The 55472-nt window shown below is 61.4% G+C and carries 57 protein-coding genes and 2 tRNA genes (2 of these 59 cut by a window edge); 33 read left to right on the forward strand and 26 right to left on the reverse strand.

Going from position 1 to position 55472, the window contains the following annotated elements:
• The 3 genes from HW554_RS03305 to HW554_RS03315 all read left to right on the forward strand — a co-directional run.
• Positions 1–747: the 3' end of a T9SS type A sorting domain-containing protein gene (locus tag HW554_RS03305; protein WP_176906927.1), read on the forward strand. The gene continues 930 nt to the left of window position 1, outside the view; only the last 747 of its 1677 coding nucleotides appear in the window; the start codon falls outside the window, past its left edge; its stop codon occupies positions 745–747.
• 172 nt (positions 748–919) lie between these two features.
• Positions 920–2152, forward strand: coding sequence for a glycosyltransferase (locus HW554_RS03310; protein ID WP_176906928.1), 1233 nt, complete (start codon positions 920–922; stop codon positions 2150–2152).
• 120 nt (positions 2153–2272) lie between these two features.
• Positions 2273–3538 (forward strand): lipopolysaccharide biosynthesis protein, encoded by a 1266-nt coding sequence (locus HW554_RS03315; RefSeq protein ID WP_176906929.1) that lies wholly within the window; start codon positions 2273–2275, stop codon positions 3536–3538.
• A gap of 49 nt (positions 3539–3587) precedes the next feature.
• Here HW554_RS03315 and HW554_RS03320 read toward each other — a convergent pair whose 3' ends face one another.
• From HW554_RS03320 to mutS, 6 genes are all read right to left on the reverse strand, one after another.
• Complete coding sequence (locus HW554_RS03320; protein ID WP_176906930.1) at positions 3588–4412, reverse strand: class I SAM-dependent methyltransferase; 825 nt, start codon at positions 4410–4412, stop codon at positions 3588–3590.
• Positions 4413–4506: 94 nt separating this feature from the next.
• Positions 4507–5475, reverse strand: coding sequence for an AAA family ATPase (locus HW554_RS03325; protein WP_176906931.1), 969 nt, complete (start codon positions 5473–5475; stop codon positions 4507–4509).
• 154 nt (positions 5476–5629) lie between these two features.
• Positions 5630–5712 (reverse strand) — tRNA-Leu (locus HW554_RS03330).
• Complete coding sequence (locus tag HW554_RS03335) at positions 5713–6198, reverse strand: HNH endonuclease signature motif containing protein (protein WP_176906932.1); 486 nt, start codon at positions 6196–6198, stop codon at positions 5713–5715.
• Between the two features lie 48 nt (positions 6199–6246).
• Positions 6247–6322, reverse strand: a tRNA-Gly gene (locus tag HW554_RS03340).
• 227 nt (positions 6323–6549) lie between these two features.
• Positions 6550–9276 carry a DNA mismatch repair protein MutS gene (mutS, locus tag HW554_RS03345; RefSeq protein ID WP_246285092.1) on the reverse strand — a complete coding sequence of 909 codons (2727 nt, stop codon included), beginning with the start codon at positions 9274–9276 and terminating at the stop codon, positions 6550–6552.
• Between the two features lie 317 nt (positions 9277–9593).
• Between mutS and HW554_RS03350 the strand changes: the two genes are divergently transcribed.
• The 4 genes from HW554_RS03350 (at position 9594) to HW554_RS03365 (ending at position 14305) form a co-directional block, all read left to right on the forward strand.
• Complete coding sequence (locus tag HW554_RS03350) at positions 9594–10136, forward strand: RNA methyltransferase (RefSeq protein WP_176906934.1); 543 nt, start codon at positions 9594–9596, stop codon at positions 10134–10136.
• A 145-nt stretch (positions 10137–10281) separates the two neighbouring features.
• On the forward strand, positions 10282–12981 hold the full coding sequence (locus HW554_RS03355; protein WP_176906935.1) for a T9SS-dependent M36 family metallopeptidase: 2700 nt from the start codon (positions 10282–10284) through the stop codon (positions 12979–12981).
• Positions 12982–13103: 122 nt separating this feature from the next.
• Positions 13104–13520 carry a hypothetical protein gene (locus tag HW554_RS03360; RefSeq protein ID WP_176906936.1) on the forward strand — a complete coding sequence of 139 codons (417 nt, stop codon included), beginning with the start codon at positions 13104–13106 and terminating at the stop codon, positions 13518–13520.
• Positions 13517–14305 (forward strand): J domain-containing protein, encoded by a 789-nt coding sequence (locus tag HW554_RS03365; protein WP_176906937.1) that lies wholly within the window; start codon positions 13517–13519, stop codon positions 14303–14305. The genes HW554_RS03360 and HW554_RS03365 overlap by 4 nt, the downstream gene beginning before the upstream one ends.
• Before the next feature lie 132 nt (positions 14306–14437).
• Here HW554_RS03365 and HW554_RS03370 read toward each other — a convergent pair whose 3' ends face one another.
• Positions 14438–14926, reverse strand: a complete 489-nt coding sequence (locus HW554_RS03370) for a YajQ family cyclic di-GMP-binding protein (protein ID WP_176906938.1) — start codon at positions 14924–14926, stop codon at positions 14438–14440.
• A 131-nt stretch (positions 14927–15057) separates the two neighbouring features.
• Between HW554_RS03370 and HW554_RS03375 the strand changes: the two genes are divergently transcribed.
• Together HW554_RS03375 and HW554_RS03380 are read left to right on the forward strand one after the other, a co-directional pair.
• Positions 15058–15525 carry a GNAT family N-acetyltransferase gene (locus HW554_RS03375; protein WP_176906939.1) on the forward strand — a complete coding sequence of 156 codons (468 nt, stop codon included), beginning with the start codon at positions 15058–15060 and terminating at the stop codon, positions 15523–15525.
• An 80-nt stretch (positions 15526–15605) separates the two neighbouring features.
• The gene (locus HW554_RS03380) at positions 15606–16076 is read left to right on the forward strand and encodes a PaaI family thioesterase (RefSeq protein WP_176906940.1); all 471 of its coding nucleotides are present in this window, start codon (positions 15606–15608) and stop codon (positions 16074–16076) included.
• A 154-nt stretch (positions 16077–16230) separates the two neighbouring features.
• Here the strand turns inward: HW554_RS03380 and HW554_RS03385 are convergent, their stop codons facing one another.
• The 3 genes from HW554_RS03385 to HW554_RS03395 form a co-directional block, all read right to left on the reverse strand.
• Entirely contained in the window at positions 16231–17244 is a 1014-nt protein-coding gene (locus HW554_RS03385) for an NYN domain-containing protein (protein WP_317170460.1), read from the reverse strand.
• A gap of 630 nt (positions 17245–17874) precedes the next feature.
• Complete coding sequence (locus HW554_RS03390; protein WP_176906941.1) at positions 17875–18615, reverse strand: metal-dependent hydrolase; 741 nt, start codon at positions 18613–18615, stop codon at positions 17875–17877.
• 185 nt (positions 18616–18800) lie between these two features.
• Positions 18801–19016 (reverse strand): hypothetical protein, encoded by a 216-nt coding sequence (locus HW554_RS03395; protein ID WP_176906942.1) that lies wholly within the window; start codon positions 19014–19016, stop codon positions 18801–18803.
• Between the two features lie 233 nt (positions 19017–19249).
• Between HW554_RS03395 and mfd the strand changes: the two genes are divergently transcribed.
• Positions 19250–22801 carry a transcription-repair coupling factor gene (gene mfd / locus HW554_RS03400; protein WP_176906943.1) on the forward strand — a complete coding sequence of 1184 codons (3552 nt, stop codon included), beginning with the start codon at positions 19250–19252 and terminating at the stop codon, positions 22799–22801.
• 61 nt (positions 22802–22862) lie between these two features.
• Here mfd and HW554_RS03405 read toward each other — a convergent pair whose 3' ends face one another.
• The 4 genes from HW554_RS03405 to HW554_RS03420 all read right to left on the reverse strand — a co-directional run bounded on the left by HW554_RS03405 (position 22863) and on the right by HW554_RS03420 (position 27921).
• Positions 22863–23636 (reverse strand): HEPN domain-containing protein, encoded by a 774-nt coding sequence (locus HW554_RS03405; RefSeq protein WP_176906944.1) that lies wholly within the window; start codon positions 23634–23636, stop codon positions 22863–22865.
• A gap of 3 nt (positions 23637–23639) precedes the next feature.
• Positions 23640–24830, reverse strand: coding sequence for a DUF262 domain-containing protein (locus tag HW554_RS03410; RefSeq protein ID WP_176906945.1), 1191 nt, complete (start codon positions 24828–24830; stop codon positions 23640–23642).
• Between the two features lie 703 nt (positions 24831–25533).
• Positions 25534–26073 carry a fasciclin domain-containing protein gene (locus tag HW554_RS03415; protein ID WP_176906946.1) on the reverse strand — a complete coding sequence of 180 codons (540 nt, stop codon included), beginning with the start codon at positions 26071–26073 and terminating at the stop codon, positions 25534–25536.
• A gap of 357 nt (positions 26074–26430) precedes the next feature.
• Entirely contained in the window at positions 26431–27921 is a 1491-nt protein-coding gene (locus tag HW554_RS03420) for a nicotinate phosphoribosyltransferase (RefSeq protein ID WP_176906947.1), read from the reverse strand.
• Positions 27922–28026: 105 nt separating this feature from the next.
• On the opposite strand from HW554_RS03420, the gene HW554_RS03425 reads away from it, so the two are divergent.
• The gene (locus tag HW554_RS03425) at positions 28027–28719 is read left to right on the forward strand and encodes a response regulator (protein WP_176906948.1); all 693 of its coding nucleotides are present in this window, start codon (positions 28027–28029) and stop codon (positions 28717–28719) included.
• A gap of 353 nt (positions 28720–29072) precedes the next feature.
• Here the strand turns inward: HW554_RS03425 and HW554_RS03430 are convergent, their stop codons facing one another.
• Entirely contained in the window at positions 29073–29900 is an 828-nt protein-coding gene (locus HW554_RS03430; protein WP_246285082.1) for a S24 family peptidase, read from the reverse strand.
• A 192-nt stretch (positions 29901–30092) separates the two neighbouring features.
• On the opposite strand from HW554_RS03430, the gene HW554_RS03435 reads away from it, so the two are divergent.
• The 9 genes from HW554_RS03435 to HW554_RS03470 all read left to right on the forward strand — a co-directional run bounded on the left by HW554_RS03435 (position 30093) and on the right by HW554_RS03470 (position 37842).
• Positions 30093–30323: a hypothetical protein gene (locus HW554_RS03435; RefSeq protein ID WP_176906950.1), complete on the forward strand. Its 231-nt coding sequence runs from the start codon at positions 30093–30095 to the stop codon at positions 30321–30323.
• Positions 30323–30616 carry a helix-turn-helix domain-containing protein gene (locus HW554_RS03440; protein ID WP_176906951.1) on the forward strand — a complete coding sequence of 98 codons (294 nt, stop codon included), beginning with the start codon at positions 30323–30325 and terminating at the stop codon, positions 30614–30616. The genes HW554_RS03435 and HW554_RS03440 overlap by 1 nt, the downstream gene beginning before the upstream one ends.
• 3 nt (positions 30617–30619) lie before the next feature.
• Positions 30620–31375: a high mobility group family protein gene (locus HW554_RS03445; protein WP_176906952.1), complete on the forward strand. Its 756-nt coding sequence runs from the start codon at positions 30620–30622 to the stop codon at positions 31373–31375.
• A gap of 13 nt (positions 31376–31388) precedes the next feature.
• Positions 31389–32441: a hypothetical protein gene (locus HW554_RS03450; RefSeq protein ID WP_176906953.1), complete on the forward strand. Its 1053-nt coding sequence runs from the start codon at positions 31389–31391 to the stop codon at positions 32439–32441.
• The gene (locus HW554_RS03455) at positions 32353–33180 is read left to right on the forward strand and encodes a hypothetical protein (protein WP_317170818.1); all 828 of its coding nucleotides are present in this window, start codon (positions 32353–32355) and stop codon (positions 33178–33180) included. The genes HW554_RS03450 and HW554_RS03455 overlap by 89 nt, the downstream gene beginning before the upstream one ends.
• 6 nt (positions 33181–33186) lie before the next feature.
• Positions 33187–33393 carry a hypothetical protein gene (locus HW554_RS03460; protein WP_176906954.1) on the forward strand — a complete coding sequence of 69 codons (207 nt, stop codon included), beginning with the start codon at positions 33187–33189 and terminating at the stop codon, positions 33391–33393.
• The gene (locus HW554_RS20385) at positions 33390–33605 is read left to right on the forward strand and encodes a hypothetical protein (protein WP_218134577.1); all 216 of its coding nucleotides are present in this window, start codon (positions 33390–33392) and stop codon (positions 33603–33605) included. Before HW554_RS03460 ends, HW554_RS20385 begins: the two co-directional genes overlap by 4 nt.
• 76 nt (positions 33606–33681) lie before the next feature.
• Entirely contained in the window at positions 33682–33852 is a 171-nt protein-coding gene (locus HW554_RS20540) for a hypothetical protein (RefSeq protein ID WP_246285083.1), read from the forward strand.
• Between the two features lie 219 nt (positions 33853–34071).
• A complete protein-coding gene (locus HW554_RS03470; RefSeq protein ID WP_176906955.1) occupies positions 34072–37842 on the forward strand; it encodes a type IIG restriction enzyme/methyltransferase in 3771 nt (1256 codons plus the stop codon).
• 149 nt (positions 37843–37991) lie between these two features.
• On the opposite strand, the gene HW554_RS03475 is transcribed toward HW554_RS03470, so the two are convergent.
• From HW554_RS03475 to HW554_RS03490, 4 genes are all read right to left on the reverse strand, one after another.
• Positions 37992–38273, reverse strand: a complete 282-nt coding sequence (locus HW554_RS03475) for a hypothetical protein (RefSeq protein WP_176906956.1) — start codon at positions 38271–38273, stop codon at positions 37992–37994.
• Between the two features lie 32 nt (positions 38274–38305).
• Positions 38306–38752: a hypothetical protein gene (locus HW554_RS03480; protein ID WP_176906957.1), complete on the reverse strand. Its 447-nt coding sequence runs from the start codon at positions 38750–38752 to the stop codon at positions 38306–38308.
• Positions 38745–39263, reverse strand: a complete 519-nt coding sequence (locus tag HW554_RS03485) for a M15 family metallopeptidase (protein ID WP_176906958.1) — start codon at positions 39261–39263, stop codon at positions 38745–38747. Before HW554_RS03485 ends, HW554_RS03480 begins: the two co-directional genes overlap by 8 nt.
• Positions 39264–40274: 1011 nt before the next feature.
• Complete coding sequence (locus tag HW554_RS03490) at positions 40275–40679, reverse strand: SLOG family protein (protein ID WP_246285084.1); 405 nt, start codon at positions 40677–40679, stop codon at positions 40275–40277.
• Between the two features lie 184 nt (positions 40680–40863).
• On the opposite strand from HW554_RS03490, the gene HW554_RS03495 reads away from it, so the two are divergent.
• The 7 genes from HW554_RS03495 (at position 40864) to HW554_RS03525 (ending at position 44024) form a co-directional block, all read left to right on the forward strand.
• Complete coding sequence (locus HW554_RS03495) at positions 40864–41220, forward strand: hypothetical protein (RefSeq protein WP_176906959.1); 357 nt, start codon at positions 40864–40866, stop codon at positions 41218–41220.
• Entirely contained in the window at positions 41213–41437 is a 225-nt protein-coding gene (locus tag HW554_RS03500) for a hypothetical protein (RefSeq protein WP_176906960.1), read from the forward strand. Before HW554_RS03495 ends, HW554_RS03500 begins: the two co-directional genes overlap by 8 nt.
• Positions 41438–41444: 7 nt before the next feature.
• Positions 41445–41624, forward strand: coding sequence for a SymE family type I addiction module toxin (locus HW554_RS03505; RefSeq protein ID WP_176906961.1), 180 nt, complete (start codon positions 41445–41447; stop codon positions 41622–41624).
• A 48-nt stretch (positions 41625–41672) separates the two neighbouring features.
• On the forward strand, positions 41673–41987 hold the full coding sequence (locus HW554_RS03510) for a DUF3846 domain-containing protein (protein ID WP_176906962.1): 315 nt from the start codon (positions 41673–41675) through the stop codon (positions 41985–41987).
• A 66-nt stretch (positions 41988–42053) separates the two neighbouring features.
• Complete coding sequence (locus HW554_RS03515; RefSeq protein ID WP_176906963.1) at positions 42054–42767, forward strand: hypothetical protein; 714 nt, start codon at positions 42054–42056, stop codon at positions 42765–42767.
• Between the two features lie 90 nt (positions 42768–42857).
• Entirely contained in the window at positions 42858–43544 is a 687-nt protein-coding gene (locus HW554_RS03520) for a PD-(D/E)XK nuclease-like domain-containing protein (RefSeq protein ID WP_176906964.1), read from the forward strand.
• A 258-nt stretch (positions 43545–43802) separates the two neighbouring features.
• On the forward strand, positions 43803–44024 hold the full coding sequence (locus HW554_RS03525; RefSeq protein ID WP_176906965.1) for a hypothetical protein: 222 nt from the start codon (positions 43803–43805) through the stop codon (positions 44022–44024).
• Positions 44025–44204: 180 nt separating this feature from the next.
• Here HW554_RS03525 and HW554_RS03530 read toward each other — a convergent pair whose 3' ends face one another.
• The 3 genes from HW554_RS03530 to HW554_RS03535 form a co-directional block, all read right to left on the reverse strand.
• Positions 44205–44627 (reverse strand): response regulator, encoded by a 423-nt coding sequence (locus tag HW554_RS03530; RefSeq protein ID WP_176906966.1) that lies wholly within the window; start codon positions 44625–44627, stop codon positions 44205–44207.
• A 102-nt stretch (positions 44628–44729) separates the two neighbouring features.
• Complete coding sequence (locus tag HW554_RS20810; RefSeq protein WP_262889872.1) at positions 44730–44858, reverse strand: hypothetical protein; 129 nt, start codon at positions 44856–44858, stop codon at positions 44730–44732.
• A gap of 19 nt (positions 44859–44877) precedes the next feature.
• Positions 44878–47388, reverse strand: a complete 2511-nt coding sequence (locus HW554_RS03535; protein ID WP_176906967.1) for a PAS domain-containing sensor histidine kinase — start codon at positions 47386–47388, stop codon at positions 44878–44880.
• Between the two features lie 538 nt (positions 47389–47926).
• On the opposite strand from HW554_RS03535, the gene HW554_RS03540 reads away from it, so the two are divergent.
• The 5 genes from HW554_RS03540 to HW554_RS03560 all read left to right on the forward strand — a co-directional run bounded on the left by HW554_RS03540 (position 47927) and on the right by HW554_RS03560 (position 52070).
• Complete coding sequence (locus HW554_RS03540; protein ID WP_176906968.1) at positions 47927–48745, forward strand: helix-turn-helix transcriptional regulator; 819 nt, start codon at positions 47927–47929, stop codon at positions 48743–48745.
• A gap of 127 nt (positions 48746–48872) precedes the next feature.
• Positions 48873–49640, forward strand: a complete 768-nt coding sequence (locus tag HW554_RS03545; protein WP_176906969.1) for a hemerythrin domain-containing protein — start codon at positions 48873–48875, stop codon at positions 49638–49640.
• Between the two features lie 8 nt (positions 49641–49648).
• On the forward strand, positions 49649–50086 hold the full coding sequence (locus tag HW554_RS03550; RefSeq protein WP_176906970.1) for a DoxX family protein: 438 nt from the start codon (positions 49649–49651) through the stop codon (positions 50084–50086).
• Positions 50079–51287, forward strand: coding sequence for a chromate efflux transporter (chrA, locus tag HW554_RS03555; RefSeq protein ID WP_176906971.1), 1209 nt, complete (start codon positions 50079–50081; stop codon positions 51285–51287). The genes HW554_RS03550 and chrA overlap by 8 nt, the downstream gene beginning before the upstream one ends.
• Positions 51288–51350: 63 nt before the next feature.
• Positions 51351–52070 carry an efflux RND transporter periplasmic adaptor subunit gene (locus HW554_RS03560; RefSeq protein WP_176906972.1) on the forward strand — a complete coding sequence of 240 codons (720 nt, stop codon included), beginning with the start codon at positions 51351–51353 and terminating at the stop codon, positions 52068–52070.
• 13 nt (positions 52071–52083) lie between these two features.
• Here HW554_RS03560 and HW554_RS03565 read toward each other — a convergent pair whose 3' ends face one another.
• Positions 52084–52914: an IS5 family transposase gene (locus HW554_RS03565; protein WP_176906973.1), complete on the reverse strand. Its 831-nt coding sequence runs from the start codon at positions 52912–52914 to the stop codon at positions 52084–52086.
• Positions 52915–53022: 108 nt separating this feature from the next.
• Between HW554_RS03565 and HW554_RS03570 the strand changes: the two genes are divergently transcribed.
• Complete coding sequence (locus HW554_RS03570; RefSeq protein WP_246285086.1) at positions 53023–53616, forward strand: phosphatase PAP2 family protein; 594 nt, start codon at positions 53023–53025, stop codon at positions 53614–53616.
• Between the two features lie 305 nt (positions 53617–53921).
• Here the strand turns inward: HW554_RS03570 and HW554_RS03575 are convergent, their stop codons facing one another.
• The 3 genes from HW554_RS03575 to HW554_RS03585 form a co-directional block, all read right to left on the reverse strand.
• Positions 53922–54335, reverse strand: a complete 414-nt coding sequence (locus HW554_RS03575) for a hypothetical protein (RefSeq protein ID WP_176906974.1) — start codon at positions 54333–54335, stop codon at positions 53922–53924.
• A 132-nt stretch (positions 54336–54467) separates the two neighbouring features.
• Positions 54468–54998 (reverse strand): RNA polymerase sigma factor, encoded by a 531-nt coding sequence (locus HW554_RS03580; protein WP_176906975.1) that lies wholly within the window; start codon positions 54996–54998, stop codon positions 54468–54470.
• 122 nt (positions 54999–55120) lie between these two features.
• Positions 55121–55472, reverse strand: the end of a protein-coding gene (locus tag HW554_RS03585) for a chemotaxis protein CheB (protein ID WP_176906976.1). It continues 713 nt past the right edge of the window; only the last 352 of its 1065 coding nucleotides appear in the window; its start codon lies off the right edge, out of view; it ends in the stop codon at positions 55121–55123.

The following is a 55472-nucleotide window of genomic DNA, read 5'->3' on the forward strand; positions in this document are numbered from 1 at the left end:
CTGAGCGTGTACAACTCGGTTATTTCGGGCTACCCAGTGGGGCTGCTGCTCGACGCTTCGGCCAGCGAGGGCAATGCCACCAGCGGAGCGCTGCAACTGCGTAACAACGTGTTTGCCGGCTACGCCGATAACCGCGTGGCTAATGTACTAACGAGCAGCACCTACGACGCCAAGAAATTTCTGACCGACAATGGTAATGACATCACCTCGACCGTAGCCGACCTGAACCTAGCCGTCGAGAACTTCAACCTAACCAGCCCTTTCTTCCAGCCCAAGGCCACCTCGAAGCTGGGAACCGGGGCCGCCTTCACGGGTAAGGCCGCCGATGCCTTCTTCGACAAGGTAAGCTACCGCGGGGCCTTCGCGCCGGAAGGTGCCACCGGCCCCAACACCGGCAACTGGGCCGCCGGCTGGACCAACTTCAACCCCCAGATAACCTGCTACAACGCCCCGGGCCTGACGTTGGCCACCAACCCGGCTTCCGACCAAGTGCAGCAGCTGACCGTGGTGCCCAACCCCAGCACCGGCCCGGCCGAGCTGCGCTTCGGCCTGCGCCGCAACGCCACGGCCACGGTGCAGCTGTTCGACCTGACCGGCCGCCAGGTAGCCACCGTGCTGGCCGACGGCCAGCTGCGCACCGGAAACCAGGCCCTACGCCTGCCCGATAACCTGCAGGCCGGCGTGTACCTGGCCACGGTGACCACCAACGAAACCCGCCAGTCGGTGCGCTTTGTGGTGGTGCGTTAGTAGTTGTATTAACGTGAGGTATTCAGGTTCTTAATTTACTGCGGCGGAGCCCGCACTGTTAGGGTACACCTATACTGGCCTATTTATTTCGAGCCGGCTACCCCAGGGTAGCCGGCTCTTTTATTGCGGATAAGGCCGGCGCACTATTGCAGCTTGGCATAACTTTACCCCCGTGTCTGCTTCCTCTTTGCCCCTGCCCCCATTACGCGTTCTGCACCTGCCCAAGTGGTATCCGCACCGCTACGACGACCAGGATGGCGACTTTGTGGCCCGGCACGTGGCCGCCATTGCCGCCACCGATGCGCCACAGCAGCCACTGCAGAGCGCCGTGGTGTTTGCGGCCGTAGCGCGGGGGCCGCTTGGCAGCATCATCGAAAGTGAAGTAGACTTGAGCGGCCCGGTGCCCACCTGGCGCTACTACTACCGCGCCCGCCTTACGGGGCTGGCCCCGCTGGATAAGCTGCTGAAACTGGGTTTGTGGCTGGTGTGCATGGGCAAGGGCTGGCGGGCCGTGCGCCGGCATTGGCAGGGCCAACGGCCCGATATTGCACACGCCCATATCATGCTGCGCACCGCGGCATTGGCGCTGGCGCTGAAGTGGCGCTACCAGATTCCGTATTTGATTACCGAAAACTGGACCGCCTTTCTGCCCGTGAATGCCCACCGGCTAAGCTGGTGGCGCGGCTGGCTGGCCGGGCGGCTGGTGAGCCAAGCAGCCGCCTTCACCCCCGTTTCCGACGACCTGAAACGCGCCCTGGAGCGGCTGGGCGGCCGGGCCCGGCAAACTGTCATCATCCCCAATGTGGTGGATACCGACCGGTTCGGGCTGCCTGCCGAGGCCGGCCAACGCCGGGGCCTGCTGAACGTGGCCGCCTTCAACGAGCAGGCCAAAAACCTGAGCGGCACGCTGCGCACCGTAGCCCGGCTGCGCACCAATCACCCAGAGCTGCACCTGCGCATTGCCGGCTACGGTCCGGCCGAGGCGCAGATGCACCAACTGGCCGCCGAGCTGGGTTTGCTGGCCGATGGCACGGTGGAGTTTCTGGGCAAGCTGACCTCGGAGCAGGTGGCCGCCGAAATGCGCCGTGCCCAGGCCTTCGTGCTGTTTTCCAACTACGAAAACCTGCCCTGCGTGCTGATTGAGGCCCAGGCCAGCGGCCTGCCCGCCGTGGCCACCCGCGTGAATGGCGTACCCGAGCTGCTACCACCTGATGGCTCGGCCGGCCTGTTGGTAGAGCCCGGCAACGAGCAGGCGCTTTACGCCGCCCTGCTGGAAGTGCTACAGGCTCCGGCCGGCCGCTTCAACGAGCAGCAGATGCGCGCAACGGCCCTGGCTCGTTTCAGCTACCCGGCCGTGGGCGCTACCTTCCGGCAGGTATACGCGGGCATCAGGAGCAGCAAATAGCCCCGGCTTCGGCAGAGCATTCAGCGCGAAGCCGCGCGGGCGGCTTCGCGCTGAATGACGTTCTTGCGGCCGACACCCGCTCTGGTTGAACTCCATTTCCCCACCGGCCAAAATTCCCTTATGCTGCGCCGAGTCGTTCAGAATTTTACCACCCGCCTGGCTACGGCCCTGCTCAGCTTCGGGGTGGTATGGCTGACGGCGCGCTACCTGGGGGCGGCAGGCCGGGGCGCGGTTAGCCTGTTCGTAACCGACTGCGCGGCCATTCTGCTCTTTATCGGGCTGCTGGGTGGCTCCTCGCTCATTTACCTGGCTCCGCGCCGCAACCTCTGGCACCTGCTGCTGCCGGCCTACGGCTGGGCAACGCTGGTGTGTGTGCTGGGCACGGGCATGGTAGCGCTGCTGCGGCAGCCCGAACCCTCGTACCTGCTGCACTTGGGCATATTGAGCCTGCTACAGGCTTTTTTCTCGATAAACACGGCCCTGCTGTTGGGCCGCCGCCGCGAGGCCATCTACAACCTACTCACGCTCGCCCAGGTGGCGCTGCTGGCCGGTACATTGCTGCTGGCGTTTAAGCTTGGTGGGCGCTGGGTTTCCGTTGAAACCTACTACTACGCCGCCTACCTGGCCTTCGGGCTGCCACTGCTACTGAGCCTGATGCCACTGCTGCGCCTGCCCGACCCGCGCCGCCGCCACGGCCGCCGGCTGCGGGCCACCACCCGCGAGCTGGCCCGCCACAGCCGGGGGGCGCACTTTTCCAACGTGCTGGCCTTCGCCAACTACCGGCTGGGCTACTATTTCGTGGCCTACTTCGCCGATGCCCGGGCCGTAGGCGTGCTTTCGGTAGGCGTGGCCCTGATGGAAGCCATCTGGCTGATTCCACGCAGTGCGGCCCTGGTACAATACGTCGATCTGGTGAACACGCCCGGTGGCAGCCCGCTGCCCGAATCGGCGCTGCGAGTGGGGCGGCTGGCAGTGCTGGGCACGGCCGCGGCCGTGCTGGTGCTGGTGGCAGTGCCGCCCGCCGTGCTCACGGCCGTGTTCGGCCGCGAATTCGGCCCTGCACAGACGGTGATGCAGCTGCTGGCTCCCGGCTCGGTTATGATGGCCGTGCAGATGCTCATCAGCAGCTATTTTGCCGGCCGCGCGCAATACCGCATCAATAACGCCGCCGCTGTGGCCGGCTTGGCGCTCACGCTGGCCGGGGGGCTGCTGCTGATTCCGCGCCTGGGTATTGAGGGTGCGGCGCTGGCTTCCACGCTCTCCTACACTGCCTCCACTGCCTTCCTGCTCTGGCACTTCCGCCGGACCACAGGTCTGGGCATCACCTCCTTCCTGCCCGGCCGCACCGACATCACCCGCGCCTGGCAGCTCCTGCGGAGCCGTTAATGCGCCGCGCCCGGCCAGAGGGCTTCTTCATCAGAATAGCCGACCTCGCTTACTTGCTGCCAGCCACTCGCACCGTTACCTCAAAGGCGGGCACCGGGTCGGCCAGCGGGTTAGGCGACTGCGTGGGGAGCGGAACCGGTAAATACAGGGCGCAGAGCGTGTTTTCGACCTGGGTGAGCTGGCCCGGCGCGGCGGCCGGCAATCCGTCGAGGATACCCGCCAGCACCTCCCAACGGGGCCGACCAGGCTGACGGCTGGCATCGTGCCACACTACCACCGTTTCAGGCCCTACCAGGTGCTCGAATACCCGCTGCGTATCAGTACGCACGGCCTCGTACCGGTGGTCACCATCGATAAACACCAGGTCGAAGTGCCCCAGCGCGGCTAAATTGTAGGTAGCGGAGTTACCGTGCAGGTGTGTTACGTTGGGCAGAGGGCGCGAGAAGTAACCGTGTAGCTCGATGTAGCGCTCCGGCAGCCCCAGTGCCCGCAGCTCTTCAGCCGCCAGATTAAGCGTCTGAACCTCGGCGGCTACGGCCGCTACGTTGGCCGCGCTTTCGCCCCGCCACGTCCCGATTTCAAAGTATCGGCAGTCGGGCTTCCGGCGAGCCAGCGCCCGCAGCAGAGCCAGGTCGGTGGGCAACGAGCCACCGTCGCGGAAGGCAAAGGGCGCAACTGTTTCGCCGGTAGCCGACAGCAGGGCCGTCAGCGGTACCACTGGCAGCCCGCCTGTTGGCGCTACGCCCCACCGGCCCGCGTGGCGCAACGCCCGGGCCTGCCAGCTGGTTTCGTCGGCGGCCAGCACGTGGTTAAGCAGCCAGGGGTTACGAAGCAGGCTCCCGAGCCCGCGCAGGGTTTTGCTGAGCTTTGACAAAAGGGGAGAGAGTGAAATGGTGAGTGTAGCCGTTTCAGCCACGCGGCCGGAAAAGCCGGCGGCGCTTACTTGTATTATCCGTGCCGATTCTCCCCTAGCTGATGGGCACCTTACGCAGGATGGCCTCAATCATGTCCTGGGTGCGGATACCGTCGGCCTCGGCTTCGTAGTTGAGCAGGATGCGGTGGTTGAGCACGTCGGCGGCCACGTCCTTGATATCCTCGGGGAGCACGTAGTCGCGCTCATCGAGGAAGGCCACGGCCTTGGCGGCGCGGTGCAGGGCAATACTAGCCCGGGGGCTTACCCCAAACTGCAGGTACTGCTGGAACTCGGGCAGGTCGTACTCGGCCGGCTTGCGGGTGGCAAACACCAACTCGATGATGTACTTCTCCAGTGTCTCTGAAATTTGCACCTGATTGATCTGGTGCCGAATGCCGAAGATATCGTCGCGCGTGAGCACCGGGCGCACATCATCCATGTAGCTCAGGTTAGCCATGCGGCGCATCACCTCCAGCTCGTCGGTTTTCTTGAGGTAATCGACGTGCACTTTTAGCATGAATCGGTCGACCTGGGCCTCGGGCAGTGGGTAGGTTCCCTCCTGTTCCACCGGGTTCTGGGTGGCCAGCACCAGAAACGGCAGATCGAGCGGATAGGTGGTTTCACCGATGGTCACCTGCTTTTCCTGCATGGCCTCCAGCAGGGCACTCTGCACTTTAGCCGGAGAGCGGTTCACCTCATCAGCCAGCACGAGGTTGGCGAAAATCGGCCCCTTCTTCACCTCGAACTCCGAGCGGCTCTGGTTGTAAATCATGGTGCCCACCAAATCGGAAGGCAGCAGGTCAGGCGTGAACTGCACGCGTTGAAAGTGCAAATGCAACACCTTAGCCAAGGTGCTTATTGTCAAAGTTTTGGCCAACCCCGGCACACCTTCAAGCAGCACGTGCCCGCCGGTAAATAGCCCGATCAACAGCCGGTTCACCATGTACTGCTGGCCCACCACCACCTTGCTCATTTCGGCAAACGCCTGCCTTATTTTCTGCTGGTAATCGTCGGAAGAGAGCATAGCGGAAGACATAGGCACAGGGCGGCAAGCGGAAGTCAGGAGCTTAAAGGTAGAAATTTGGCTTCGTTCGGACCCACCCCGCCGTTGCAATTCCGGCCCGGCAGCCCGCTAAACGAAAAAGCAGCCCCGCGCTTGCGAAGCTGCTTTTCATAAGTACCAGAGACGGGACTCGAACCCGTAAGCCACTGAAGGCAAGTGAGTTTAAGTCACTCGTGTATACCATTCCACCACTCCGGCCTATCGCTGCTGCTGATTTTTGCCGCGGTAATTTTTAGTCTGCGCGTGGCAATTTGGGCAAAGCACCTGCAAGTTAGCAATCCGATGATCATTATTGATGCCGTTCTTATGGTGAAGCTCCAACGGAATAGCTTGACCCTGCCACTCAGTCAGATTACATTGTTCACACTGATACGGCTTCCACCCTTCTTTAAGTAACCGACCACGTAGCCCGTGAGTAAAAGCATAGGCAGAGTTTTCTACGAGTATTTCTTCCAGCTTAGCCTTTCGGCCAAAGGCTTTATACCGCGCGCCTTTATTCCACCCCGCCCCCGTCCAGTGGCTCGTATCCAGCCCCAAGCGAGCAACACGGGTATGCACCGTTTTGTAGTTGCCGCCGGCCGGCACCAGCCCGATGCGGCTTAGCACCTGCCGCACCGAGAGGCTTTCGGCGACGGCCTGCCGAAACGCATCATCGGTGCTCAGGCATTTGCGGGTGTTGGCCATACCGGCAAGAAACGAAAAAACCTGCCGGATGGGGCAGGTTTTTCGTGTTGGAGCGGGAGACGAGGTTCGAACTCGCGACCTCGACCTTGGCAAGGTCGCGCTCTACCAGCTGAGCTACTCTCGCTTGAGATTCAAACGCCCTGGAGCGTTTTGGTGTGACAAAGGTAGTACAGCAAATCCTGAAGTCAAGCCCCGGCCCTAAAAAAACCGGTTGATTCGGGCCGTTTAAAGGCTTTTGCTTTGATTTTCAGGCAGAAAATTTTTCATCCCCGGGCGCTGCCATTACCGAAACTTGTCCTGGGCCGGCAGCCCGACCGGCCAAAAACCAAGCCGGGCCGCCGGTGCACAGGGTTATTTGCCGCCCACCGCCAGCTTCAGCTCGTTTAGCTTCAGGAGGGCCTCGATGGGCGTTAGCGTGTTCACATCCAGCTTCTCCAACAGTTCGCGCAGGCGTTCCAGGGCCGGGTCGGCGGGCTCGAACATGCTGAGCTGCAGGCTGGGGCGCGGGGCCGAATGTACGGCGGCGGTCGGCTGAGCCTTAGGACCCGCTGGCCGCTGCCGTACCTCGGTGGGGGTGACGCGGCCGTTCAGGGGCACCACTTTGCCGCCGGAAGCGTCGTCAGTGTCATCGTTGAGGCCCACCAACAGGTCATCAAACTCGGTGGGCTGGTCGGTTTCGACGCCGGTAGAGGCCCGCTCCTGCTCCAGGTGGTGCATGATTTCATTAGCCCGCAGCACGACGGCCGTGGGCATACCGGCCATGCGGGCCACGTGGATGCCGAAGCTGTGTTCGGAGCCGCCCTCGCGCAGTTTGCGCAGGAACAGGATGCGGCCGTCGGCCTCCTTCACGGCCACGTGGTAGTTGCGCACCCGCGGGCAGTCGGCGGCCAGTTGGTTGAGCTCGTGGTAGTGGGTGGCAAACAGCGTTTTGGCCCGCGCCCGGGGCGAATTGTGCAGGTGCTCCACAATGGCCCAGGCAATGCTGATGCCGTCGTAGGTACTCGTGCCGCGCCCGATTTCGTCCATTAATACCAGGCTCTGATCCGACAGGTTGTTGAGAATGGACGCCGTTTCGGTCATCTCCACCATGAAGGTACTTTCGCCCTTGCTCAGGTTGTCGGAGGCCCCTACGCGGGTGAAAATCTTGTCGATTACGCCGACGTGGGCAGCATCGGCGGGCACGAAGGAGCCAATCTGGGCCAGCAGCACAATCAGGGCCGTTTGGCGCAGCAGGGCCGATTTACCGGCCATGTTGGGGCCCGTTATCACCACAATCTGCTGCTCGTCCTGGTCGAGGCGCAGGTCGTTGGGAATGTACTGCTCGCCGGGGGGCAGTTGGCGCTCAATCACGGGGTGGCGGCCGGCCGTGATGTCGAGGGTCGTGCTGTCATCGACCACGGGTTTCACGTAGCGGTGCTGGCGGGCGATGGCGGCAAAGGAAGCCAGGCAGTCGGCTACGCCGATGGCGCGGGCGTTCTGCTGCACCTGGGGCACGTATTCGGCGGCCGTGAGCACCAGCTCGGTATAGATGCGCTGCTCGATGATGAACAGTCGCTCCTCGGCGGTCAGAATCTTCTCCTCGTACACCTTCAACTCCTCGGTGATATAGCGCTCGGCATTCACCAGCGTCTGCTTCCGAATCCAGGTGGCCGGCACCTTTTCTTTGTGCGAGTTGGTTACCTCGAGGTAGTAGCCAAACACCTTGTTGTAGGCGACTTTGAGCGAGGAAATACCGGTTTCCCGGATGGCTTCCTGCTGCAGCTTAAACAGGTAATCCTTGCCAGAGCCGGCCATACGGCGCAGTTCATCCAGCTCAGCATCAATATTATCGAGCAGCACGCCGCCCTGATTGGTGAGGATAGGCGCGTCTTCCCGGATTTTGGCCTGGATTTCCTCGCGCAGCGTGGCGCAGGGGTTGAGCTGCTCGGCCAGCTTCTGCAGGGCCTTCACGCCCGAGGCAGCCAGCTCGTCGCGGATGGGGCCGATGGCTTCGAGGGCGCGGGCCAGCTGCAGCAGCTCGCGCGGATTGATGCGGCGTACCGCTACCTTGGAAATCAGCCGCTCCAGGTCGTTGATCTGGCGCAGGTGCTGCTGCAGGTTTTCCAGCAGCTCGGGAGTTTGCAGCAGGGCGTCCACGGTGTCGAGGCGGCGCTGAATCTGGGCCGCCTCTTTGAGGGGCAGTACCACCCACTTGCGCAGCAGCCGTGCCCCCATGGGCGTTATGGTCTGGTCGAGAATATCGATGAGCGGCACGCCGCCGGGGTGCTGAGCCTGCACCAGCTCCAGGTTGCGCACCGTAAACCGATCCAGCCACACGTACTTATCCTCCTCCAGCCGCCCGATGCTGCCGATGTGGCTCACATTGGTATGCTTGGTTTCGGCCAGGTAATGCAGCACGCAGCCAGCGGCGGTTATGCCCTCGCGCAGCCCATCAATGCCGAAACCCTTGAGCGAGGTGGTGTTGAAGTGGCGCGTGAGCAGCTCGTGGCCGTAGTCGTGGCCAAACACCCATTCTTCGAGGGCGAAGTGGCAATAGTCGGGGCCAAAATGCTCCTCGAACTCCTGGCGGCTTTTCTTGCAGAACAGCACCTCGGCCGGCTGGAAATTCTGGAGGAGCTTACCCAGGTACTCAATGGTGCCCTGGGCCACCAGAAACTCGCCGGTACTGATATCCAGGAAGCTGATACCGGCCTCCTGTTTGCCGAAATGCACGGCGCAGAGGTAGTTGTTGGCGCGGCGCTCCAACACGTTGTCGTGCAGGCTCACGCCGGGCGTTACCAGCTCGGTTACGCCGCGCTTCACGAGGCCTTTGGCCTGCTTGGGGTCTTCGAGCTGGTCGCAGATGGCCACGCGTTGCCCGGCCCGCACCAGCTTGGGCAAATACGTATCGAGCGAGTGGTGGGGGAAGCCGGCCAGTGGGGTTTCCGAAGCCGTGCCCGCTCCTCGCTTGGTGAGCGTGATATCGAGGATGCGCGAAGCCGTTACGGCATCCTCGCCGAAGGTTTCGTAGAAGTCGCCCACCCGGAACAGCAGCACCGCGCCGGGGTAGGTTTGCTTGAGCTGCTGGTACTGCTTCATCAGCGGCGTATCGGCCACCGGGGCGGGCCCCAGCGTACCGTGCGTGCGGACGGGCTTCTTTTCTTTAATGACTTTCAATTTCAGTTGATCTTGTATAGTTCCCGGTTGTCAGTAAAGGGGCGTGTCATGCTGAGCGAAGCCGAAGCATCTCTACCGTATCTCTACCGTATCTCTACCGCTTCGTTGCAGCCGAATAGGTTAGCGTTGTGGTAGAGATGCTTCGCCTTCGCTCAGCATGACGTGCTGTTTGCCTGTTCGACCCAGACCGATTCGTTCTCAACACCCTGCGGCCCGGCGGGCGTTCCTACCTTTGCCGGATGCGCAAACTCTCGATGGACGAACTGAACCGGCTGACGGTGGCCGACTTCAAAAATACGCGAAAATTCCCCCTCACCCTCGTGCTCGACAACGTGCGCAGCCTGCACAACGTGGGCGCGGCCTTCCGTACGGCCGACGCCTTTGCGGTCGAGAAAATCTGGCTCTGCGGCATCACCGGCCGGCCGCCCCACCGCGACATCACCAAAACGGCCCTGGGCTCCACCGACTCGGTAGCCTGGGAGTATGCGCCCACTACCCCGGAGGTATTGCACCAACTGAAGGCCGCCGGCTATATGCTGATAGCCGTGGAGCAAACCACCACCAGTGTGCTACTGCCCGACTTTGCCATTGACGCCGACCAGCCTTATGCTCTGGTGATGGGCAACGAGGTGTTTGGGGTAGAGGACGAGGTGCTGGCGCTCTGCGACGCGGCAGTGGAAATCCCGCAGTTCGGCACCAAGCACAGCCTCAACGTGAGCGTGGCGGCGGGCGTGGTCCTGTGGGAGTTCATAAGTGCCATGAATCGCCAAAAATCCAGTTAATGCGCTGGCCTGTTGAAAAGGATATAAAATGCCGTAATCTTTTTTAAAATTACGCTAAATAATACCCCGATTGGGCGTAAGTTTGGAATCAGGAATAGCCACCGTGGCTCACTTCTGTAGCTTAGCACCTATTTACACCCGCTTAATGAACCCAACTTTTACTCCTGCGGCCCGGGCACTGGCCGTTGCGGCTCTGCTGGCCCTACCCAGCCTGGCCGCCGCCCAGAATGCTACCTCCGACAACCGGGGTCTGCAGGCGCTGCAAAACCGCGCAGCCAGCCTCGGCCTGGTAGCCACCGATGCCGCCGACGCGGCTGTAACCAGCCAGTACACCGATGCCCGCAACGGTGTTACCCACGTGTATCTGCGCCAGCGGGTGCAGGGCATTGAGGTGTACGGAGCCGTAGCCAACGTGCACCTGACGGCCGCCGGCAAGGTGGTAAGCCTGCACAGCAGCTTCCAGCCTGGCATCGAAGTACTCGCCCGCGGCGCGGCACCCACGCCCGGCCTCTCGGCCCAGCAGGCGGTAGGAGCTGCCGCCCGTGCGTTGGGCATGCCCGCACCCGGCAACCTTACGGTACTCAAGGCCGGCTTGGCTGCCGAGGGTATGGAGTTCAGCAACGGAGGAATTTCGCTGGATAAGATTCCGGCCAAGCTCATGTACCTGCCACTGGCCGACGGCTCGCTCCGGCTGGTGTGGGATGTAACGCTGGCCCCGCTCAGCGGCGACCATTACTGGAACGCCCGGGTAGACGCCTCATCGGGCGTGCTGCTCGACAAAAGCGACTACACCGTGTCGGACGATTTCAGCATGATGAACCTGACCCGGCCCCTGACCCAGGCAACGGTTGCGGCGGCTATCAAGGCTACGCCCGCCACCCCGGCCCGGCCAACGGCCGCGCCCAATAGCTACAACGTGTGGCCCCTGACGATTGAAAGCCCCATTCATGGCCCGCGGCAGGTGGTTACTGACCCCGCCGACCCGAAGTACTCGCCCTTCGGCTGGCATGATACCGACGGCGTAACCGGTGCCGAGTACACGACCACGCGCGGCAACAACGTACACTCCTACGACGACTCGCCTAACAACAACAACACCGCAAGCACCAACTACAGCCCCGACGGTGGCAAAGACCTGATCTTCGACTACCCGTTTGATGATTCGAAGAACGCCCCTGCGAAGAAAAACCAGGACCTCGCCATCACCAACCTGTTCTTCTGGAACAACCTGATGCACGACGTAATGGCCAAAAAAGGCTTCGACGAAGCCAGCGGAAACTTCCAGGCGAACAACTACACCGGCCAGGGCAAAGGTGCCGACTACGTGCAGGCCGAAGCGCAGGACGCCTCCACGGCTTCGCCCGTCCGGCTCAACAACGCCAATTTCTCGACACCCCTCGACGGGAGCCGTCCCCGCATGCAAATGTACCTGTGGGACCGTTCGGAGTTGAACGTGGCCGTTACGGCTCCCAGCACGCTGGCCGGCCCACTGAACGCGCTGGAAGGCTCACTGGGCCGCAGCCTGCAGGCCGTGGGGCCCATCACGGGCAAGCTGGTTGTAGCCGACGATGGCTCGGCCAAGCCCGAGCGCGGCTGCAACTCGCCGCTCGTGAATGCGGCGGCCATCAGCGGCAATATTGCCCTGATTGAGCGCGGCAAGTGCGGTTTCGCTTTGAAAATTAAGAACGCGCAGAATGCCGGTGCCCGCATGGTTATCATGATGGACAGCATTCCGAACTCTACCACACTCACCCGCATGGGCGGCGCGGCCCCCGACAGCGTTGGCCTGCGGATTCCATCGGTTTTCATCACCAAAAGCGAAGGTGAGAAGCTGAAGATTGCAGCTCGCGCCGGCCAGGAGGTTACTATTTCTGCCTCGGGCCAGGTGTTTTACCGTGATGGTGACTTTGACAACGGCATTGTTGCCCACGAGTATGGCCACGGCATTTCGACCCGCCTGACCGGCGGCCCTAACGTTAGCTGCCTCAATAGCGCCGAGCAGATGGGTGAAGGCTGGAGCGACTTCTTTGCGCTCTGGATGACTACCAAGCCCGGCGACGTGAGCACCACCGGCCGCGGCATTGGCACCTACGCTTCGTTCGAGGCCACTGATGGCGGCGGCATCCGGCCCACCCGCTACAGCACCGACATGAAAATCAACCCTGCTACCTATGCCCTGCTGGGCACCGGCAGCTACGTTACTGCCGCCGACGGTACCAACCCGGTACATGCCATTGGCTACATTTGGGCTACTACCCTCTGGGATTTGAACTGGGAGCTGATTGCCAAGCATGGCTACAATACCGACCTGAAGTCTTCTACCGGCGGCAACAACATTGCCCTGCAGCTGGTGATTGACGGCCTCAAGCTTCAGCCCTGCCGCCCAGGCTTCATCGATGGCCGCAACGCCATTCTGAAGGCTGACTCGGTGAACAACAAGGCGGCCAACTCGGCGCTTATCTGGCGTGTATTCGCTCGTCGCGGTATGGGCTTCAGCGCCAGCCAGGGCAGCAGCAGCAGCCTTACCGACCAGAAGGTGGCTTTCGATATGCCAACCGTGGTACTCGCCAACAACAAGCAGCTCAACGCCGCTCTTCTCGACGTGTACCCTAACCCGGCCAGCAACCAAGTGCTCATCCGTACCCAGGTAAGCAGCTCGGTGCCGGTGCAGGTAGAGCTGGTTTCGGTACTCGGACAGCGCGTATTCACCCAGACTATTTCGGCGGCCCGCCTGCAAAAGGATGGCCTGACGGTGAACACCTCCTCGGTAGCACCGGGCCTGTACCTGGTACGCCTGACTACCTCGGAAGGCACGCTTACCAAGAAGCTGCTGGTGCAACACTAAGCACTACCCTTGATCTTAAATTGAAAAAACGCCCGGCAGCCTGCCGGGCGTTTTTTTTGTTGCTACCAGCACCGTCCATCCAAGGCGGGCGCAATGCCCCGCTTCCTTCTATCTTGCTCCCGATGCCCGACTTCCCTCGTCCCGATGCTGCCCTGCAGGGCCTGCGGCCCACCGTAGCTGCCGAAACCGCCGCCACTCCCGCTACGGCCGGCGACTTTCTGCACGCCACCCTGCGGCCCGTGCTCAAGCTCCAGAACCCACTGTTGCTGGCCGTGGTGGCCGATTTTGTGCGCGACCACCACGTGCCGCTGGCCTCGGCCGACCCCGCCGACCGGCTCCGGCTGCTGACTGGGCTGCTGGGCCGCAACACCAAGCTGCGCTATACAGTGGTGGGGCTGATAACCGGCCAATTCACGCAAGCCGAGCTGGCCTTCTATCGTCAAAACCGCTCCGAACTCAACCGTCGCCTGCTGGAGCTGGCCACCCGCCGGGTACTGGACCAGACCGATGTTGTAGTTGCACTGAGCGTGGCCCCATGAGTACGCATTACGCCATGCTGGGCCTGCCCGCCAGCGCCTCGGCTACCGATATTAAACAGGCTTACCGCAAACTGGTATGGCTGACGCACCCCGACCGCACGCCCGACCCGGCTGCCCACGCGCGGTACCTAGCCGTGAACGAGGCCTACGAGGTGCTGAGCAACCCCAGTCGCCGCGCCAACTACGATGCCGCCCTGGAGTGGCGGGCCCCGCCCCGCGCTCCGGCCCCGCCGCCCGCCCCCAATGCGCCGCCGGGCCCCAGAGCCCACAGCCCGGCGGCCCGGCCTCGCCGGCCACATGCGCCCCCGCCGCATGTGCTGTATGCGAAGCAGTTCGCCTGGGCCCTGCCGAAGCTGCGAATGGTGGCCGTGGTGAGCGTGCTTTTCGCCTTAGCCGTGCTACTGGACTGTCAACGCTCAGAGTTACTGCCAAATGAGCGCGTGCAGGCAGCTGACTTTTACAGCAACTACGGTTTCACGGTTTCTACCGGCAATACCCTCATCCGAGGTTGGAAAAATGTGGATCTGGCGGTCGGTGACCTGCTGGAAGTGTCCCGGACGCCTTGGTTGGGCAAGATCAGGTCAGTACAGGTAACGTCGGGCGCATCGCAGGGCAGCCACCTCACCGTTAATACGTTTAAGCTGGTTCGGCTGCTTTCAATAGTGGTGCTGGTCACGGCTGGCGCAGTATTGTCCGGTGGGCTTCGCCCCGACCAAGCCTTTTCGGCCGGCTTTGTCAACTGCGTCGGCCTGCTCTTCCTGGGCATCTGCCTGCTGATGATTTAGGAGCAGGGCCATACTTTTTCAGTTCTGGTGTGTACACAGCAAAGGGCCTTACCGCACCAAACAGCCGTAGTAACGGCTCATTGTGGCGCGGTGAGGCCCTCCGAAAACTGGCAACCAGCCAGGCTCTTCTGCTTACTTCATATTCACGAACTGCAGGGGCTGGCCGATGTCGGCGCTGCGAAGCGCGGCAATGGCGGCCTGCAGCTCGTCAATCTTCTTGGCCGACACCCGCACCTGGTCATCCTGCATCTGGGCCTCCACTTTCACCTTAGCGTCTTTGATAGCCTTGATGATTTTGCGGCCCGCGTCTTTATCGATGCCGGCGCGCACTTTCACGGCTTTCTTCATCATAGTGCCGCTGGCGTGGGCCTCTTCCGTGAAGTCGAGGGCCGTACCATCGATGCCCTGCTTTACGAGGCGGGTGAGCACGATGTCTTCGAGGGCCCGGATCCGCATGTCGTTTTCCGAGGTGAGGGTGATGACGTTCGTTTTCTTATCGAGTTCGATGCCGCCTTTAGTATCGCGCAGGTCGTAGCGGGTCTGGAGCTCTTTCTTGGCCGTGTTCACCGCGTTTTCGAGGGTCTGCGGATCAACTTTACTTACAATATCGAAGGAGGGCATAGGAAGAGGAAAAAGTGAAGAAAGAGTAGACACTGCCTTAACGCAGAAACAGGTGGCAAAGATAAGGGCGCGCCGCCGGCCGGCCGATGACAACAGGCTTTGCGCATTATTCCCGTATTTAGGTGCCGCTCATGTCCATCATCACGCCCCACACGCCGGCCCACTGGGCGGCTTACTACCGCCTCCGCTACGAGGTGCTGCGCCAGCCCTGGCAGCAGCCCCCCGGCTCGGAGCGCGCCCCCGACGACGACGCGCCCACTACCACCCACGCCCTACTCCTGGCCCCCGCCGACACCACTCAGGCCATTGGTGTGGGCCGCCTGCATTCCTCGGGGCCGGGGCAGGGGCAGTTGCGCTTTATGGCCGTGGCACCCGCCTGGCAGGGCCACGGCGTAGGCCAACAGCTGCTGGCACACCTCGAAGCCTCCGCCCGGCAGCAGCAGCTGCACGAAATAGTGCTCCACGCCCGCGCCGAAGCCGTGCCGTTTTACGAACGAGCCGGTTACGCAGTAGTGGCACCTTCGCACATGCTTTTCGGCCGCATTCCGCACTTTCTGATGCGTAGGGAGCTGGTTGGCGACAACACCGAAGCCCCATAGATAGCCGCCAGCCAGTAGCCTAAATCGGCTACAGATACCGCAGAACACCTGCCTTTATTCGTCCACCCCGTTTCATTCTCATGAATAGTTCGCTCGATATCAGTGCCCTCATTGCCACCTACAACCAAATCAACCACTACGGCCGCGCCAACGGCATGATGCTGCACGTCGACCAGCCGGGCAACATCCGCTACACCATGCGCGTGCTCGACGAGCACCTCTCCTCGCCCAACACCTGCCACGGCGGCGTACTGGCGGGCCTCATGGATGCGGCGCTGGGTGCGGCGGCCCTTTCGCTGGCTTTCACGGCCGGCGAGCTGGTTTCTACGGTCGAATTCAAGATGAACTACTTCCATCCGGTATACCTGCACGACGAGCTGGAGGCCCACGGCAGCATCGAGCACACCGGCAGAACCCTGCTCGTCACCACCACGACCATTCGCTGCCCCAGCCGCGACAACTTGGTAGTGGCCCGCGGCCTGGGCACCTTCAACCGCTACCCCGCCACCAAGCGCGACTTCCGCGACCTGCTGTTCCCCGGCACTGCCTGAGCTGTTAGCTGTTAGCTGTTAGCTGTTAGCTGTTAGCTGAAAAACGAAGAAGGCCCTGCACTCGATTGAGTGCGGGGCCTTCTTTTTGTTGAATTATTGGGGCTTCTGAACGAAGGCTAACAGCTAGAAGCTCTCAGCTAACAACTCCAAAAAACTACAGGCGCTCGGGCGAGCTGGCCGATTCGTGTTCCTCGTGCTCGTCGCCGTAGTTATCGTCGTCGTCGTCCTCTGCACCATCCGGAATTTCGGGGGCATCGACTTTGCGCACGTTGCGGGCGCAGTCTTCGTCGCGGTGGTTGCGGCCCACCGTGAACTCCACCCAGTCGCCTTCCTGCAGCTCGTTGAAGTCGCCCTCCGACATATCGGCGTAGCTAAAGAACAGGTTGTTGGGCGGCATCACCACAAAGCCGAAGCCGTTTTTGAGGTTTTTGATGGTGCTCATGCCGATGGTACCAACCGGGCCGGCGGCCGTGGGGCCGGTGGGGCGCACGGGCTTGGTGCTGGGGAAAGCGGCCGGCTCGGGCGTGTTCACGAACAGCGACTCAATCAGGTCGTCACCATCGGTGAGGCCCTGGTCGATGATTTCGTGCATCTGCACCGGGTAGGTAGCCTGGTCGAGTAGCTGCTGCGAGGCGCGCGTTACGCGGTTCTCGCCTTTAAAATCGGTGTATTTAAAGTCCCAGTTGAGCAGCATAACGCGCGTGCCCACGGTGTTCAGCTTCTTGATGAGGGGCGCGTAGTCCGAGTCGCCGGCAATAAGCACCACCACGTCGAGGCTCTTGTGGATGGACAGCTCCAGGGCTTCGAGCGAAAGCCACACATCGATGCCCTTTTCCTGCAGACGGCCGTCGCGGGTTTTCAGGGGCATGTAGTGGGTGGCGATGCCCATATTCATGAGGATATCGTCGAGCAGCCGGTCATGGAACAGCCGGTCCTTGTCGCGGGCTTCGGTAGCCGAGAGGCGGCCACGGAAGAAGTGCGAGTCGATGATCTGGCTCAGACGCACGTCTACGTCCTCCTCCTCGGCTACCTGATGCCGGATAAACTCATGCAGGCCTTCGAGGCTGATGCGGGCTTTACGATCGTGCTGGAAGTAGTAGTAATCACTGATTTTCAGGAAATAATTTCCGTCATAAAAAATACCAATCCTGATCAGCGGGCTATTCATCTGGTTCATAAAGAAATCTGGTTAAGCGCGAAAAAAGTAAGCGAAACGGTTGTGGATGAGTGAGAGAACAACTGACCGTCTTCGGAGCCGAAGCCGGTGCAAAGGTACAGCTTGTTGAGGTTACGATATGGTAATAATCCATAGCGGCAATACAGCGCCCGTACTCTGCCGGCAGCGGAGTGAGGCATGCTGAACGCTGCTTAGCCGGGCAATTGGCTGACAGCATGAATGCTAGGCGACCATAGACTATTTGTGAGGCAGCTACCAGGAACTGATTGGCAGAGCATGCTATGAAGTTATCGTTAACTACAGTGCAATACTAAAACATCGCCGGCTTTTAAGCCAATCTGCAGAATACTAATTTCTTAATATTCCTTAACTGGCCGTAGCCGACTGCTTTTCCAGCCACCGGATTCTGCCGGCTTTTCCTGGTTAAGTCCAATTAGCATCCATTCCTCCAGTTTCCCCGCCGACTGCGAAGTTTGTGAGCTTGCCTGTACCGAAAGATACGTTTCAGGGGCGTGCCCGGCCGGGAAATTCGGCCAATCGCCCTATTTTATGGCCCGGGATACTGTTGCAGCAAGCCAACCGCCTGGCCGCACCAACCGGCAATACCGCCGGACCAACCGCTTAAAACTGCAGACGACTTACGATTAGAGCCAGCACGAGCACAGCGTAGGCGACGCAGATAACGACTTCGAGCAGATTGCCGCTTTTGGAGCCGGTGCGGATGAGTGGGATTCCCAGGCTCGCATCGGCCAGGGGCATAAACCACTTGACACCGGCCTTGGTGAGCGAGTCGGCCAGCAGGTGCGACACGTAGCCGCCGCCCGCAAACAGGGCCACGCCGTGCCAGCCCAGGCTCTGGTTGGCCAGGTGCCCGATGTAGGTCCAGGCGGCGGCGGCCCAGAGCGTGTGAGTGTAGGAACGGTGGCTGGTGAATGGGGCCAGGGAGATGAAGCAGCCCAGCATGCTCAGCCACACGAAGCCGGTGTAGAGGCCCGCCACCACCGTGCAGAGGCCGGTAAAGAGCAGCGCCAGCTTGCGGGTGGAGTCGCCCTGCATGGCCGCGCCCACCAGCCCGAAGGCCAGGGCTACCGTGAAGGCCAGCCGCCGGTCGGCGCCGGGCGTGAGCTGCCACTGCGCGTAGGCGGCTACCACGGCGGCCACTAATATAAAGGCCCAGCGCACGTAGTTCTGGGCGAAACCGAGGCGCTTACTCAGGCGTGAGGCGGGGTGGTCGAGGTCGGGGGCCAGGGCCGAGAAGCCGGCCAGGGCAATGCCGGCCGGCGAGAACGGTATGCCTGGCACGAGACCCGCCACGGCTACACCGGTAATCAGGCCAATGGCCAAATGAGAAGAACCGCGCAATTTTAGTTGTTGTGAGGGGATTAACGGTTACAAAAGAACGTCATGCTGAGCGAAGGCGCAGCCGCAGTCGAAGCATCTCTACCGAAATGCTATTCCAATCGTCAGTAATTACTAATGCGGTAGAGATGCTTCGACTGCGGCTGCGCCTTCGCTCAGCATGACGTTCTTTTGTTCACTACTACCCGCTAAAAACTGCCGCCGCTGCCTTTCAGGCCGTTGTGCATATCCTGAACCTCGTTTTCGAGGTGGGTGAGGCACTGGCGGAAGGCATCTTCTGCCTCCGACTGCTCCTGCCGGGGCAGGGGGCCATCCTGGCGCACATGCTCGCTGATGAGGCGTAGCTGCTCCACCATGCCGTTCCACTCCTCGTTGCTACCTGCTGCTGTCTGCTTGTCTGCCATAGCTTTAGGTGCGGAGCTCGGCCCCGGTGCCGCGTGAAGAGGGAAGGTACGAAGGGAACCGGCAAAAGTTGCGGAAACTTTCCGGGGCCGGCCGTGGTATTGACTAGCGCGCGAGCCGCGCCATGTGCCCGTACTGCCCGACCGGTTTTGCTCCCGGCCGGGCTTCTACCGTTGCCGGCTGCACTATTTTAGCCGCGCCGTTATCCTGATTTTCGCTTTAGCCGCCCCGCCCTTTGCAGGTTTCCGACTTCCTCAAGCTCTACCTCCTCGACCCCACTGTACTCACCGTGGGCGCCCGCCTCAACCCGGCCACCCGCCGCTCGCTCGGCAAGGACGCCGATAAGGCCGAGGCTGCTCCTGCCCGCCTGCATTTGCGCGGCTTAGTAGGCTCGCAGGATGCCGTGCTGGCCGCCGCGCTGCACCACAACTACCCCCAGCAGCCCCAGCTCTTCATCCTCCACGACCGCGAGGAAGCGGCCTACTTCCTGGCCGACCTCCAGCACCTGCTGCCCGACGAGGAACCCCTGATGTTCCCCAGCTCCTACAAGCGCCCCTACGCCTTCGACGAGACGGAAAACGCCAACGTGCTGATGCGGGCCGAGGTGCTCAATCGGTTGAATACGCGTACCCAGAATGAGGCAGCACCCCCGACTACGGCCAAAGCAGCGGCGACGGCAGCTCCTGGCAAAAGCTCACTTAACGGACTTGCCAAGGCGGAATCGGCGGATGCTCCTGCGCCGAAGGAGAAGGAGCTAAACGGCGCCCTCATCGTTACCTACCCCGAGGCGCTGTTCGAGAAGGTAATCAACAAGAAAAGCCTGGTGGCCAACACGTTTATCGTGAAGGTGGGCGATAAGCTCGACGTGAACTTCATCAGCGAGATGCTGGCCGAGTACGACTTCGAGCGGAGCGACTTCGTGTACGAGGCCGGCCAGTTTGCGGTGCGCGGCGGCATCGTGGACATCTTCAGCTACGCCAACGAGCTGCCCTACCGCATCGAGCTGTTCGGGGATGAGGTGGAGACGATTCGCACGTTTGACCCCGAGAGCCAGCTTTCGGTGGATAAGAAAAGCCAGGTGAGCATCATCCCGAACGTGCAGACCAAGCTGCTGCAGGAGACACGGGAGGCTTTTCTGGACTTTATTCCGGGCGATACGGCCATTTGGGCCAAGGATTTGCGCCAGACCCTGGACGTGGTAACCGAGTCGTTTGAGCGGGCCGAGGCCAACTTTCAGCAGCTGATGGCTGGGGCGGCGGGCATGCAGATTGTGAGCAAGCCTGACGATTTGTTTGAGTCGGGCAAGAGCTTTAAGAAGCTGCTGGAGGGCTTTGCGGTGGCCGAGTTCGGCAAGCGGTTCTACTTCAAAACCGGCGAGAGTTTCACGTTCACGGCCAAGCCCCAGCCCAGCTTCAACAAGGACTTCGGGCGGCTGGTAAAGAACCTGCACGAAAACCAGCTCAACGGCTACACCAACATCATTGCCGCCGAATCGGTGCGGCAGGCCGACCGGCTGCGCACGATTTTCGACGAGCTGGACAACAACGTGCAGTTCCAGCACCTGCTGCTGGGGCTGCGCGAGGGCTACATTGATGAGACGCTCAAGCTGCTCGTTTACACCGACCACCAGCTGTTCGAGCGGTTTTACCGGGCCCAGGAGGGCCGCAAGTTCTCCAAGAAAAAAGCCCTCACCCTCAAGGAACTGCGCACGCTGGTGCCCGGCGACTACGTAACCCACCAGGACTACGGCATTGCCCGGTTCGCGGGCCTCACTCAGGTCGAAATCAACGACCGGATGCAGGAGGCCATCCGGCTGATTTACCGGGATGATGACGTGCTGACCGTGAGCATTCATGCCCTGCACAAGATTGCCAAGTACAGCGGGGCCGAGGGCACGCCGCCCACCATGAGCAAGCTGGGCTCGCCGGAGTGGGAAAACAAGAAAAAGGCCGTTAAGAAGAAGGTGAAGGACATTGCCGCCGAGCTGATTCGGCTGTATGCCAAGCGCAAAACCGCCCCCGGCCACGCCTTCGCCCGCGACTCGTTTATGCAGGCCGAGCTCGAATCGAGCTTCATTTACGAAGACACCCCCGACCAGGGCAAGGCCACCGAAGACGTGAAGCACGACATGGAGCAGCCCCACCCCATGGACCGGCTGATATGCGGCGACGTGGGCTTCGGCAAGACGGAAATAGCCATCCGGGCCGCGTTTAAGTCGGTGGCCGATGGCAAGCAGGTGGCCGTGCTGGTGCCCACCACCATTTTGGCCATGCAGCACTACAAAACGTTCCGGGAGCGGCTCTCGAACCTACCCGTAACGGTGGAGTACGTGAACCGCTTCAAGAGCACCAAGCAGATAAAGGAGACGCTGGGCCGGGTGGCCGAGGGCAAAACCGACATCCTCATCGGCACCCACCGCCTCACCAACAAGGACATCAAGTTCAAGGACCTGGGCCTGCTCATTATCGATGAGGAGCAGAAATTCGGCGTGAAAACCAAGGACAAGCTCAAGGAGCTGAAGGTGAACGTGGACACGCTCACGCTCTCGGCCACGCCCATTCCGCGCACCCTGCACTTCTCGCTGATGGGCGCCCGCGACCTGAGCGTGATTGCCACGCCGCCGCCCAACCGCCAGCCGGTGCAAACCGAGCTGCACGTATTCGACGAGCTGCTGATTCGCGACGCCGTGGCCCGCGAGGTGAAGCGCGGCGGGCAGGTGTTTTTCGTGCACAACCGCGTGAAGGACATCGAAGAAATGGCCGCCATGATTCTGCGCCTCGTGCCCGACGCCCGCATCACCTACATTCATGGGCAGATGGAGGGCGACCAGCTCGAAAAGCGCATGATGAAGTTCGTGGACGGCGACTACGACGTGCTGGTGAGCACCAACCTCATCGAAAGCGGCCTCGACATTGCCAACGCCAACACCATCATCATCAACCGCGCCCACATGCACGGCCTGAGCGACCTGCACCAGATGCGGGGCCGCGTGGGCCGCTCCAACAAAAAGGCCTACTGCTACCTGCTCACGCCCCCGGTGGCCGGTTTGCCCTCCGATGCCCGCAAGCGCCTGAGCACGCTGGAGGAGTTCTCCGACCTCGGCGACGGCTTCAAGGTGGCCATGCGCGACCTCGACATCCGGGGCGCGGGCAACCTGCTGGGCGGCGAGCAGTCGGGCTTCATCAACGATTTGGGCTTCGAAACCTACCACCAGATTCTAGACGAGGCCGTGACCGAGCTCAAGGAAACCGAGTTCCGCGACCTGTTCCTCGGCGACCCCACCCAGCGCCTGCAGCAGGCCGCCGCCACGGCCGGCCCCAGCGAGTGCAGCATCGAAACCGACCTGCAGGTGCTGATTCCCGACGGCTACGTGAGCAACGTGTCGGAGCGGCTGCAGCTCTACAGCAAAATGGACCGCGCCAAAGGCCCCGAGCAGCTGCGCAAGCTGCTGGCCGGCATGGTCGACCGCTTCGGCCCGCTGCCCGAGGAGGTGGAGCAGCTGGCCGACATCGTGCGCCTGCGCTGGCAGGGCCGCCACGCCGGTTTCGAGCGCCTCACCTACAAGAAGAACGTGCTCAAAGGCTACATCGCGGCCGAAAACAACGCGGCCTACTTCCAGAGCGACACCTTCGGCAACATCCTCTCCTATGTGCAGACCCACCCCAACTCGGCCACCCTAAAGGAGCGCAAGCAGCAGCTCATCCTCAGCCTCGAAAACGTGACCAGCGTAGCCGCCGCCAAGCGCCTGCTCAGCGAGCTAGGCAGCGAGGAGCCGGTGGGGGTGTAGGGAATTTTATACAAGAGTACAGCATCTTTCATAGCTCAATAGCTATACTCTTGTATAAAGCTCATGCAGCTGCTAAACTTGAACTTAGTATTGTAGCAATACAAGTGACAATGCATTTAAAAAATTTGATACAGTCTTTTACATCACCAGTAGAAGGAGCATAGTAACTGCGACCTCTATGAATTACCTCATTTCTCTTTTGAATAAAATCATCCAATTTTAACTTAGATAGCCTTTCTACATTTTCGACGCTACTGCCAGGAAAATAATTCTGCATTTCGGCTTCTCTGGAAATTCTTTTCCACAAATCTTTAACTCCAATCCTTTTAGAAAAAATTTCATCTATTAGATTAGATTTGAAATTTCTTTCGTTATCTGAAAACACTTCTGGAACTAAATTAAAACTTTTATTTTTCTTAATACTTATCAAGCTGTTGATAATAATATCTATAGATATATGCTTAAACTTATCTTGTGTTATATTACTCATAATAGAAGCGCACCCATGTGGATAAAAATTTCTTATAACTTCAGGCATATGAGTGAAGAGACCACACTTAGCAGATAGAAGATCCACATATTTCTCTATCATTTCCCTAATACAAAGTTCAAACTCAGCACATACTGACAGGAAGCTACCTTCGTATGCCACTATTGAGAATAAACTAGAGGTAGAGACAAGAGGATACAGTTTCCCAATTGGTATACCAATATCATGCTTGGTTCTGAATCTATTTATATTTATTTTACCGAGCTGAAGTAGTTCTTCATTTATTTGTATAAATTTATCAACTTCGTCAAGCTTTGCAGAAAAATTATTTGAAATTGAAATCATGATCTATTTTATGATTTCCTTGAAAAGATTGGATATCATATCAATTCTTTCAGTAATTGTCTTTTTAGTATTACCCCGACCAACTAATATTTCATAAGTAGCGGGATTCAATAATAGACTTTTTGTTGCCTCGACAATATCAATCCTTTTTGAAATAAGATCCTTTGCAACTTTTTTATTCGTATGAACCGCTAGCAATACTGCATCGGACAGTGGAACCGATCTTCTACCGTTTAAATCACCTGTTTTACCGAGAAGTTTAAACAAGCCATCTCCGTAAATATCTTTTGCAATTTGCAATGATGTCAGATAATCTATTTTCATTATCTGACATTTCTCTTCACTAGTATTTTTATTATTATACATACAGCTATCCAGAGTTCTTTTCACCCCCCCTTTAAATTGCTCTATATCGATTAAGGCAAAATAACGAAGAACTATTTCGCAATCAGCCATAGTAGAGTATAATTTATCAGCAGCCAACTTTCTTGATATTTTCTGCGGTTCATCTGGCTCTTTCATTGGTATAGACCATGCAGAAGTAAATAAATCATCTCTTGATATTTTTATAATCATATTATTAAAATCACTAGCATATATACAGTTTCTAACTTCTTGTTGATTCAGCTTTTCACCGCCGGTATTAAGCCTTTCAAATACGTACTGTCTGATGTCCATTGCCTCTTCAGTATTCTTACCACTTTCAGTAAGAATAATTGTTGCAGATATACCCCTACGCTCTAAGCCTCTCTGAATCCTATTAGGAAGATCTCTAAAATACCTTCCATTCAATTCAGGCCATTTTTTCAAATCCTTGAGCTTGAATTCATTTCCTATAAACCCTCTTATAGCATCTATCCGCTGCTGCCCGTCCATCACCTCGTATTGAGCTAAGTCACTTTCATATAGAAATATTGGCGGAATCGGAATATTAACTAGTAAAGATTCGATTAGATGTGACTTTTTTATATCATTCCATCTCTTCCTTCTCTGATAATCAGGGGAAAGATTTAAAACATCTTTATTATTAATCATCTGTATTAGATTCGGAACTAGAAAATCGTTTCTCTGAACTATTATTCTAGCCTGACCTTGATCATACTTATTAATAATATCAGCTTCAGTTATAACACTAGCAATGGCCAGATCCTCTCCTAGCTCATTTACGATATTGTCTTGTTCTTCTTTCGACATTTGTTTTTTTATTTTAATTGAGTGAGCGAAAACAAATATATAAATATTCTTTAGGCAAACAAGGTATAGATATCTTTCTAGATGATAAAGACTTTATACGATACGAGTGGTCGTCCGTAGCTAGTTCCCAAGTGACGTTAGTTTGTAGCTCATATTCAGCCTCAATGATCTATCATATCCTATTCGCATTCTAGCGGCAAACCCTCCCTGCTACTGCAGTAGCAACACGGCCAAGGTAGCGGTGGGCAGTTGCCAGACAGGAAGGTTGATAAACCATCAAAACGCATTGTCAACCCTACAGCAGATCATATCAAACCTGCCGCGCCCCGCATCCAGCCTCATGCGCGGTCGATCAAACCTATAGCGCGGCCATGCGAACATACAACGTGGGCAAACGAACCCATAAAGCGGGGGAGTGAACCTATAACGCGGCCGAATCAAGCTGCTACGTAGCGTTTCGATGCCGCCACGCGAGCCGGCGCCGCTACCGCGGGCATCAGAACTGAAACTAGGCAACGCCCGAAGCCAACGATGTGGCCAGCCACCCTGGCCGGGCTAGCCCAGTCCGCCTGCTGCTCGGGAGCCGGTGAGGGTGGCGCGGCAAGTTGGGGCTACACCGTTTGGGGTTTGTGCCAACTAGCCTTCTGCCTACAAAAAAAGGCCGCCCGAATCGGGCGGCCTTTCTTATGCTGGATTCCGACGCTTATTTGGCGGGCATCAGCACGGTATCGATGGAATGCACCACGCCATTGGTGGTTTTGATATCCGCTTTCGTGACGGTGGCCTTGCCGCCTTTGGCATCCGTGAGGGTCACGGTGCCGTCTTTCACGCCCACGGTCAGCGACTCGCCCTGCACCGTCTTCACTACCTGGCCGTCTTTGAGGTCGGCGGCCATTACGTTGCCGGCTACCACGTGGTAAGCCAGCAGGTTGGCCAGTTTCTTTTTGTTGGCGGGCTCCAGCAGCGTGTTCACGGTACCGGCGGGCAGCTTGTCGAAGGCCGCGTTATCGGGGGCGAATACCGTGTAGGGGCCGGCACCCTTGGCCTGGTCGGCGAGGCCAGCGGCACCCAGCGCCTTAAGCAGCGTGCTGTGGTTGGGCGAAAGCGCCGCGCTGGCGGCCAGGTCTTTGCCGGTCGAAGCCGTGGCGGCCGGAGAAGCCATGGCTTGGGCCGAAGCCGTTTCGGTTGCGCCTACATACAGTAGCCCAGCCAGTAGGAGAGCGAACAATGGTTGCTTTTTCATAGGGGTTTGGAAGGAATTAGAGTTGGTGAAACACCAGATGCGCGAGCACCCAGTCGTCTTCAACAGCCAACACCCCGGATTGTCGCCGATTGCCAAAATCTTGTAAATGAACCAGTAAGCCTGTCCCGGTCGACTCGCTAAACAATCAACACGGCCGCTCGAAGTGAGAAGCGAGAAGTGAGAAGTGAGAAGTGAGAAAAGGAACGTCATTCTGAGCGAAGCGGAGCGCAGTCGAAGAATCTCTACTGCTTCGTTGCAGGCAGCGAGGTTACCACTGCGGTAGAGATTCTTCGACTGCGCTCCGCTTCGCTCAGAATGACGTTTTTATGTACTCACTTCTCTGTACTCGCCTCTCACCTACTCCGCGCCCAAGCCGCGCTTTTCCAGAATCAGGTGGTTGCGGTAGTCGTAGAGGGTTTCTTCGAGGCCCACGGGGTAGGTGTGGGGGTTGAGGAAGCGGCGGATACTGGGGTCGAGGGCCAGCACTTCGCGGTGGGCGCGGGCGCGGCTTTCGGCCAGCGTGGGCAGCGGCTGTACCAGCCGGCCCCGCCGGAACACGGGTTCCAGCAGCTCGCGATAGGGCGTTTCGGGCCGCACCACGCGGCGGCGGGAGGCGTCGAGCGGGTCGATGATGGTGTGCGGACCTTCCGCCAGGGGCTCGGCCGTGTTGTAGAGCATATCGGCGCGGGGCTGGCCCTTGTCGGTTTCGTAGCGGCGCACCTGCAGAATGCCGGGGATGCTGGTTTTGGCCAGCTGCTCACTCAGCTTGATGGTGAAGTCCCAGCCCGAGTCGTCGGATTTGCGCAGGGCCGCCAGCTTGTACACGCCCCCCAGCGCCGGTTGGTCGTAGGCCGTTACCAGCTGCGTGCCGATGCCCCAGGTGTCAATCTTCGACCCCTGCGACTTGAGGCTGACAATCAGATTTTCTTCCAGGTCGTTGCTGGCCACGATGCGCACGTTGGGGAAGCCGGCCTCGTTGAGCAGCTCCCGGGCCTCGCGGCTCAGGTAGGCCAAATCGCCCGAGTCGAGGCGGATGCCGCCCAGCTCGTGGCCTTCGGCCCGCATGGCGCGGGCTACTTTGATGGCCTTGCGCACGCCCTCCAGCGTGTCGTAGGTGTCCACCAGAAACACCGAATCGTCGGGGAAGGCCTTGGCGTAGGCGGTAAAGGCCGTTTCCTCGTCCTCGAACGCCATCACCCAACTGTGGGCGTGCGTGCCTTTCACCGGAATGCCGAACCGCTGGCCCGCCAGCACGTTGCTGGTGGCATCGACCCCGCCCAGGTAGGCAGCGCGGCTGGCCGACAGGCCGCCATCGGTGCCCTGAGCGCGGCGCAACCCGAACTCCAGCACCGTATCGGAGCCGGCAGCCTCACGGATGCGGGCGGCTTTGGTGGCCACCAGGGTCTGGAAGTTGACGAGCGTGAGCAGGGCCGTTTCGATGAGCTGGGCCTGCAGCAGCGGCCCCTGCACCCGAATCAGCGGCTCGTTGGCGAAGGCCACGGTGCCCTCGGGCATGGCGTCCACGTCGCAGCTGAACTCCATGGTGCGCAGGTACTCCAGGAACTCCTGCGGGAACATAGCCGTGCCTTTCGCGCCCTGCAGGCTGGCCAGGTAGGTCAGGTCATCGTCGGAGAACTTCAGGGTTTCCAGGAAGTCGGCCACGTAGGCCAAGCCCGCGGCCACGGCGTAGCCGCCCTTGAACGGCGGGCGGCGAAAGTAGAGGTGGAATACCGCTTCGCGGTCCTGCAGGCCCTGCTGCCAGTACCCGTAGGCCATCGTGAGCTGGTACAAGTCGGTGAGCAGGCTGAGCGAGGGCGTGTAGAGGCCCGAAAGGGGAGCAGGGTTCATGGGCAGTAAAGGCGTTGGTAGCTCAAGCTTACGCAGATAATTCAAGTAGGGTCCGCTCGCCGGGCTTTTATGCTATACTTGCATCCCTGCCCTAGCTGCTACCCGATGATTCGCATTCTACTCGCCGACGACCACACCATTCTGCGCGACGGTATCCGGGCCCTGCTGGAGCAGGAGGCCGACCTGCAGGTGGTGGGCGAGGCCGCCAACGGCCAGGCCCTGCTGGAGCTGCTGGACCACACCCCCGCCGACCTGGTGCTGCTCGACATTAATATGCCCGTGCTCGACGGTTTTGGGGTGATGCCGCAGCTACGGGCGCAGTTTCCGGAGGTGCGGGTGCTGGTGCTGTCCATGCTCGACCACGAAAACTACGTGCACCGCATGCTCGAAGCCGGCGCGCTGGGCTACGTGCTCAAAAACGCCGACAGCACCGAAATCATCCACGCCATCCGGACGGTGGCGGCCAACCAGCACTTCCTGTGCACCGAAATCGGGCTGAACCTGCTGCGCCGCCTGGTGGAGCGCACGCCCGCTCCCGCCCTGCCCGACCCCTACCGGCTGGCCCCCGCCCTGGCCCGGCCGCCGGCCGCCGCCACGGGCCACAGCGAGCTGTCGGGCCGCGAGCTGGAAGTGCTGCAACTGATTGCCGAGGGTCTCACCAACCAGGAAATTGCCGACACGCTCTTCACCAGCAAGCGCACCATCGAAACCCACCGCCAGAACATCATCGAGAAAACCCAGGTCAAAAACACCGCCGCCCTCATCCGCTACGCCATGAGCACGGGGTTGATTGGGTGAGGGAACTGCTGCTAAGCAGAACAGTGTAGGGGCGGGGCTTGTCCCCGCCCGCCGTTCGCGCCGCAACAACGGTAATCGTTCAATGGTAACCGTTCAACGGCGGGCGGGGGCAAGCCCCGCCCCTACGTCGTGCAACGAAGCAGTAGAGAGGCTTCTACTGCGCCTGCGCTCAGCATGACCTGTTCCTTCGCTTCATCCAAACTCACTGCCCGACTCAGCCACCAATTTCCAGACAGCCCTCCGGCAAATAAAAAACCGTGCTTGCAGACTGCAAACACGGTTTCTAGTAGCCGCGACGGGAATCGAACAACTAAACACAATAACCTATAAGACTGATTGTTACACCCGTTTAATTAGCTAATGGGGGTAGAATTGGGGGCGTTTTCGTCCAGGTGCCGGCGTACCTCGGCCCTATCGAAGCCCAACGCCTCAATCACTTCCCATAGCCGTTCCACCGTCACGTCAGGCGTAGAGGGCAGATAGGTGGAGATGTAACCCCGCACCCGCCATAGTTCCGTAATGTCGGCGCAGTCCAGCGGATAGGGCCGCCGGTGCGGATTGTCCGAGTGCAGAATCACTTCCCCGTTACGGTCCTCGATGCGGACCCTGATACGCTTGAGCATTACGCTCTCGTCCGTCACCACCACATACATGTCATCGGGCACCAGCAGCCGCCAGTTATCAACCAGGGAGCACACCACAATGTCACGGTGGTTGAGCGTGGGCTCCATGCTGTCGCCGGCCACCTCAAAGGCCCGAAACTTACCCCGCTCAAAACCCGGTAGCCGATAACGCGGCAGGTCCTGAACAAATACCGCTTCGTTGTGCTGAGTGGCATAGCCAGCCTGGGCGGCCACTGGTACCATCTCCACGTTGTCCTCCCCATCCTTGTCGACGGTGACGACCAGCACCCCACCGTTATTCACCACCGACCGGCTCAGCGCGGTAGGGGCCTTCGGTGCCGGCGCTGCAGGAGTGGCCGCGCCACCTGCCGACCGGAGCATGGGCCCGCGGCCCAGCACCAGCCAGTCCGACGATACCTCGGGCCACTTATCCAGAATATCGGTCAGCGTGCCGAACGAGGGAGCCGAACCGCCCATGATGCCATATAGCTTACTGGTAGCGGTATACCCCAGCTCCTTAGCCATACTGTTGGTGTTCAGGTTGTAATGGGACATCATTTCCTGAATCCTGTAAACCACCGCCGGCATTTTTTCTACCTCTGAATCAGCGTCTTTCATAGATTATTTCATGCTACAGTAAATTTTACTGTATTCTTTGTGTAAGTTCACTGTAAATGATGGACTGTTGTCCATACAATATACACAAAACATACAAATATCATGAAAGAAAGCGAGAAAGAATCTACACCAATGCGTAAAGTATTGGAGCGCATGGGTGGCAAGTCGTCTTTGGTGCAGGACACCAGGGCGCGTTTGAGGGAGCAGGGGGTAGTAGTCAGTATATCCCTGATATACAAGACGATTAACGGCGAGGTGCAGCGCAACGACGTGGCCGAAGCCTTCCTGCAGGTAGCCGAAGAAACCGCCGCCAGCCGCCGCCAGCTCGAGGAAAGGGCCCGCCAGCTTATTGCCGAGGACTGATGCAGGCCGCCATCGTCCTCAGCGCGGATGAGTACCAGCACCTCACCGCCCGCCTCGAACGGCTCGAACAGGCCGAAGCTGCCCGCCAGGCGCCCCCGCCCCCACCCGACGAGGTGATGACCACTGCCCAGGCCGCCGAGTATCTGGGCTTGTCCATCTACTCGCTGCTCCGGGCTCGCCGCGCCGGCCGCCTGCCGGGCGTCCGCATCAACGAACGAGATTGGGGATTTCGGCGCTCCACGCTCGACAAGTACCCCCGCCGCTACCATCGTCCCACTCTTCAACCCGCTTAACCTATGACTACCCAAATAGCCCCCATCGTCGGCCCCCAGGCCCGGAAGTCCCTGCTGACCATCCAGAAGGCCAGCCTCAAAAAGCAGCTGCTCTCCGCCGAGTTCAGCGAACAGCTCGACTTGCAGCGCAACGCCCGCGAGTTTACCCTGCAGGGCAAAGATTTAGTACACCCTGACCTCGAAGCCTGCTTTGCCGGTTTGGTGCCCCACTTCTGCCTACTGACCGAGCAGCTCAAAGAGGCCGACGACTACAGCACTGGCGGCGGCTACTGGCCCAGCGAGGACAACGAAGGCACCCAACCACACTTCAACAGCTACGGCGTTACCGGCATTGTGCTCGGGGCCAAGAACGGCGTGACGCTGGTGGGCTTTCGCCAGCTCGAAAACGGCAAGGTGCTGAACATGACCGCGCAGTACGTCAGCTTCGCAGAGCAGTCCGACGAGTTCGAGCAGTCCGACGCCTGGCACTACCCTCACACCGCAGCCCTGGAGCAACTGATAGGCGAAACTCTGAACGAGATTGAAGCAGCCCTGCGCGGCAAGTGCTCCGATGTGGGCCGCCAGCTGGGCATGTTCGACGAGCAGCCCCGCGAGATAGAGCTGGGCGAGGCTACCGAGCCCGAGGCCGCCCCTACCAAGCCCCGTCGCCGCCCAGCCAAAGCCAATGCCACTCCCGCCCCCGAGGCCCCCAAGCCCGCTGGCCGGCCCCGCAAGAAGAAAGAGCCGGTAGTGGCCGAGGCAACGGAGCCAGCGGCATAACCCCGCGGCCCGCATGAACTACGTCAGCCACACCCGCGCCGCCCATCAGCAGCTTGCCAGTCAGGCTGACGCCCGCCCCCAGCACGTCAGCCTGTACTGGGCCCTGTTCTTTCAGTGGAACGCCAGCCACTTCGCCCAGGCGCTGGCCCTCGACCACGCCAGCACCATGCAGGCCGCCCGCATCGGCAATACCAGAACCTACCGTGCCACCCTCTACGACCTCGACGCCTGGGGCCTGATTAGCTACCAGCCCAGCAAGTCCCGCCACCAGCCGAGCACCTGTCAGCTGGCCAATCTATCGGGGGCAGAAGTGCCCCCGGTAAAAGCCGCTACCGAGGGCAGAAGTGCCCCCGATGAAACCGGCTTACCGGAGGCAGAAGTGCCCCAGGCACTTAGGGCAGAAGTGCCCCCGATAGCCGGTTTATCGGGGGCACTTCTGCCCCAAGACTCCTTATTAGGTAAAACTTCTTTTAAAACACCACTACAAAACGTCGGCAGCGGCACGAAAAAAAATAGAGGGGAAGGGTTTGCGGACGACGGGCTTTCAGGTGCGGAAGTGCTCGACGACAACCGAAGGACAACGCCAGCTACCGCCCCGCCCAACGAGGCAGTACCGGCCCCGGGCGCAGCCCCAAAAAAGACGCCGCGAGTAGAGCGGGGCGCGCCAAAGAAAATGCGCATCAAGCATTCGGAAGGGGTGCCGGAGCCGGCCACGGCTGACGCCCCCAGGCGCAAGGCAAGCAGCCGACAGCGCAAGCCCGAAGTACCCTTTGCTGATTCTGAGCTGGCCACCTACGAACAGTTCGCCGCCGCCTTCGCCGGCACCGACTACGAGCTGGCCGACCTCCGCTTCTACCACGAAAAAGTCAGGAACTGGCGTCAGCAGGGCGAGGAGCCCCGCCGCCGCGACTGGAAAGCCACCGCCACCCAATTCTTCCTCAACGATGCGCAGGATAACCGCCTCAAACTTGCCCCAGGTGTCCAACACCACCACGGCAGCCCCGGCGCGGCCCCCGGCCAGCCCGGAGGCCCAGCTGCTGAGTACCGTTCAAGCCGCTGGGATTAGGGAGCTGGCCCGTAGCACCACGCCCGCCATCCGCGAGATGATGGCCGACATGAGCCTGGGCCTCACCCGCGAAGTAGCCGTGTCGGCCCCCAAAATATTCCAGCTCAAACGGACTGTCGGGGAGCGCGACGTGGTCAAGCTGCTGGTAGCCGTTCTCCGCGCCTTCGTCGATAGCGTCCGGGCCCAGACCAAGCCCGACGCCGCCGACCTGATGGAAGCCGCCGAGCACTTCGCCCAGACCTACACCCACGACAGCATCAAGGACATCATGCTGGCCCTGAAGGAAGCCCGCACCGGCGGCACCCTCAAAACCTACTACAGCACGCTCGACGTGGCCGCCATCTACGAAATCATCAGCACCTACTTCGACAAAAAGGCCCGCTACCTCGAAAGTGCCCACCAGGACCGCAAGGCCCGGGGCGCAGGTACCGAGTATGAGCAGGTAAAGCTGCTGGGAAGTGCCGCCCCGAAGATGCTCGATAACGTGGCCCAGCAGATACCCCAGGGCCACCCCAACGCCGGCAGCATCCGCCAGAAGCTCAGCCTCATCAAAGCCCGGCTGAAGCGGGGCCTGCTCGACCCCGGGCAGGCCGAGCAGGAGCGCACCGACGCCCGCAACGCCACCCACCGCAAGCCCCGCCCCGACTGGCAACCCAACCCCGAGGCTCAGAAGGAAATCGACAAACGGCACCGGACGGAGGACCGCCGCCTGGCCGAAAAGTACCGCACCCGAAGCTGACAGGCCATGAACACCATCCGCTACTACCGGGCCAGCTGCGGGAGCATCTACCGGGTAACCACCACCGAGGCCACCGGCCGCAACCCGGCCAACTATAGGCAGGCCCGCAAGGGGCCGAAGTGCAGCGTGTTCAGTCCCGAGTACCCCACCAGCGCCGAGGAAGTGGCCAAGTTGGTAGCCTTCCAATCATTCATCGAAATCCCGGCCCCATGAAGCCCACGCCCCAACTTCCCCTCGACTACGACCACGGCAGCAAAGCCACCCAGCAACTCACCGCCGCCATCCTGGCCTACCTCGATACCCAGGGCTTCGAGGCCTGGGCCCAGCCCAACCGGGGCGAGTACGACCCCAATACCGGCCGCTGGCGCCCTCACCCCAACAGCCGGCGGGGGGGTAGCCGACATTCTGGGGTATCGGCGCGCTGACGGCAAGTTCCTGGCCTGCGAAGTCAAGTTCGGCAAGGACCGCCTACGCGACGAGCAGATTGTATTTCTCAACCAAGTGAAAGCGGCTGGCGCGCTGGCCTTCGTGGCCCACACGCTGGCCGGCTTCGTGGCCTCCTTCGAGCGCCGCGGTCTGCACCAGCCACCCACCCCTACCGCCCATAACGCGCCCGCACCACCAACGACTGAGGACCCCCAGGCCACCTACTCCCGAGCCGCGGCCCAATGAGTAGCATTCCAGGACCAGGTACCTGCTCAGGCAGAATAGGTAGCAGTGGGCTATACCATCACCCCTTACCGGGGCACCCGCAGAAGCAACTACCCAGTACGACCTAGAATTAGTGGCACCCGCTCCGAAATTTGCCGGCTTACTGCCTCCAGATTCTTCCATTACCTTCCTCCGGAGTAGCTTGCCACCCATTTCGTCCACCCTGCAGCTACTCGCGCCTTGATTCCTTCACTCCGCACCCCGGCCCAATCCCTCGACCTCGCCTACCGCCGTCAGAAGCCTACCCGCGAGCAGCTCGACCAGTTCGAGGCCGGCCGCGCGACGCTGCTGCGCGACCTGCACCACGCCGTGGCCGAGAATGAAACCGAGGAGTACGCCAAAAACCTGGTGGTGCGCTTTCTGGCCAACACCAACTTCGGTAGCTACGACGTCAACGTGCGCCATAAGCGCGACCTGGTAATCCGCACCGGCGCGCGCCCCCAGGACCCCGTTGGCGTCATCCTCGAATTCAAGCGCCCCCAGTCCGCCGCCGAGATGGTTACGCCCACCAACCTCAACCGGCGGGCCTTCCACGAGCTGCTCTATTACTACCTGCAGGACCGCGACAAGCGCGCCGATGCCGACAGCAAAAGCCTCAAGCGCCTGGTCATCACCAACGGTTTCGAGTGGTTTATCTTCGATGCCCTCGACTTCGACCGCCTCTTCTGGTCTAACACCGACCTCAAGCGCCAGTTCCGTGAGTTTGAGCGCAAAGCGGCCTCCTCCAAAAAAACCAGCTTCTTCTACAACGACATTGCCGCCCCCTTCCTCGAGGCCCTCGCCGTAGAGCTGCCCTTCACCCACTTCGACCTGGCCACCCCCACGGCCGAGCGCGACCTGCTGCTGCTGGCCAAGCTGCTTTCGCCGCCCCACCTGCTCAAAGAGCCCTTCGCCCAGGATGCCAACACCCTCAACCGGGCCTTCTACGAGGAGTTGCTCTACCTCATCGGCCTCGAAGAAGTCAAAGACAAGGGCCGCAAGCTCATCCAGCGCTGTGCCCCCGAGCGCCGCCAGCCCGGCTCCCTGCTCGAAAACACCCTGCTCATCCTCGACAGCGAAAACGAGCTCACCAACCTCAGCCCTGCCGAAGCCGCCCCCTACGGCACCACCACCGACGAGCGCCTCGTGGGTGTAGCCCTCGAACTCTGCCTTACCTGGGTCAACCGCCTGCTCTTTCTCAAGCTGCTCGAAGGCCAGCTGCGCCGCTACCACGCCGGCCACGATGCCCTGTTCCGCTTCCTCACCCCCGAGCTCATTCCCGAGTACGACACGCTCAACAAGCTCTTTTTCCGGGTGCTCAATACCCCCGCCGACGAGCGTCGCGAGCCCGTTAAAACCCAGTACGCCCACATTCCCTACCTCAACTCGTCGCTCTACGAGCCCTCGTTTCTCGAAAACAAAACCATCAAGGTCAGCTCGCTCGAAGACCACCTTGACCTGCCCCTGCACCGCAAATCGGTGCTGCGCACCGCCGGCCCGCCCCCCCAGGCCCTGGCCTACCTGCTGCGCTTCCTCGATGCCTACGACTTTGCCTCCGAGGGCGAGGAGCAGGTGCAGGAAGAGGGCAAAGCCCTGATTTCGGCCGCCGTGCTCGGCCTCATCTTCGAAAAGCTCAACGGCTACAAGGACGGCTCCTTCTACACCCCCGGCTTCATCACCATGTACATCTGCCGCCAAACCCTGCGGCGGGCCGTGGTACAGCACTTCAACAAAGCCTACGGCTTCGGCGCCGAATCCATCGAGCAACTCGCCGATGCCCTCGACGGCAAGCTGCGGCCCGAGTACAGCCAGTATTTCAACCAGCTCACCGTCTGCGACCCCGCCGTGGGTTCCGGCCACTTCCTGGTATCGGCCCTCAACGAGCTGCTGGCCGTCAAAAGCGAGTTGTCGCTGCTGCTCGACGACGAGGGCCGCCGCCTGCGCTACTCCCTGGTCGTGGCCCGCGACGAGCTGGTGGTGAAGGACGAAGACGAGCGCCTCGTGCAGTACCGCGCCACCCTCGCCCCCGACGGTACCCGCTCCGTGCCCCTCGAACACACCCGCCTGCAAAGCGCCCTGTTCCGCGAGAAGCGCTACCTCATGGAGCACGCCCTGTTCGGCGTCGACCTCAACCCCAACTCCGTGCGCATCTGCCGGCTGCGCCTCTGGATTGAGCTGCTAAAGCACGCTTACTACCGCCCCGATTCCCAGTTCCGGGAGCTCGAAACCCTGCCCAACCTCGACCTCAACATCAAGCCCGGCAACTCCCTGCTCAGCCGCTTCCCGCTCGATGCCGACCTGTCCGACGTGTTTAAGCAGGGCAAGTTCTCTCTCCAAGCCTACCGCGCCACCGTCCACACCTACTTCAACAGCCGCGGCCGCGAAGCCAAGGAGAACCTGCAGGGCTACCTCCAGCAAATCAAGCAGCAGTTCACGGCCGTGCTGCACAAGAAGGATAAAAAGCGTGAGGCCCTGCGCCTGGCCCGCAACCAGCGCATCGTGCTCGATACCCAGGTGTCGCTCATCCCCGAAACCAAAAAGGAAACCGAGGCGCGCAAGTTCGAGATGCGCCGCCTTGAGCTGCTGGCCCAGCAGCTCGACCAAGAGATTACCGCCTACGAGCAGGGCGCCCTCTTCCGCGACGCCTTCGAATGGCGCTTCGAGTTTCCCGAGGTGCTCGACGACCAGGGCGCGTTCCGAGGCTTCGATGTGGTAGTGGGCAACCCGCCCTATATCCGGCACGAGGAGCTGGCCCCCGTCTTCAAACAGCACCTTAAGGCCCACTACGCCACGGCCGCCGGCACCGCCGACCTATACGTGTACTTCTACGAGCTGGGCCTCAACCTGCTGGCCCCCGGCGGCGAGCTGAGCTTCATTACCAACAACAAGTGGCTGCGCGCCGGCTACGGCCAGGCCCTGCGCCGCTACCTGCTCGCCCCCGAGCTCCAGCTCCTGGAGTTGCTCGACTTCGGCGACCTGCCCGTATTCCCCGAAGCCACCACCTACCCCAATATCCTGAGCGTGCGCCGCGGCCTAGCAGGCCCCACCGTGCGCGTAGCCGAGCTTACCACTCTCGGGGCCGACCCCACCCGCTTTCCCGAAGTAGTTGAAGCCGCCGCCGCCAACATGCCGACCGGCCGCTTATCTGCAAAGGCTTGGAGCTTGGCCGCTGTCGAAAACCAGGAGCTGTTGGAGAAACTGCGTAATGCCGGTACGCCATTGGGGGAATATGTGGAGGGGAAGATTTATAATGGAGTGAAGACAGGCTTTAATGAGGCCTTTGTAATTGATACAGAAACTCGTTCAGCGTTATTAGCTACCGACCCAACTTCTGTTGAGTTCATTAAACCATTTTTGGTTGGTAAAGACATAAAGCGTTACATGAAGCCGAACTCAGTCACGCACCTTTTATACATCGACTGGAAATTTAATATAGAGAAATACCCTGCTATCAAAGCGCATTTGGTTGGCTTTCAAAAGCAGCTTTCAGCCCGCTCAGAGGTTAAAAAAGGAAATTATCCTTGGTACGCTTTGGAGAGAGCAAGGCCAGAAATTAAGGCAGAATTTGGGAAACCCAAAATATGTTGGCCTGGCATAAGCAGCGTTTTTGCTCCGTTTGCTTACGATTCATCAGGTCAGTTTGGCAACGACAACATTCAGATGATAATAGCCGATGATTTATACATACTTGGCGTGCTTAATGCCGCTACGTCTGCGTTTTATATTTCTGAGGTATGCGATGTAGTACAAGGGGGATTTGTGAGAATGAAAATGGCATATGTGGCTCAACTCCCCATCCCCGCCGCCACGCCCGAGCAGCAGGCGGAAATAGCCGCCCTGGTCGAGCAAGTCCTGGCCGCCAAAGCCGCCGATGCCACGGCCGACACGTCGGCCCCCGAGCAGCAGATAGACGAGCTGGTAGCCGCCCTCTACGGCCTCACCGCCGCCGAAAAGCTCCTGCTGGCTTCTTAAGCTACCCCGCCGCCGGCCCGCTTCTCCCATCGGCACCGGCGCCAAAACCAAAGCTAAGCGCGCCAAAAGCACATACTCTGCCTCCAAACCAGCACAGCCCCGAACCTAACCGGCCGGGGCTGTTCTGTTTCCAGCGGGCACCACGTCCCCTACAACGACTCGGCCGACGACCCGCCCATTAGCTCTTTACGGTCCTGGGCCTCCTGGGCCTGCTCCCCCGGCTTCACCGCCGTACTCGACACGGCCGCCCCGATACTACCAGCCAGCACCAGATAGCTCCCCAGCGTAACCAGGGCCGCGGGCAGCAGCGCCGGCGCCGCCACCAGAATAGCGCCCACGGCTCCGATGGCTACCGAAACCGACCGGATTTTGCGAAAGAACCGGGGCGTAGGCAACGTCAGCCGGTCGGTAATACTGAGTTTGTTCGACATGGTAGTAAGGGAAAGAAGGTGAGAAATAGAGCCTATACCGGCCCGTTATTGTCAAGCCGGGCCAGTATTCGGTCGGCCCACTCATTGCGCTTCTGCTGGTCCTTGGTGAAGTCCGTGAGCACTTTCGTGCGCTCCTCCACCAGGGCCATGGTCTTGTCGATGTTGGCCAGCTTCTCGCCCAGCTTCATTACCAGCTCCACCATCTCCCGACGCAGCTCCGTGCGCTGCTGCAGGGCCTCCGTGCGGATGGCTTCCGCCTGCTTACCCATCTCCAGCCGCAGCTTTTCCTCCCGCGCCACCGCCGACACATGGTAGTCGTCCACCCGCACGGCCAGCGCGTCGGCCTTCTGCTGGTTGGCCACGCAGGTAGCTTTCAGTTCCTCCACCGCCCGCCAGTTCTTCACGAAATACAGCAGCACCGACACGGCCCCCACCACCACCGACGTAATCACGCCCCAGTGCTCGAATACACTATTCACGGCCCGGCCCTCCTTTCTGCGCGGTCGGCACCTCGAAGTGCGGCCGGTCCAGGAATTGCTCATCATCACTGCGCCCGTTGCCGTTCCAGTCGCCGCCCCAGCGCACCCGCGCATCTGCGTACTGCATCAGCCGGGCAAACTTGCTCAGCAGCAGCCCCGACCACGACACCGACCCATCGGCCAGCAGAAAGGCCACGTCCATAGCCGGCGTAGGCGGCCCGAAGTTGTGATTCGATTCGCCGCCCCGCTTGTAGGTCACGATGGGCCCCGGCTTGCTCCGACCCTGCGCGTACAGCTCGTTTTGCCGCTCCGCACTCCGGTAGCACTCCGTAATAAAAGGCCGACCCGCCAGCCGTAGTACCGGGTCCCCGAGCCAGCGGCTCAGGGCCTGCGAATAAGCCGCCGCCAGGTGCTCAGCCGCCTGCGCCAGCCGTAGCGCCTGAATGGTCGCCTGCCGGGAATTCAACACCGGAGCCTGACGAGAGAGAGAAGAAGCAGTAGTGGAAGGCATAAAACAGCGCAGATATGCAGTTAAGTGTACGCAAACCTCATGGGTAGGCGTAATTTACACTATAACGTAATATCAACAAGCTCAGGCAGCAGCGGCCGCAGTATGATTATTTTCTGTCGGGCGCTGCCTTCGGCCCGTGCTGTCCAGGGGTCCGCTTCGCTTCCGTGCTGCGCACCCCCTCCCTTTGGTTAGGGCCCTTCCCATCACTAGCGCATCCCCCCGATTCAGGGGCCCCGACCCGATACGAACCGTTCCCCGCTCCAGGCCAGGGCCCAAAAAAAGGCCCCCACCTTCCGCTACCCAAACCCACCACCCTGGCCCGCCTCCCGTTGGTCGCCCAGCCTCTCCCCACACCTCATGCCGACTCTATTGCTACCGGCGCCGGCCGCTTCCCTAAAGGGACGCCAGATGAGGCCACCAGCCCCCCGACACGAACCCACCGCCCGCCTCCCTACAGTCGGCCGGCTTTAGCACGCAGCAGGCCCTGACGCCAGCCCCCCGCACCGGCTTCCTCCGCCAATTCGCAGGGTCGCCGGCGCCTTCCAGTCGCCACCTCCCAAGCGGGCGTCGGCGGCCGCACCCACCCACCCCGACCCCACAGCGGCTAGAAGCGGCAACAGCGGCTCCCCTGTAGTCATTCGGCCCCCGGGGTTGCGCCGGTGCTTCCAGCCGCAGGCCCCGCGCCGCCCGCGGCCCCGGCACCCCCAGCCCCCCAGCCGCCTGCCGATTCTTGGCGGCGCTATCATGCTCAGGCTTCGCCCAGCATCCTGGTTCAAGGCCCGCTTCGCGGATAGTGTGCGGGCTTCGCCGCGCACCGGGGGCCTCAAGGCCGCCCCCCCCCCCGGCCGAAGCTTTCAAAGTGTTCTGTCGTCCGCCGGTCAGGCACCCCGCCACAGCGTCAGCGGGGCGGCAGGGGCCACGCTCGGGCAGGCCGGCAGCATTGGGGCAGGTAGGGGGCTGGCATCGCGTAGCGGGCCGGTTTCGGGCGCTTATCATCAACCAGCCCCGGCGCTACAGGCCCAGGCCGCCCGCTACCGGGGCCGCACTGGGGGCCGGGGCCGCTAGCCATTCCAACCGTACCCCCAGCCGGGCCGCCTTCCGGGCACTGTCCAGGGTGCCGGTACTCACGCCGTCCCAGCACACCAGCACCAGGCCAGCCGCGGCCACCAGTAGCCCGTTGCGCACCAGCGGCGCGGCCCGGCCGTGGGCGGCGTAGTCGGGCCGGTACTCGGTCAGCGGCACCAGGTTGCGCATGGCCCAGCGGGCGGCCAGCGCATCTACTCCCGCGGCGCCCCCACTTACCACCGCCGCCACCTGGCCGGCCGCGTGCAGCGCATCCAGGCGAGCCAGCAGGGCCGGGCACTCGGTCAGGGCGCGGCTCCCTACTACACCCACCACTTTTTGCATATTTCCCATACCTAAATATACTACATATTTCCGTAATTATGTAATAAAATATCTACTGTTTTCTTTGCTTATTATTACTGTTTTCCGTATTATTGTATAAGCAAAGGGGGAGAGGCCCCCGCCGCTATGCGCCCGCGGCGCGTGTTGGGCCCGGCCCGCACTGCAGCGCACCACACACCTAACATCTACAGGTATGTTCACCGCTCAGCAGTTTTCCCAGCTTGCCGCCGCCGCCTGGTCCGGGCCCGCCGCAAGCATCAGCGTCAGCGCAACCCACTACGTAGCCACTTGCGGCAACTCGGCGCACGGTTTCAGCATCAGCTACCACCTCGGCGGGGCCATGTACTACGGTAACGCCCAGTGCCCTTTCGAGGCCGTTGCTACTGCCGTGGCCGCCGCCGCCGCCGCCGGGGTGCCGGTTTCGCGCCATAAGGCCCACCGCGCCATTGCCCGCACCGCTGCCGCCCTTTGTGGCCTGCCGTCCATCCGCGTCAGCTTCGCCTGGCGGGCCCGCCGCCACCGCATAGCCCGCCGCCTCGCCCATGTGTAGCTCGCCCACCCCCGTAGCGCCGGCCCCAGTTGGGGCCGGCACCTGGGCCGCCAGCTTGCAGGGCCTCAGCCCCCAGCAGCGCCTCGCCGCCTGCACCGCCCGCCTCGAAGAACTAGCCGTCGCGCCCTTGCTGCCGCCCGACCTCATGGCAAAGTTCGGCCCGCTGCTCACCGCCTGCACCGCCCTTGCGGCAACCTCTGCCAAGCCTTCCAAATAGCCCCGCCATGACACGCAGACTCAAGATAGAGTACCGCAATCGGGCCCGCCGCTGGGGCTTCGTGGCCACCGCCAAAATCATGCTTTCCGGCCATTGGCTCCAGGCCGCTGGCTTCCAGCCCGGCACCGTCGCCCAGGTCGAGGTCCAGGCTGGCCGCCTCATCATCACCCCCGCAGTAGTCCAGTAACCACCGGCCCGCGCCCCCACGGCGGCGCGGGCCACAAACCCCCGCCTCATGCCCGCCACCGCTACTACTTACCAGCCCCAGCTGCTCGACCCCGCCAGCGCCGACCCCCAACCCGTCAGCCCCGAGAACGGCCGCAGCTTCAAGCTGGCCGAACTCTACCGGCTCCTCGATTGCCAGACCGTCGAAGTCGTGCGCCTCAGCAAAGACCTGATTCTGATAACAGACGAGGAAGGCAAGTTCCGCAACCCCGCCTACCTCAACCTGCTGGCCACCTACCTCTGGTACCAGTACCAGCCCGCCGCTCGTGGCCAGGATTCCATCGTCGGCCGCGCCCTGCTCTGCCACGACAAGCAATTCAAATAACCATCAATAACGGCCCAGGGGCCCCGCCGACAAGGGGCCCCACAACCAACCCCAACCCCCGCCATCATGGCCACCACCACCAAATCCGCCGCCGTTAAGGCCGCCCCAGCCGCCCCCGTTGCGGCTGATACCCTCACTGCCTCCCGGGCCTACCTCACGGCCACCGTGGACGAGGACAGCGGCGAGGTAACCGAAACCAGCCGGTACCGCTACCTGCCCGGCCAGCCCAAGCAGATTCGGGCCGACCTGAAAGCCGGAAACTTCAACGTGAACGGCGTAACGCCCATCGGAAAGACGCTTAGCTTCATTCCCGCCGCCCTCCGCATTTTCACCGACAACATTCTCAACATGGGCCGCAAGACCTGGGCCGAGATGTACTTCGCTGACCCAGCCGGCCACATTTGCGCGGTCCTGTTTCACGGTTACAGCGTCGAGAACCTGCAGAAGCTGAACGCCGAGCTGTTTTACGACGACCTGAAACTGACCGAAGTAATGCTCACCGTTACGCCCATCAAAAAGCAGACGGTAAAGGACGACAAGCCCGCCACCTACTACATCGCGGATTTCAGCTATGAGGCCGCCGACCCGGCCGAAGTGCAGGCCCTCCAGGAATTTGTCGAGGACCACGACCTATACCGCGAGGAAACCCTCACCGGCACCGCTGATACCCGCATCGTGCAGGGCTACCGGCTCCCAGCAGGTTACCACACCGAGCCGCAGGCGCAGCTTAGCACCGCCGAACCCGAGCAGGACCGGCTGGAATCGGCCGACACCAAGTAGCCTCTATGGCCCCCGTCAGCACCGAGCAGCGGGGGCCATCAGCTCCTACCCGCATTCCCAACAATACAACCAGGCCCAGTCCCCCCAACCATGTTTCAGAACCTACAACATCACCACCCCAACACCAGCCAGGCCGAGTACCGCGGCCTAAACGCCGTTAGCAACTCGGACCTCAGCAACTTGGCCGCCGAGCTGCTGGGCCAGCCCCGATTTTTCAACCAGGAAGCGTTGCTGTTCGGCACCCACTTTCACAGCGCCATTCTGGAGCCCGACAAGTACCAGCAGGTAGGGGCGCTACTGCCGTTGGGCAAAGGTGAATTGCAATGGAAGCAGGCCGGGCAGCTGGCCGCCGCCGTGCGCCGCCGCCGCTACCCGCGCCACGTTATCTACACCAGCCGCGGCCAGGCCGAGCAGACTTTCACCGCCACCCACCAGCCCACCGGCCTGCTCGTCAAAGTGCGCCCCGACCTGCTCATCGACAGCCCCAAACGCCAGCGCCGCACGGTCGTAGACTTCAAAACCACCAGCTGCCGCGACCTGGCCCAGTTCCTGACCACCGTCGAGAAGTACAGCTACGACCAGCAGGGCGCGTTCTACGCTGATGTACTAGGCGCCCAGCGGGTCGTCCTGATTGCCGTGCAGAAACGCGCCCCAAAGGGTCAGCAGCCCGCCGTATGGGTTCACGAGCTGACGCCTCCCCAAATGGAGCAGGGCCGCAAGAAGTATGGCAAGCTGCTTCGGTGTGCGGCCGAGCAGCCGCTTAAACTGGTCGCGTGAGTAAAGCAGAAAACTGAATAGCTTTCCGGCCGTGCTGCTATTCTCCGACTGGCTCCGGAGCCCTTTCGGCGGTAAAGAAAAGGGGTATATTGTCTGCTCAATAGCCGCCAAAACAGTCCTGCCCGCGGGATTTCCACCAGGCAAGGTCGCCGGCTATTTTTCCCTTTGAGCGCATGCGCAGCTTTTTCGAGGTTTTCTGGTTCGCGCTGGCTTATCCGGTATCGCTACTGCTGTTCGGTACCAGCGCCAGCCACCCCTATGCCTCGCATCTGCATTTACCCGAAAGACGTGGCCCAGCTCACCGGCCGCAGCTACGACGCCGCCAAGCGGCTCGTGCGCCGCGCCCGTCAGGCCGCCGGCAAGCCGGCCGGGGCGCTGGTATCGATGCAGGACTTCTGCCGCCTTACCGGCCTCGACGAGGCCGAAGTTTCCCGCGCCCTCAACGGTCCATCGGCCTCCATCAACCCCAGGTCCGCGTAGCTGCCCGCCGGGGCTCACCCGTAGCTCGCCCGTAGCTTAGCCCTGGCTCAGCCCTACCCGTTACGCGCCGTCCTCCTCAGTTACCGTCCACAAAAACGCCCACCTAGAGCTTGCCCCGGGTGGGCGTTTTGCTTAGTACTCAAACTGTAAGATGCTAGGCCGCAATGACCCCGCACGCGCTTAGCTCACCAAAAACTGGCGCTGATAATGCAGCTTGAGGATGAGGTCAACTTTGTCTCGGGTGAGGGGCTTGCTCACGAGCCCGGCAATGGGCAGCGCTTCGATGAGGCCCAGGTCGTGCGAGCTCATCGACGCGGTGTGCATTACGATGACCACAGCCTGTTTTTGGGCCGGGGGCAGCTGCTGGTAGGCTTCCACGAATGCCATGCCGTCCATGCCGGGCATCTTCACGTCGAGCAGCACCAGTACGGGGCTGCTGGGGTTGGCGTTAGCGCTCAACTCCTTAAGGACCGCGAAGGCCTGCTCGCCGTCGTTGGCCGACAGATACTGGTCGGCTACGCCGAGGTCTTTCAGCAGCCGTTCGTTGAGGTGGTTGGTGGCCGGGTCGTCGTCGACCAATAGGACGCTGGATAGTTTTATCATGTTACAGAGGAGCTTTCAGTCAGCAACAAAGCCAGGGTTCCGAAAGATTTCGGGCTACCCGGTGGCTCACAAAAATACAGTGTAAGCAGCAGAAACCGGCTGCTAAAACGCGGTGGGTAACGGCTGTTCTAAGCAGGCCACCAGCTGTTTTTGGTAAAGGTGCGGGGCCAGCGGGGTGTTTTTGGTGAAGGCCAGGCCAACGGCTTTGCGCCGGAAAGCATAATGGGACATAAGCAGGACTAAGGAAGGTTTATAGCTGCACCGGGTCGGAGCCGGGCAGCGTGATGGTGAAGGTGGTGCCCACGCCGGGCTGGCTCTGCACGGCAATGGTGCCGCCGGCATTTTCCACGATTTTCTTGACGGTGTACAAGCCGAGGCCCGAGCCCTCGACGTGGTTGTGCATGCGCTCAAAGAGCCCGAACAGCCGGCCTTGCTGCGATTCACTCAGGCCCAAACCGTTATCGGCCACTTCGAGTACGATTGTAGCTCCCAGAGTGCGGCAGCGAATGTGTACCACCGGCTCACGGGACAGGTCGCGGTACTTGAGGGCGTTGCTGAGCAGGTTGTAGACGATGCTGCGCAGGTTGCGCGGGGCAAACGTGAGGCGGGGGCAGCCGGCCACATCCACCAGCAGCCGCGGGGTGCCAGTGCTCAGCAACGGGCCCAGGTCCAGCCGCACGTCCTCCACCAAAGCGGCCAGTTCTACTGCTTCGGCGGGCTGCTCGGGCGCGGCCTGCTCCCGAATCACATCGGTGAGCTGGTCCAGGGTCCGGCTGAAACGGGCCAGCGCCCCCTGTATAAGGTCGAGCAGGGGCCGTACGTCCGGATTGGTGCGCACGGCGGGCGGCAATTGTTCTTGCAGGGCCACGAGCAGGCCGTCGAGGTTGTCGACGGGGCCGCGCAAATCGTGCGCGGCGGTGTAGGCGAAGGCGTCGAGGTCGGCATTGGCGCGGCTCAGCTGCTGGTTGGCGGCCGTCAGTTCCTGGGCCAGGGCCTGGGCCTGGCGGGTATTGGCCAGGGCCAGCTGCCGGGCCCGTACCGGCTCGGTTACCTCGTTGGCGAACACGCGCACCCCGTCCACGGCTCCGTGCTCGTCGCGGCGGGCCTGGTAGGAGAACGTCCAGTAGATTTCTTCCAGCGGGCCATCTTCGTGGCGGGCCATCAGCAATGGCATTTCCTGGGCTACATAAGGCTCCCCGGTGTCATAAACCTGCGCGAACAGGTCAGGAATGACCGTGCCCACCAGTTCGGGCAGGGCCTCGAGCAGGGGCTTGCCCACCAGCTCGCGGCCGGGGAAGATTTGCTGGTAGGCCGGGTTCACCAGCTGGAACACCAGGTCGGGCCCGTCAAGGATAACGATGGGGGCCGGGGCCTGCATAAACAGGTCCTCCAGCTGCTGCTGCTGCTGCTCGCGGGCCTGGCGGGCCAGCACCTGCGCAGTTACGTCGTAGGCAAACACGGAGACGCCTGCCGTGCGCCCGCTTTCCTTGTAGGCCTGGTAGGTGAAGGTGAAGTAGGTTGTTTGCGGGGCCCCATTGCCCGGGGCGGCCCCCACGAACGGTACGGCGTAGTCCACGCCGGTATTGCCCTGGCTGTACACGTGGTCGAGCCGGCCAATAAAACCCGAGGTCACCAGTTCCGGAGCCACCTCGTTCAGGAGGCGACCTACCAAATCGGGACCGGGAAACAGCCGCCCGAAGGCCGGGTTGCAGTACTCGATGCGGTGGTTGGGCTCGCGCAACAGCGCAATCAGGGCCGGGGTTTGTTCGAATACCTGGTAGAACGACTCGCGGGCCTCCACTTGGCGGCGGGCGGCGGCCAGCACTTCGGCCTGAGCGGCCACTGCGGTGCGGGTGCGCTCGGCCACGCGGGTTTCCAGCTCCTGGTTGAGCTGCTCCAGCTGCTGGCGGGCGCGCACCTGCTCGCTCACATCATAGGCAAACACCAGCACCCCGGCCACGGCCCCCGCCGCGTCGCGGGTGGCCTGGTAGGTGAAATTGTAGTAAGAAGGTTCGAGCTGGCCCGTATTGGTGCGGTCCAGCTCAGCCCGCACCTCGTTGCCGTGAAAGGTTTCGCCGGTGCGGTACACCGTGTCGAGCCAGTCGAAAAAGAACTGGTCGGCCAGCTCGGGAGCGGCCTCGCGGTAGGGCCGGCCCACCAGCTCGCGCCCGCCGAAGGCCTGGCGGAAAGCGTCGTTGGCCAGCTCGATAACGTGGTCGGGGCCCGAGAGCCGGGCAATGAGGCCGGGCGCTTCTTCAAACACGGCCAGCAGCCGCAGTCGCTGGCGCAGGGCTTCGGCCAGGGCGTCGGTTTCGCGGGCCTGGCTGGCCCGCAGGGCTTCCTGCGTAGCGCGGTGGCCCTCAACTGCCGCGTCGGGCAGGCTCACCACCAGCTGAGCCCCGCTACGGCGGGCCGCTAATGGGCCGTACGTTTCGGACCCTTCGGCCGCAGTGTTGGCCTGGGCCTGGCCCGCTATGCCGGCTTCGAATACCCGCTGGCAAAACGCCACCATGCCGGCCGCCTGGGCCTCGGGCAAGTGGGTGCGCACGGTGCCGCCGGGCCGCGCCGGCAGCGCCAGCTGGCGCTGGGCCGCGGCGTTCAGGTAGTCGAGGGCAAAATCAAGCAGCTGGTCGTCTGGCCCGAAAACGGGGCGGCAGAGCAGTAGGGCCGCGGGCGACAGGTCGAGCCCGGCGCACACCAATTCGTCGTCGGCCGGTAGTCCGAGCGGATTCCCCGCGACGGGGAGAGAAGAAAAATCCATAGGGCGCGCCAAAAGCGCGAAAGAAAACGGGGCCAGGAGAGCAGTGGCAGCATCTGCGGGCGGGATAAAAAGCCGACGGCCGCGCTGGGGCGGTGGAAGGGCCTCCAGGGCAGGAAGCAGGCCGGGCGGACGTCCACGCGGAACCCGGTGCTATACTGTACGGCGCAGCTTGCGCAACGACCGGAATCGAGCGAATCGGTACGCTGCCGACTCCGCGGCTGGGCCACCGGGAGCCACCCGGCCGGGCGGCTTCCGGACCAATTCCTACATGACCAGCCAGCCGACTTGCTGGCGCGCCAGCAGCAACTGGCCGGCGCTACTGCCCCGCCCCACGAAGCTCAATAGCCGAACCTGGCACCGTAGCCGGTTACCAGTAAAAGGGGTAGCAGAATAGCAGGAACAGCAATTCCCGCAGGGAGTAAGTGACATGTTTACTATCATGTCAGTGGGTTCAGGAAAACGACTACTAAGGACGGGGCATAATCCGTGCTAGTTGAGGAACGCTGTATCTTCCGGTATTGCTAACAGTTTTCTGTCCATGCCCCACCCGCCAGCTATTCCCGTCAAAGACAAGTTTCTGCCCGGCCTGGCCGTGCGCCTGACGCGCATGAAGGAGGTCATCAAAACCACCCGTCCGCACGGCCACAAGCGTTACTACGAGCTGATTTATCTGACCGAGGGCGCGGGCTGGCACTACATCGACTTCCAGCGCTACCCGGTGGTGCCGCATACCTACTACCTGATTTGTCCGGGGCAGGTGCACCACTGGGAGCTGAGCGAAATCCCCCGTGGCTACGTGCTCATGGTGAAGGAAGAATTCCTGGAGCAACACCCGGCCCCGGTGGCCCTGGACGAGCTGCCCGCCACCCTGACGCTGGCCCCGGCCACCGAGGCGGGGGCCGTGTGGGAGTTGATGGAGCGCGAGTACCAGCAGCCCGACGCGCCCCACGTTGCCGCGGCGCTGGCCGCGTACCTGCACCTGCTGCTGGTGCAGCTCTGGCGGGGGCAACCCAACCCCCAAGTCCGCAGCCGGCCGCTGCCCCCCCTGGTACAGGCTTACAAGCAGTGCGTGGACGAAAACTACCGGCGTCAGCACCTGGTGAAGCAGTATGCTGACCAGCTGCACATTACTGCCCGGTACCTGAATCTGCAGTGTCAGCAAGCCCTGGGCCAGCCGGCCAGCCAGGTTATTGCCCGGCGTCTGGTGCGCGAAGCCAAGCGCCAGCTGCTGTTCACCGCGAACACCGTGGCGCAGATTGCCGGCGACCTGGGTTTTGATGACCCGTCGTACTTCAGTAAGTTTTACCGGAAACAGTCCGGGCAGTCGCCCGGCGAGTACCGGCAAAGCATTTCCTGATTTTACCCTAAATAGGCACAATAGTACCAGAAAGCGCGTAAACAACCGGGCTAATTGTACCGTTTATTAGGCCAAACCTGGGCCTGGAAAGTGTTTCCGGCGGCCCGTGCCTACTAAAGCAAGCGCCATGAACGATTCTGCCGGGCCCGCCGGGGCCGACCGCCGCCAGTTTATTACCCAAAGCGGGCTGCTGCTCGGGGCCGCCGTTGCCGGCTCCTCGCTGAGCCTGCTCGGCTGCGCTGACAACGCCGGCCAGACGGCCGGCGCAGCGGCGCAGGAGCCGGGGAAAGCCAGCGACGAAAAAGAGGGCGGCGAAGACGTATCCGCCAACGAGGACCTGATGCGCGAGCACGGCCTGCTCAAGCGCGTGCTGATAATGTACGACACGATGGCCGACCGGGTGACCGGCGGCCAGGAGCTGGACCGCGACGTGGCCGCGCAATCGGCCGGCATCATCCGCGAGTTCGTGGAAGACTACCACGAGCGCATCGAGGAGCAGCACCTGTTTGCCCGCTTTCTCAAAGCGGGCAAGATGACCGAGCTGGTCAACACCCTGCAAGTGCAGCACGACCGGGGGCGCATCCTCACCAGCCGCATGCTGCTGGCCCTGAAAGCGCCCCGGCTCTCAAAGGCCGCGCAGCAGCAGGTCGTGGCCGATATGCGGCAGTTCTACCGCATGTACACGCCCCACGAGGCCCGCGAGGACACGGAGTTGTACCCCGCCCTGCACCAGTTGGTATCGCGCCACGAATACGACTCGATGGGCGAGGAATTCGAGAAGATTGAGCACCAGAAATTCGGGCAGGGCGGCTTCGAGCTGTACCTGAGCAAGGTGACGGACCTGGAAAAGAAGCTCGGCACCTGGGACTTAAATCAGTACACCCCTATCATTTAAGATTACCGATGCGTTTTCGTTCCCTGCTCGCCACCCCGCCCGACCCCGCCATCCTGCTGATTCGCCTCGCCGTGGGCGTGGTCTTCCTGTCCGAGGGCATACAAAAATTCCTGTTTCCCGCCGAGCGGGGCGCGGGCCGCTTCGCTAAAATCGGCTTGCCCCTGCCGGAGTTCCTGGGGGCATTCGTCGGCACGTTTGAAATCGTGTGTGGACTGCTGGTGCTGCTGGGGCTGTTTACGCGCCTGGCTAGTGGGCCGCTGCTGCTGATTATGCTCACGGCCATCGCCAGCACCAAGGTGGAGCTGCTGGCCGATAAAGGCTTCTGGGGCATGCTGCACGACAGCCGCACCGACTGGGCCATGCTGCTAGGCAGCGCGTTTCTGCTGATGAAAGGGGGCGGCAAATGGTCGGTGGATGAGCGGCTTGCAGGCGGCAGGTATGACTGAGCCGGCTTCCCCCACCTCCGCCCCAACTTCGCTGCGCGAGCTGGCCGGGCTCTTCCTGCGCCTGGGCTCCACGGCCTTTGGCGGCCCGGCCGCCCACGTAGCCCTAATGGAAGAAGAGGTGGTGCGCCGCCGCGGCTGGCTCACCCAGCAGCAGTTTCTGGACTTGCTGAGTGCGGCTAACCTCATCCCCGGCCCAAACTCCACCGAGCTGGCCATTCACATCGGCTACGAGCGGCGCGGCTGGAAGGGGCTGCTGGTGGCCGGCACCTGCTTTATCGTGCCGGCCATGCTGCTGGTTATGGCCTTTGCCTGGGCCTACGTGCGCTTCGGCACGCTGCCGGCCCTCACGGGCGTGCTCTACGGCGTGAAGCCCGTGATAGTGGCCGTGGTGGCGCAGGCACTCTGGAGCCTGGGCAAATCGGCCCTGAGCACCTGGCCGCTGCGGCTGGTGGCCGGGGTGGCCCTCGGGCTGGGTTTGCTGGGCGTGAACGAGCTGCTGCTGCTTTTCGCGGCGGGCCTGGCTACCGGCGCGCTGCGCTGGCCCACGCTGGCGCACCGGCAAGTGCCGCCGGCCCTGCTGAAGCTGGTGGGCGCGGTGGCAGCGCTGGCGCTGCTGCCGCTGCTCGTGAGCCTGGGGGCGGGCACGACGCCGACCGGGGCGGCGGCCCCGCTGGGGCTGCTGCCGCTGGGGCTGGCCTTCGTTAAAATCGGCTCGGTGCTCTACGGCAGCGGCTACGTGCTGCTGGCCTTCCTCGATGCCGATTTGGTGCAGCGCTTCCACTGGCTCACGCAAGGCCAATTGCTCGACGCCGTGGTGGTGGGGCAGGTAACGCCAGGGCCGGTGTTCACGACTGCCACCTTCGTGGGCTACGTGCTGCAAGGGTGGCGCGGGGCGCTGGTGGCTACGGTAGGCATTTTCCTGCCCGCGTTTGCTTTCGTGGGGCTGAGCATTAAGCTGGTGGCCCAGCTGCGCCAGTCGCCGCTGGCCGGGGCCTTCCTCGACGGATTGAATGCGGCCTCCTGGGCTTTGATGGCGGCCGTGTCGCTCACGCTGGCCCGCACCGCCCTGCTGGACCTGCCCACCGTGACGCTGGCGCTGGTCAGCGCGGTGCTGCTGCTGCGCTATAAGGTCAACTCGGCCTGGCTGGTGCTGGGCGGGGCTGCGCTGGGCTACGGGCTGCAACAAGCCGGCCTGCTCTGACTCTGACTTGCCTTTTTCGTTACCTCTCGCTTCCTGCTTCCTGACTTTTTCCCCAACGTGCCTATGCGGTTGTTTTCTTTCCTGTTGGGCCTGCTGCTGCTTGCCGGCGGCCACCGCGCCATGGCCCAGGCCGACGCGGCCGGCTACGCCGCCGCCCGCGCCCTGGTGGCCAGCCTGCGCGACCTGGAAAACTACCTGACCCTGCGCGCGCCCTTCGACGGCATCATCAGCCAGCGCAACGCCGACGTGGGGACCCTGGTGGGCAACGCGGCCGGCCCGCCGCTGCTGGTGGTGGAGCAAATCCGCCGCCTGCGCCTGCGCGTGGCCGTACCCGAAGCCGCCACCGGCAAGGACGTGGCGCAAAAGGGCATTGAGTTCACCGCCAAGGCTTTTCCCGGCCAGCCCTTCCCGGCCACCCTGGCCCGGCAGGCGGCCAGCCTGAGCGCGGCCACCCGCACCGAAACCTGGGAGTTCGACGTGCCCAACCCCGACGGCAGGCTCAAGCCGGGCATGTTCGCCACGGCCAAGCTACCGCTCGCCCGGGCCCGCGACTCGTTTTACGTGCCGTTCGCGGCCATTACGACCACGCTGGAAAAGAGCTTCGTGATTCGGGTAAAAAACGGCCTCGTGGAGTGGGTGGATGCCGCCAAGGGCACCAGCTACCCCGAGCAGGTGGAAATCTTCGGGGCCGTGCAGGCCGGCGACACGCTGCTGGTCCGCGCCACCGAGGAGCTGAAGCCCGGCACGAAAGTGGTAGCCAAGGTGGCAGAGCCCACTCCTTAATTTTAGAAGCTGTTTAGGAAGTCGGTGGTGGGGCAATTTTACGCAACAGTAGCACGACAAAAGCCAGCCAGTGAAAGGCAAGCCAGTTTTCCAGACAGGTTTCGTAACGCACGAGCAGGGTCTTGAAGCCATCAAGCCACGCGTTCATCTGCTCAATAACGAGCCGTCGGCGGTACAATTCGGGATCCAATGGGGTATCGTCGTCGGTCTGCCAGTCTGTTGCACGCCGATTGCGCGGAATATTGACCTCTATCGCTCGTTCGGCACATTGCTGGCGCAAGCTTTTGACGTCGAAGGCTTTGTCGGCATTGAGAAAGAGCCCGGCCAGCCGCAACTGGGCTTGTTTGAGTAGTTCGCAGAGTTCGGCAAAGACCAGTTCGAGGCAAAACGTATCGTGGTGGTTACCCGCTTGCGGAGTAGACACGGCCAGCGGCTGGCCCGTGTTGTCGGCCAGAAACAGGGCATTGGTGGTACGGGCCGCTTTACGGCCCTGATAGCCGATGGCGGCTCCCCCGTTTTTAGCCGGTGTGTGGCTGCCATCGAGTTGGATGCTGGACAGGTCCAGGGCACGGCGATGCTGCCGTAGCACGCTTAGCCAAAGCTGTTTCCAGGCTCCTTGCTTGCGCCATTCGTTGAAATAATAGTACACGCCCTGCCAGCTTAGGCGCTGGGTTGGCAGCAGTTGTTGCACGGGCAGCCAGCGCCACTGGCAACCGGTTTTGAGTTTGTACAAAATGGCCCCGACCACTTCCTGCGGCTGGGCCAACCGCCGACGGCCGTGCGAGCTAAGGGGCAAATGTGGTAGAATCCAGGTTGTAATGATATCTTTGGACAAGACTTCCATGAAGGAGCGAAAGGAGATGGGTTGCACCTCAAATTTCGCGCTGCCGTGGGAGTCTTTTCTATTTTAGCCCGCCTGACCACTTCCTAAACAGCTTCTTATAGTAGCCTGTTGACTTTTCTTACTTCTCTGCTCGACGTTGTTAGCGGCCTGGACCGCTCCCTGCTGGTGTGGGCCAACGGTATCCATACTCCCGGCTGGGACGCGGTGATGGTCTTTTTTACCGACCGCTTCGTCTGGATTCCAGCCTACGTGGTGCTGCTGGCCGCGCTTAGCTACCACTACCGGCGCCGGGCCTTGCTACTCATTCCCCTGCTGCTGGTGAGCGTGGGGCTGGCTGATTTTGTATCCAGCAGCTTGTTTAAGCCTTACTTCTCGCGTTTGCGGCCCTGCCACGACCCGGACCTGTCGGCTACGCTCAACCTGGTCAACGGCTGCGGCGGGCAATTTGGGTTTATGTCCTCGCACGCGGCCAATACCACGGCCGTAGCCGTGTTCCTGGGCCTGGTGCTGCCGCGCCGGTTCTGGCTGGCGAAAGTGGGCATCGGGCTCTGGGCCTTGCTCGTCTCCTACAGCCGGGTGTACCTGGGGGCCCATTTTCCCTCCGACGTGCTGGCCGGCGCGGTGCTCGGCGGGTTGCTGGCCTGGGGCGTGGCTCGGGGGTATACGTATGCCGCTACCAGATATCTACCCCACGGCCGCTAGTCTTAACCACTGATGTTACGCACCATTTTGGCTAGTGTTAGGCGGGAACAGTGCCGGCCGCTGGCTTCCCATACCAGCGCCGCCTGAACCAAAATGCCACGTTGATTAGGCTATTTTTCGGGCTAGGGCCAACAGGATTTTGGACAAGGTCGCGAGCGGCTGTTTTCCCGCTTGGTTCCTGAGAAAAGGCATTTCATCTCGGATGACTTAGGCGCCCGCTTTGGGATTTCAGGTGGTTTTTATCCCTACCGCCCCGGCTACCTGACTATGATATTTTTCCGTGTTGGCCGGCCGGTCGTCGGCCCCTATTTGCCGGCTTGCCGCACCAGCCATTCGTTCGCTTTACCTTCCTCAATGAATAGGGCAACGTGTACCGACCGCTGTAACTGGGCAACGTGCACTATGTCAATGGCGTCATCGTCCACGCGCACCAGATGCGCGGGCGAGAGCAGGTACGCCAGAAAGGTGGGTCCTCCTAAATGAGCGGCCAGCCGGGGCATATACTCGTCCATAAGCCACTGGGCCGTTTCCGGGTCTTCATTGTTGCGCCGCCGAATATCGAGTAGCCAGAGCCGGGAACCGAATTCCTGGGCCTCGGCAAACAAATACTCGTAACTCGTCCGCATTTCGGCTGGGGTTGTTTCGCGCAACCACCGGCACACCATAGTGCCCGTCTCGGGGCGGTGCAGGCACTCCAAATAATTAGTTAGTCGCTTCATAGCTCGTTGAAAATCCCACTTACTGGGTTTGGATTATTCGGTCGTCTCGCCCAGGGTAAAAGGCGGAGGCTCCTACCGGAAGGTTTGCCCCGCTGAACCGGACCTTGAGGCCACCCTTTTGCGCAAGTCCCATTAGAGCGGGAGTCGCGCCAGTTGGTGCCGGGCACCAAGCGACCAGGTTTTGACCGTACCCAGGGGCACCTGCAATTCCTCAGCGGCTTCTAGTTGGGTGTAGCCACGCAGGTAAAGCAAATCCAGCACGCGCCGGTGCTCATAGCGGAGCCCCACTAGCAGTTCCCGTACGCCGATGTGCTCGGGCCTGAAATCGGGCGGGGCCACGAATTGCCAGCCCGAGGTATCCTCCAGCGTGGCCGTGCGCAGTTGCGCGCGGTGGCGGCCGGTGCGCACATAGTCAATCGCGGCGTTGCGGCAAATAGTAGCGGCCCAGGTGAGCAGCCGGCTTTGCGCCGGGTCATACGAGCCAATCGACACCCAGACTTTGACCAGGCTTTCCTGTAACACATCCTCGGCGCACTGCTGGTTACGCACCACGCGCCACACCGCGGCGTGCAACGCCCGGCCGAACTGCTGGTAAAATACCGTCATGGCCCGCGCCTCCCGGTTCACTAAGCGCTGCACCAGTTCCTGTTCAGAAAGTAGCATCAGGGCAGGGTAATTGGTGGAAAATCATGCTGCGGATAGGAAGCAATAGCCATCCATCAGGGGTGGCGAAATAAAGAGAATAGGTAGTAATCCGTGGGCTATGGCTGGTCATCCTCCCGGACTTAGACGAACTTGTTGCGCTCAAACTGCAAATCGCCGCTAAGCGATTCGTGCTTCAAAATGGAGTCGTGCACGACGCGGGCCTGCTGGCCGGTTTCGTCGGCTTTGCGAAAGAACAGGTGGGCCACTTCATCCTGCCCGTTCTCCACGAAGTGCATACCCAGGTTGTGGAGCAGCATTTTGGTCTCTTCCAGCCCCCGCATCGACTGGTAGAGCATGCTTTCGACCGACTCGGTAACTTCGCTCAGCAGCGCGCTGACGGTGTAAGCGTGGCCGGTGTGGCAGCGGTAGCGAATCAGCTTGCCCTCGATGAGCTGGGTCAGGGCGCCATGGCAGTCGGGGCAGGTGAAGGGC

Source organism: Hymenobacter lapidiphilus, assembly GCF_013377885.1.
Taxonomy (GTDB): Bacteria; Bacteroidota; Bacteroidia; order Cytophagales; family Hymenobacteraceae; genus Hymenobacter; species Hymenobacter lapidiphilus.

Excerpts from the sequence above, each read along its gene's own strand:
- HW554_RS03380 (WP_176906940.1), top strand. The coding sequence starts at position 15,606 with ATGAATAGTTCGCTCGATATCAGTGCCCTCATTGCCACCTACAACCAA.
- HW554_RS03560 (WP_176906972.1), top strand. The coding sequence starts at position 51,351 with ATGCGGTTGTTTTCTTTCCTGTTGGGCCTGCTGCTGCTTGCCGGCGGC.
- HW554_RS03315 (WP_176906929.1), top strand. The coding sequence starts at position 2,273 with ATGCTGCGCCGAGTCGTTCAGAATTTTACCACCCGCCTGGCTACGGCC.
- HW554_RS03405 (WP_176906944.1), bottom strand. The coding sequence starts at position 23,636 with ATGATTTCAATTTCAAATAATTTTTCTGCAAAGCTTGACGAAGTTGAT.
- HW554_RS03325 (WP_176906931.1), bottom strand. The coding sequence starts at position 5,475 with ATGCTCTCTTCCGACGATTACCAGCAGAAAATAAGGCAGGCGTTTGCC.
- HW554_RS03370 (WP_176906938.1), bottom strand. The coding sequence starts at position 14,926 with ATGCCCTCCTTCGATATTGTAAGTAAAGTTGATCCGCAGACCCTCGAA.
- HW554_RS03495 (WP_176906959.1), top strand. The coding sequence starts at position 40,864 with ATGTTCACCGCTCAGCAGTTTTCCCAGCTTGCCGCCGCCGCCTGGTCC.
- HW554_RS03375 (WP_176906939.1), top strand. The coding sequence starts at position 15,058 with ATGTCCATCATCACGCCCCACACGCCGGCCCACTGGGCGGCTTACTAC.
- HW554_RS03545 (WP_176906969.1), top strand. The coding sequence starts at position 48,873 with ATGAACGATTCTGCCGGGCCCGCCGGGGCCGACCGCCGCCAGTTTATT.
- HW554_RS03485 (WP_176906958.1), bottom strand. The coding sequence starts at position 39,263 with ATGCCTTCCACTACTGCTTCTTCTCTCTCTCGTCAGGCTCCGGTGTTG.
- HW554_RS03515 (WP_176906963.1), top strand. The coding sequence starts at position 42,054 with ATGGCCACCACCACCAAATCCGCCGCCGTTAAGGCCGCCCCAGCCGCC.
- HW554_RS03395 (WP_176906942.1), bottom strand. The coding sequence starts at position 19,016 with ATGGCAGACAAGCAGACAGCAGCAGGTAGCAACGAGGAGTGGAACGGC.
- HW554_RS03425 (WP_176906948.1), top strand. The coding sequence starts at position 28,027 with ATGATTCGCATTCTACTCGCCGACGACCACACCATTCTGCGCGACGGT.
- HW554_RS03525 (WP_176906965.1), top strand. The coding sequence starts at position 43,803 with ATGCCTCGCATCTGCATTTACCCGAAAGACGTGGCCCAGCTCACCGGC.
- HW554_RS03335 (WP_176906932.1), bottom strand. The coding sequence starts at position 6,198 with ATGGCCAACACCCGCAAATGCCTGAGCACCGATGATGCGTTTCGGCAG.
- HW554_RS03505 (WP_176906961.1), top strand. The coding sequence starts at position 41,445 with ATGACACGCAGACTCAAGATAGAGTACCGCAATCGGGCCCGCCGCTGG.
- HW554_RS03535 (WP_176906967.1), bottom strand. The coding sequence starts at position 47,388 with ATGGATTTTTCTTCTCTCCCCGTCGCGGGGAATCCGCTCGGACTACCG.
- HW554_RS03360 (WP_176906936.1), top strand. The coding sequence starts at position 13,104 with ATGCCCGACTTCCCTCGTCCCGATGCTGCCCTGCAGGGCCTGCGGCCC.
- HW554_RS03450 (WP_176906953.1), top strand. The coding sequence starts at position 31,389 with ATGAACTACGTCAGCCACACCCGCGCCGCCCATCAGCAGCTTGCCAGT.
- HW554_RS03355 (WP_176906935.1), top strand. The coding sequence starts at position 10,282 with ATGAACCCAACTTTTACTCCTGCGGCCCGGGCACTGGCCGTTGCGGCT.
- HW554_RS03530 (WP_176906966.1), bottom strand. The coding sequence starts at position 44,627 with ATGATAAAACTATCCAGCGTCCTATTGGTCGACGACGACCCGGCCACC.
- HW554_RS03540 (WP_176906968.1), top strand. The coding sequence starts at position 47,927 with ATGCCCCACCCGCCAGCTATTCCCGTCAAAGACAAGTTTCTGCCCGGC.
- HW554_RS03435 (WP_176906950.1), top strand. The coding sequence starts at position 30,093 with ATGCGTAAAGTATTGGAGCGCATGGGTGGCAAGTCGTCTTTGGTGCAG.
- HW554_RS03430 (WP_246285082.1), bottom strand. The coding sequence starts at position 29,900 with ATGATGTCCCATTACAACCTGAACACCAACAGTATGGCTAAGGAGCTG.
- HW554_RS03385 (WP_317170460.1), bottom strand. The coding sequence starts at position 17,244 with ATGAATAGCCCGCTGATCAGGATTGGTATTTTTTATGACGGAAATTAT.
- HW554_RS03460 (WP_176906954.1), top strand. The coding sequence starts at position 33,187 with ATGAACACCATCCGCTACTACCGGGCCAGCTGCGGGAGCATCTACCGG.
- HW554_RS20810 (WP_262889872.1), bottom strand. The coding sequence starts at position 44,858 with ATGTCCCATTATGCTTTCCGGCGCAAAGCCGTTGGCCTGGCCTTCACC.
- HW554_RS03420 (WP_176906947.1), bottom strand. The coding sequence starts at position 27,921 with ATGAACCCTGCTCCCCTTTCGGGCCTCTACACGCCCTCGCTCAGCCTG.
- HW554_RS03415 (WP_176906946.1), bottom strand. The coding sequence starts at position 26,073 with ATGAAAAAGCAACCATTGTTCGCTCTCCTACTGGCTGGGCTACTGTAT.
- HW554_RS03575 (WP_176906974.1), bottom strand. The coding sequence starts at position 54,335 with ATGAAGCGACTAACTAATTATTTGGAGTGCCTGCACCGCCCCGAGACG.
- HW554_RS03565 (WP_176906973.1), bottom strand. The coding sequence starts at position 52,914 with ATGGAAGTCTTGTCCAAAGATATCATTACAACCTGGATTCTACCACAT.
- HW554_RS03440 (WP_176906951.1), top strand. The coding sequence starts at position 30,323 with ATGCAGGCCGCCATCGTCCTCAGCGCGGATGAGTACCAGCACCTCACC.
- HW554_RS03410 (WP_176906945.1), bottom strand. The coding sequence starts at position 24,830 with ATGTCGAAAGAAGAACAAGACAATATCGTAAATGAGCTAGGAGAGGAT.
- mutS (WP_246285092.1), bottom strand. The coding sequence starts at position 9,276 with ATGAAGCAGTACCAGCAGCTCAAGCAAACCTACCCCGGCGCGGTGCTG.
- HW554_RS03550 (WP_176906970.1), top strand. The coding sequence starts at position 49,649 with ATGCGTTTTCGTTCCCTGCTCGCCACCCCGCCCGACCCCGCCATCCTG.
- HW554_RS03365 (WP_176906937.1), top strand. The coding sequence starts at position 13,517 with ATGAGTACGCATTACGCCATGCTGGGCCTGCCCGCCAGCGCCTCGGCT.
- HW554_RS03510 (WP_176906962.1), top strand. The coding sequence starts at position 41,673 with ATGCCCGCCACCGCTACTACTTACCAGCCCCAGCTGCTCGACCCCGCC.
- HW554_RS03475 (WP_176906956.1), bottom strand. The coding sequence starts at position 38,273 with ATGTCGAACAAACTCAGTATTACCGACCGGCTGACGTTGCCTACGCCC.
- HW554_RS03490 (WP_246285084.1), bottom strand. The coding sequence starts at position 40,679 with ATGGGAAATATGCAAAAAGTGGTGGGTGTAGTAGGGAGCCGCGCCCTG.
- HW554_RS03350 (WP_176906934.1), top strand. The coding sequence starts at position 9,594 with ATGCGCAAACTCTCGATGGACGAACTGAACCGGCTGACGGTGGCCGAC.
- chrA (WP_176906971.1), top strand. The coding sequence starts at position 50,079 with ATGACTGAGCCGGCTTCCCCCACCTCCGCCCCAACTTCGCTGCGCGAG.
- HW554_RS03445 (WP_176906952.1), top strand. The coding sequence starts at position 30,620 with ATGACTACCCAAATAGCCCCCATCGTCGGCCCCCAGGCCCGGAAGTCC.
- HW554_RS03520 (WP_176906964.1), top strand. The coding sequence starts at position 42,858 with ATGTTTCAGAACCTACAACATCACCACCCCAACACCAGCCAGGCCGAG.
- HW554_RS03500 (WP_176906960.1), top strand. The coding sequence starts at position 41,213 with ATGTGTAGCTCGCCCACCCCCGTAGCGCCGGCCCCAGTTGGGGCCGGC.
- HW554_RS03580 (WP_176906975.1), bottom strand. The coding sequence starts at position 54,998 with ATGCTACTTTCTGAACAGGAACTGGTGCAGCGCTTAGTGAACCGGGAG.
- HW554_RS20385 (WP_218134577.1), top strand. The coding sequence starts at position 33,390 with ATGAAGCCCACGCCCCAACTTCCCCTCGACTACGACCACGGCAGCAAA.